Origin of the sequence: Pseudomonas sp. HN8-3 (assembly GCF_020790195.1) — a bacterium.
Classification (GTDB): Bacteria; Pseudomonadota; Gammaproteobacteria; order Pseudomonadales; family Pseudomonadaceae; genus Aquipseudomonas; species Aquipseudomonas synxantha_A.
Window position 1 is genome coordinate 3,936,808 of record NZ_CP086206.1, and the last position, 56,354, is coordinate 3,993,161.

Sequence of the window (56,354 nt, forward strand, 5' to 3'; positions counted from 1 at the left end):
CAAGACGCGAGCCAGTGAGGTTTTTGTATTCGTGCAGGTAGTCGATCATCGGCAGGTCATCAGGGATGTCCACTGGGCCGACGGATTGACCATTGAGGGTCAGTTGAAGCGGACGGTTAGGCATTGAGGGCTTCCTTGATGCGCGCAGCAGTGATTGGCAGGTCGCGAACACGTTTACCGATGGCGTGCGCCACGGCATTACCGATGGCCCCGACGATCGGGATCATCACCACTTCAGCGATACCCTTGGATGGATCGCTCGGCGACAGCGCCGGCAAAATCTCCGACGTCTGTTTCCACACGGCAACGTGACGCGCCATCGGCAGACGGTAACGGTTGAAGTTCCAGTCACCCTCCCCCGGCCCGCCTTCATACAGCGGCATTTCCTCCATCAATGCGTGGCCGATGCCCATGGCGACACCGCCCTCAAGCTGACCTTTGACTAACTCCTCAACCAACACGCGACCGCACTCGATCCACGAATGGTGATTGAGCACCTCCACCTGCGCCGAGCCCTTATTGACCTTCAGCTCGACCAATGTGGCGACCGGGCTGTAGTAAGTCACGGCAGCGTTGTTCAACTGCGTCGCGGGGTAGCTGATATTCTGGCGATCCAGCAGATGGAAGCCGGCAGTGCTCATCAGCGCCTGCTTGGCTTTTGGCGCGCCGTCGCCGTACTTCACGGCCAGGCCGTCGAGCGGCAGGCGCTCACGCACGCCGTCGATGCTGTATTCAGCCTCGGCCCAACTCCAGCGGTTGAAACCGTGCACAGTGGCCGCGGTGACCAGGCCGCGCTCGTGGGCACGCTTGGCCAATTCTTCAAAACTGAGCGGCTGCATGCCGTTGGCGGTGAGCTTGCCGTCGACCCAATGCGCATCTTCGCGGCGCACCACATACGGGTTGGCCTGACCGCCGAACGGGCCCTGACGCCAGATCTCCAGCGCCGCCGGCCACAAACCATGGTTGAACAGCACGCGCGCCGCTTCACGGGTGGCGTGGCTGAAGTAGTACGCCGAGTTGGTGGCCGAAGATGCCGAAGCGAGCTTGCCCACCCAGCGCGGGTTGCGCAGCAGGTTGTCCTGCTCGGCCTGGCTCATGATGTAAGGGTTGCCGCTGGTGATCAGCTGCATTTCCTTCCACTCTGTTTCGCCAGTCTTCACTTCGTGGGCCGGGCTGCCAAGGAAATCGGCAACGACCAGCGATTGCGAGGTAGACATACCGGTGCCGATTTCGATACCGATATGACGCAGGCTGATGCGACCGTCAGCGCTGAATTCGATACTGGCCATCGGAGCTTCGGAACCAGTGCCAAAGTCTTTCTGGCAGATAGCAAAACCCACGCCGTACCAGTTATCCGGGTCCGCGGCTTCGCGTTGTTGCTTGATCGCGTCGCGGTTTTTCCAGACCTCGTGCACAGAGGCTTTGTCGAGGATTTCGTGCAGGCGCAACGCACCGGCAGGAATGGCGCCCTGGGTGTTTTTCATGCCCGAACGCAGTGCGTTCTTGCGGCGCAACTCGATAGCATCTACACCGAGACGACCGGCGATTTCATCGACCATCATTTCAGTCGCAGCCATGCTTTGCAGGGTGCCGTACCCACGCATCGAACCGGCTTCAACGCCCCGCGAGTGATACGCGGTGACTTGCAGGTCGTTCTGCGGCATGTAGTAGATCGACTGTGCGGCCGTGGCGCCTACAGCGGCTACCGAGGGGCTGTAGTTGATCCGGCCACCGCCGTCGACGCTCATGTCGGCGAGGAAGATCTTGAAGCTGTGATCGTTCTTGTCGACAGCCAATTGGTAACGAATGTCGAACGGATGACGCTTGATGCCACTCTGGAACTGCTCGTAACGGTCATTGGCCAGACGCACCGGCACGCCGGCGCCGTACAACGCCGCGAGGGCGGCGTAGTAGACAAAGATGTTGTGGTCTTTGGAGCCGTACCCCACGGTGTAACCGGGGTGCATGTTCAGGTTGGCCAGGCCGAAGCGCGACGGCGAGATCATTTTCGCAGTCTCGGTGGCCACCTCCAACGGGCACTGGGTGGCCACCACGAAATGCAGGGTCTTGGTTGCCGGATCGTACCAACCGTTGCCGTTGTCCGGCTCCATGGCTGCCGGCTCGATTGACGGGGTCTTGTAGCGCTCGTCGAACACCAGCCAGTTGTCCGGCGGTGTGTTGATCTGACTCTTCATGCGGTCGGCGTAGAACAGCCCGCGCTCGGTCAGGTTGCCGTGCAGATTCGGTTGTGAATTCCATACCGGGCGACGGTTTTTCAGCATCGGAAACAGAATCGAATCCTTGAGGCTGGCAAATTCGTCTTCATCGGCCGAGGTGGCGCCGCCAACGCGCACATAGCGGAAGCTACCGTAAGGGTCGCCTTCGTAGTACGGCACTTTGGCGCCGTAACGAATCGCCTTGTCGTTGAATTTGAGTTTGTTCTTGGCCTGGCGGAAACGCTCGAAATCGTTCCAGATCAGGATCGCCACCGGGTGACCGATAAACATCGGCACCTTGCCTTCAGGCAGCAGCGGATCCGGAGCATGCTCCTCGGGGAAAACAATACCGTCCTTGTCCAGATCGGCAGCGGTGACGATACGATCCGGCTGCAGATCGGCGCCGAGCCACGCCAGGTCGTAGCCCGCATAAATATGGTCGGCCTTGATGGTTTTCAGCAGCATGGCGTGACCTTGCTGCACGGGCCAGCCGGGCATGTCCTTGGAGCGGATGTCGCGGGCGAAGACTTTGCTGCCGCACACTTTGGACAACGCATCGTTACGCTGACGCGCCTTGCCGTTATTGCCCAGCCATTTTTCGGACGGCACGGTAACGCTGTTTTCCATCAGGGCAGCCAGCGCCTGGGTGCTCAGCGGTGTCAGCGTGACGCTCACACCCGCCACCAGGCCGCCCTGGAGGAACGAGCGCCGGGTTATTTCACGGTTGGACATGGATCATCCTCTGAGCGGTTATAAATCCGCCCTTATGGTTAAGTACACCGAATATCGAGACTTGCAGAAGCCTTTTTACGACGAATCAAAAGGCCATGATGACAGTGCAAAGTTGACCGAAGGGTTAACTTTAAAGGTTTCTGCGCCTGCGGCAAATAACCACATTGAAATTTTTTGACACAACAACGCAAAACGGCCGACAAGATCGAGACGATCTGTCAGCCGCTTGCCTATAAATGAGGACGATGTCACAAACACCATGACGTTTTTTCAAACGCCAGACACAAAAAACCCCGGTCTTTCGACCAGGGTCTTTGCTATCGGATCAAGTCAGCCAGTGGCTTTCTTGTGCTTCAAGGCGTTCAGTGGGCCTTGATGCAGATATGGCGCAGCGGACGGGACTCGAACCCGCGACCCCCGGCGTGACAGGCCGGTATTCTAACCGACTGAACTACCGCTGCGTATCGCTTGGCTGATTGAGCGTAAACCCTCAACCACCTTTGAACATCTGATCGATCAACCTGGGTTGTTCAATCTCAAGCCCGACACATCGAACCTGTAAAATATGGCGCAGCGGACGGGACTCGAACCCGCGACCCCCGGCGTGACAGGCCGGTATTCTAACCGACTGAACTACCGCTGCGCGTCGGTGCAACCTTTAAAGTTGCGTCTTGCCACAAGTGCAAGACTCTCAAGAAGTGGTGGGTGATGACGGGATCGAACCGCCGACCCTCTGCTTGTAAGGCAGATGCTCTCCCAGCTGAGCTAATCACCCTTTGCTTCGTTGAGGCCGCGAAATTTACGCAGGTAGCGGACCTAAGTCAATAGCCTGCTTGAAGTTTTTCTGAAAAAGACAAAATCACTTCAAGACGGCTAACCGCCCTACTCGCTGTAAATCATCTTCTTGCTCATGCCACCGTCCACTACAAACTCTTGCCCGGTGACAAACCCGGCCTGACGCGACAGCAACCAGGCCACCATCGCCGCCACGTCCTCTACCGTACCGACCCTGCCCGCCGGATGCTGGGCATGATCAGCATCGGTGAGCGGCTCCGCACGGCGTGCAGCAGGATCACGCGCATCAATCCAGCCAGGGCTGACCGCATTGACCCGAACCTCTGGCCCCAGGCTCATGGCCAAGGCGTGAGTCAGGGCCAGCAAGCCACCCTTGCTCGCCGCGTAAGCTTCGGTATCCGGCTCCGATTGACGGGCCCGGGTCGAGGCCAGGTTGACGATCGCACCGCCGTGGGCGCGCAGGTACGGCGCGCAATGCTTGGCCAACAGCATCGGCCCGCCGAGGTTCACCGCCAGCACGCGATTCCAGTACGCCAGATCGAGGCTTTCCAGGGTGATATTGCGCGGGTCAGCCACGGCGGCATTGCAGACCAGCGCGTCGAGTCGCCCGAACTGCCCCAACACCTCTGCAACCCCCTGGGCCACTTGCTTCTCGTCGGCCACGTCCATGGTGATGAACCAGGCGTTATCACCCAGCACCTTGGACACCTTGGCGCCGCGCTCGCGGTCAAGGTCGGTCAACACCACCTGCCAGCCTTCGCTGATCAGCCACGCGGCAATCCCCAGACCAATGCCCCGCGCCGCGCCCGTTACCAGCGCAACGCGCCCGTTACTGGCCGCTGCGGCCTCCATGGACCACTCGATCACAAGGCCGCCAGCCCGCGGGCCAGGTCTGCCTGCAAGTCTGCTACATCTTCCAGGCCCACCGCGATGCGGATCAGGCTGTCACGGATACCGGCCGCTTCACGCTCCTGCGGCGCCAGGCGCCCATGGGAGGTGGTGCTCGGGTGGGTGATGGTGGTCTTGCTGTCACCCAGGTTGGCGGTAATGGAGATCAAGCGCGTCGCATCGATAAAGCGCCAGGCGCCGTCTTTGCCGCCCTTGACTTCGAAACTCACCACCGCACCAAAACCACGCTGCTGGCGCTGGGCCAAGGCGTGTTGCGGGTGGCTCTTGAGGCCAGCGTAGTGCACCTTCTCGATACCGTCCTGCTGCTCCAGCCACTCGGCCAGGGCCTGGGCGTTGGCGCAATGGGCTTTCATGCGCAGGCTGAGGGTTTCCAGGCCCTTGAGGAAGATCCAGGCATTGAACGGGCTCAGGGTCGGGCCGGCGGTACGCAGGAAGCCCACCACTTCCTTCATCTGCTCGCTGCGTCCAGCCACCACGCCGCCCATGCAACGACCCTGGCCGTCGATGAACTTAGTTGCCGAGTGCACCACGATGTCCGCACCCAGCTTCAGCGGTTGCTGCAAGGCCGGGGTGCAGAAGCAGTTATCCACCACCAGCATCGCACCCTTGGCGTGGGCGACTTCGGACAGCGCAGCGATGTCGACCAACTCGGCCAGCGGGTTCGACGGCGATTCGACGAACAGCAGCCTGGTATTGGCCTTGATCGCCGCATCCCAGCCGGACAAATGCGCCAGGGGCACGTAATCCACTTCGATACCGAAGCGCTTGAAGTACTTCTCGAACAGGCTGATGGTCGAGCCGAACACGCTGCGCGACACCAGCACATGGTCGCCAGCGCTGCACAGGCTCATCACCACCGCCAGGATGGCCGCCATGCCGGTCGCGGTCGCCACAGCCTGCTCAGCGCCCTCCAGGGCCGCGATACGCTCTTCGAACGCGCGCACGGTCGGGTTGGTGTAGCGCGAGTACACGTTGCCCGGCACCTCACCGGAAAAACGCGCCGCAGCGTCGGCCGCCGTGCGGAACACGTAGCTTGAGGTGAAGAACATCGGGTCACCGTGCTCCCCTTCCGGGGTGCGGTGCTGGCCGGCGCGCACAGCCAGGGTATCGAAAGCTACGCCATCGAGGTCGCTGTCCAACCGACCGGCATCCCATTCCTGACTCATGCTGCGACTCCTTACTCAATACGTTATTTAAGATACAAAACCGGCCCCTCAGGGCCGGTGTCTACTCAGTTGTTGTACAGGTCGATGATCGCGCTGACCGCCTGGGTCTTGATCTTGGACGAGTCGTTACGCGCCTGCTCGATCTTGTTCAGATAAGCCTCGTCGACATCTCCGGTCACGTACTTGCCGTCGAACACGGCGCAGTCGAACTGCTCGATCTTGATCTTGCCACCGCCGACCGCTTCGATCAGGTCTGGCAGGTCCTGGTAGATCAGCCAGTCGGCGCCGATCAGGTCGGCCACGTCCTGGGTCGAACGATTGTGTGCGATCAGCTCATGGGCGCTCGGCATGTCGATACCGTACACGTTCGGGTAACGCACCGCAGGCGCTGCAGAGCAGAAGTACACGTTCTTCGCACCGGCTTCGCGGGCCATCTGGATGATCTGCTTGCAGGTGGTGCCGCGTACGATGGAGTCGTCCACCAGCATCACGTTCTTGCCGCGGAACTCAAGCTCGATGGCGTTAAGCTTCTGACGCACCGATTTCTTGCGCGCAGCCTGGCCGGGCATGATGAAGGTACGGCCGATGTAGCGGTTCTTGACGAAGCCTTCGCGGAACTTGACGCCCAGGTGGTTGGCCAGTTCCAGCGCAGCGGTACGGCTGGTGTCCGGAATCGGGATGACCACGTCGATGTCGTGCTCAGGACGCTCGCGCAGGATCTTCTCGGCCAGCTTCTCGCCCATGCGCAGACGCGCCTTGTAGACCGACACACCGTCGATGATCGAGTCCGGACGCGCCAGGTAGACGTGTTCGAAGATGCACGGGGTCAGCTTCGGCGCAACGGCGCACTGGCGGGTGTGCAGCTTGCCGTCTTCGGTGATGTAGACAGCCTCACCCGGCGCCAGGTCGCGGATCAGGGTGAAGCCCAGTACATCCAGGGACACGCTTTCGGACGCGATCATGTACTCGACGCCTTCGTCGGTGTGACGCTGGCCGAACACGATCGGGCGGATGCCGTGGGGGTCGCGGAAACCGACGATGCCGTACCCGGTGATCATCGCCACCACGGCATAACCACCGACGCAACGGTTGTGCACGTCGATCACGGCAGCAAACACGTCTTCTTCGGTCGGCTGCAGCTTGCCGCGCTGGGCCAGTTCGTGGGCGAACACGTTGAGCAGCACTTCCGAGTCGGAACTGGTGTTGACGTGGCGCAGGTCAGATTCGTAGATCTCCTTGGCCAGCTGTTCAACGTTGGTCAGGTTACCGTTGTGCGCCAGGGTGATGCCGTAAGGCGAGTTGACGTAGAACGGTTGAGCTTCGGCCGAAGTCGAACTACCGGCAGTCGGGTAACGCACATGGCCAATGCCCATGTGCCCGACGAGGCGCTGCATGTGACGCTGATGGAACACGTCACGCACCAGGCCATTGTCCTTGCGCAGGAATAACCGGCCGTCGTGGCTGGTCACAATACCGGCAGCGTCCTGGCCGCGGTGCTGGAGGACGGTTAGCGCGTCATACAGCGCCTGATTGACGTTCGACTTACCGACGATACCGACGATGCCACACATGCGACGCAACCCCTACTTAATGAATCTTGACTGAACACAGCTTACTGAGGCGTTTGCGCCGGCAAGAGGTGTTCCTTGAACGGAAGATCAGCGGGTACGCTGATTCCGCTGGCCAGCCACTGACTGCTCCACCCCAATATGAGGTTCTTGGACCAATCTGCAACCAATAGAAATTTTGGCACGAGTACCGACTCCTGCCACCACGAATCCTGCTGTACCGGCCCCAGGCTCAACAGCCCGACCGCCACGACCACCAGCAACGCGCCACGCGCGGCACCGAAGGCCATGCCGAGAAATCGATCGGTCCCGGAGAGGCCGGTGACACGTATCAATTCGCCAATAAGATAATTGACCATTGCCCCCACCAGCAGCGTGGCGATGAACATGATGGCGCAGCCCGCGATGACGCGAGCCGAAGGTGTCTCTATGTACCCGGCCAGGTAGACCGACAGTGAACCACCGAACATCCAGGCTACGACTCCTGCGATGATCCAGGTCAGCAACGACAGTGCTTCTTTTACGAAGCCGCGGCTCAGACTGATCAAAGCGGAGATGGCGACGATTGCAACGATCGCCCAATCAACCCAGGTAAATGGCACAGTGCAGCCTACGTACGGATAAGGCGGCGCATTTTAGCAGAGCGCCGGGCTATCGGTAAGCGGTGATTGCGGCTGCTTTGCAAATCAATAGATTGGGCGGTGTGAACGCCATTTCAAGCCCACCATAAACCAATGTGGGAGGGGGCTTGCTCCCGATTGAAGTGTGTCAGTATCAGATGTACTGACTGACCCACCGCTATCGGGAGCAAGCCCCCTCCCACACTTAGATTGCGTTAATGCCTGCTTGAATCAGCCGCGCTCTGGCTGGAAGCGCACCACAAACCCATTGAGGTTCTGCTGGCGGCCCAGCAAATCGCGCAGGCGATCAGCCTCGGCGCGCTCGATCAGCGGCCCGACAAACACACGATTCTTGCCATCGGCGCTGCGGATGTAAGCGTTATAACCCTGGGCACGCAGCTTTTTCTGCAAGGCGTCGGCACTTTCGCGATTGGCCAGGCTGGCGAGCTGGATCGACCAACTGATCGGCAGGCCATTGGGATCAATGCGGCCCTGGCCCACATCCGGTTTACCCGGCGCAGCAGGCTGCGGCGCCACAGGCTTGGGCGTTGGCGCCGGTGCAGGCGGTTTGGCAGCGACAGCCGGTGCCGGCGTCGGCTTGACCACCGGCACACTTGGCTGCACCGGCATCGAAGGAGCCGGTTGCGTGGCGACCTCCTCCTCGACAGGTACAGGTTCTTCCGGCAACGCCTGAGGCTCGGGCACCACCACCGGCTCGACCTGAACCTGGGGCACCACCGGCGCCTGGGGCGCAGCGGGCGCTTCAACCACCACCTGGCGCTGCTCGTCCTGACGGGAAAACAGCATCGGCAGGAAGATGACTGCCAACGCCACCAATACCAGGGCTCCAACCATTCGCTGCTTGTATGCGCTATCCAGTAATGCCATGTGCAGCTTCCTCCGTGGAGCGCCGGGCCAGCCATTCGAGCGCCTCGGCAACACAATAAAATGATCCGAACAACAGGATTTCGTCCTCTGCCGTAGCCACCGCACACTGCGCTTCAAGGGCGGCAGTGATGCTTGCATACGACGTCACGGGCGCGCCAAGGTTCTGCAAGGCGGTCTGCAGCTCAACCGCCGGCCGGCTGCGCGGCGTATCCAGCGGCGCAACAGCCCAAGACTGAACACTGCCAAGCAACGGCGCAACCACCCCATCCAGATCCTTGTCGGCCAACAGCCCGAACACCGCCAGTCGACGGCCGGCCGGTAGCGTGCGTGCCAGGCGCTGCGCCAAATAGTGAGCCGCATGGGGGTTGTGCCCCACATCCAACAACAGGTTCAGGCGCTTGCCTTGCCAGTCGAGCACCCGACGATCCAGGCGCCCCACCACTTTCGTCGCCCGCAGGGTTGCGCCGATCTGCTCGGCATCCCACGGCAGATCCAGCAGCAAATAGGCTTGCAGCGCGAGCGCAGCGTTTTCCATCGGCAGGTTCAGCAGCGGCAAATCAAGCAGCTCGACCACCTTGCCACGGGCATCACGCCCGCGCCATTGCCAATGGGTCGCACCGATATCGAGATTGAATTCACGGCCGCGCAGGTAGAACGGGCAATCCAGCTCGCGCACCTTGTCCAGCAAAGGTTGCGGCGGATCCAGGTCGCCACACAGCGCCGGCCTGCCTGGACGGAAGATCCCGGCCTTTTCATAGGACACGGACTCGCGGGTATTGCCCAGGTAGTCGGCATGATCAACACCGATGCTGGTGACCAGCGCCAGGTCGGCATCCACCACATTGACCGTATCCAGGCGCCCGCCGAGGCCGACTTCCAGTACGACCACATCCAGTTGCGCACGCTCGAACAGCCAGAACGCCGCCAGGGTGCCCATCTCGAAATAGGTCAGGGAAATATCGCCACGCCCGGCATCCAGGGCAGCGAAGGCTGCGCACAACTGCTCGTCCGTGGCTTCGACGCCATTGAGCTGTACCCGCTCGTTGTAGCGCAGCAGGTGCGGCGAGCTGTACACGCCGACCTTCAGGCCTTGGGCCTGCAACAGCGCCGCGACAAAGGCACAGGTGGAGCCCTTGCCATTGGTGCCGGTCACCGTGATCACACGCGGTGCCGGCTGGCCCAACCCGAGGCGGGCCGCTACCTGTTGCGAGCGCTCCAGGCCCATGTCGATGGCGGACGGATGCAACTGCTCAAGGTAGGCGAGCCATTCGCCCAGGGTACGTTGGGTCATAGGTTTGCAGGCACCGGCGGCACGACGATTGGCTCGACTTTAGGCGCGACGTACACAGGCGTCGGCAGGCCCATCATTTGCGCCAGCAGGTTACCCAGGCGTGGACGCAGTTCGCCACGCGGGATGATCAGGTCGATAGCACCGTGCTCCAGCAGGAACTCGCTGCGCTGGAAGCCTTCCGGCAGCTTCTCGCGCACGGTTTGCTCGATCACACGCGGGCCGGCAAAACCGATCAGCGCCTTGGGCTCGCCGACGATCACATCGCCGAGCATCGCCAGGCTGGCGGAAACGCCGCCGTAGACCGGGTCGGTCAGTACCGAGATGAACGGAATGCCTTCTTCGCGCAGACGCGCCAGTACCGCCGAGGTCTTGGCCATTTGCATCAGGGAGATCAGCGCTTCCTGCATACGCGCACCACCGGAGGCGGCGAAGCAGATCATCGGGCAACGGTTTTCCAGGGCGTAGTTGGCCGCACGCACAAAGCGCTCACCGACGATGGCGCCCATGGAACCGCCCATGAAGGAAAACTCGAAGGCCGAGACCACCACCGGCATGCCCAGCAGCTTGCCGCTGACCGAGATCAGCGCGTCCTTCTCGCCGGTCTGCTTCTGCGCACCGACCAGACGGTCCTTGTACTTCTTGCTGTCGCGGAACTTGAGACGGTCGACCGGCTCCAGGTCAGCGCCCAGTTCGTTGCGGCCATCGGCATCCAGGAAGATGTCGATGCGCGCGCGCGCGCCGATACGCATGTGGTGATTGCACTTGGGGCAAACATCCAGGGTCTTTTCCAGCTCCGGGCGGTACAGCACCGCGTCGCAGGACGGGCACTTGTGCCACAGACCTTCAGGAACCGAGCTTTTCTTCACCTCGGAACGCATGATCGAAGGGATCAGTTTGTCTACTAACCAGTTGCTCATGCTTTCTTTCTCCAGTACCGGTGGCTTGAACACAGCCCCGCGTATGCCCTTGAGCTAAATTCATATGTGGCGATGATGCCTGCGGGACGGGGTCAGACGTTGGACCTGCCATTTCCCGCCTGCATCCTCAGCCTTCCAGACAACCTGCCAGCGCAGGGTTGCCACTTCATTTCCGGGCCACCCACAGGCGGCGCCGGGCTGTTTTACACAGTGGTAGTTATGGACGGCGGCAGACTGCCAGCCGTCACATCCCGCCACTGCTGTTGCGCACGGCCTGCATGAATGCGCGAATCCTGTTGTGATCCTTGATGCCCTTGCCCTGCTCCACCCCACCGCTGACGTCCACGGCATACGGCCGCACCTGCTCGATGGCAGCCCCGACGTTCGCAGGGTTGAGCCCACCGGCCAGGATGATCGGCTTGCTCAACCCTTCGGGAATCAGCGACCAATCGAACGCCTCACCCGTACCACCCGGTACGCCTTCGACGTAGGTGTCGAGCAGGATCCCGCGAGCGCCGATATACGCGGCACACGCCGCGGCGATATCGTCGCCCGTCTTGACCCGCAACGCCTTGATGTACGGGCGCTGATAACTTTCACACTCATCAGGCGTTTCATCGCCGTGGAACTGCAGCATGTCCAGCGGCACCGCATCCAGGGTTTCATTGAGTTCGCAGCGACTGGCGTTGACGAACAAGCCCACGGTGGTCACGAAAGGCGGCAGCGCCGCAATGATGGCCCGCGCCTGCAGCACATTCACCGCGCGCGGGCTTTTGGCATAAAACACCAGACCGATGGCATCGGCCCCTGCCTCGACTGCCGCCAGCGCGTCTTCTATGCGGGTAATCCCGCAAATCTTGCTGCGAACGGCTGACATGTCGTAGGAACCTCAGGGTTGGACCGAGAAAGTCCCGGATGTTAACAAAAGCTTTTCCGGGCGTCAGCCGCCAAGTTCACTGAAACCTGTGAGGAAGTGTGGCCCGATAAAGCGTTCCGGCAACTGGAACTCGTCGCGGTACTCCACATCCACCAAATACAGGCCAAATGGGTGCGCCGTGACGCCGCCCGTGCGACGAATGCGGCTTTCCAGCACTTCCCTGGCCCACTCAACCGGGCGCTCGCCGGTGCCGATGGTCATCAGCACGCCGGCAATGTTGCGCACCATGTGATGCAGGAACGCTCCGGCGCGAATATCCAGCACGATCATCTTGCCGTGGCGGGTGACTCGCAGGTGATGAACTTCCTTGATCGGCGACTTGGCCTGGCACTGGCCGGCGCGGAAGGCGCTGAAGTCATGCACGCCCACCAGGTGCTGCGCGGCCTCGGCCATGCGCTCGGCATCCAGTGGGCGGTGGTTCCAGGTAATTTCTTCATTGAGATGCGCGGGCCGGATCTGATCGTTGTAGATCACGTAGCGGTAACGCCGGGCGATGGCCTTGAAGCGTGCATGAAAATGCGCCGGCATGACCTTGGCCCAGCTCACACTCACGTCGTGGGGCAAATTGATATTCGCCCCCATCACCCACGCCTTCATCGACCGCTCGGCCTGGGTGTCGAAGTGCACCACCTGGCCACACGCGTGTACGCCAGCGTCGGTACGCCCGGCGCACATCAGCGACACCGGCGAGTCAGCGACTTTGGACAGGGCGTTTTCGAGGGTTTCCTGCACCGTCAGCACGCCGGAGGCCTGACGCTGCCAGCCGCGATAGCGCGAGCCTTTGTATTCCACGCCCAGGGCGATGCGGTAAAAGCCGGCGGCCGCCATTTCGGCGGCCGCGTTATCTATATTTGCCAAGAACTGAGAGCCTGATGAGTTGCGCAAAGGCGGGCATTATAAAGGCGTCGGATGCCTGACGGGCGTTTTGTTATGGATCGATGCCAAACAAATGTGGGAGGGAGCAAGTCGAATCGTCGCACCGCCCCTCCCACACTGTTATAGCGCCTGGCTTTAGATTCGGCCGAGCATTTCCTTGGCTTCGCCACGCTGGTCTTCGTTGCCTTCGACCAAGACTTCATCAAGGATGTCTTTAGCGCCATCGGCATCACCCATGTCGATGTAAGCCTGGGCCAGGTCGAGCTTGGTAGCGACTTCATCCGTGCCTGAGAGGAAATCGAAATCCGGTTCATCATCACCGCCCAGCGCGGCATCCTCGGCCGTGAAGGTCGGCTCGATCGGCGGGTGCTCCAGGCTCTGGGACAATCGGTCCAACTCGGCATTGACGTCGTCCAGTTCCGAGGCAAACGCATCGGGCTTGGCTGCCGGGGCCGTCGGCTCATCAGCCAGGGACAGGTCAAAGTCTTCCGGCAACTCGAATTCGTCCAGCGCGGCAGGTGTCAGGGTGGGCGGCTCGACAGGCGGCACGTCCTTCATCTGCTCCTCAAGTCCCGAGAGGAAGTCGTCATCGGATTTCGACGCTGGCGGATCCAGTTGCAGGTCCAGGTCAAAGTCCGAGAGATCCTGCGCATCGGCCTTTGCCTCAGTCTGTTGTTGCAGCAGTGCTTCAAAGGTTTGCTGGTCCCGGGCGATCTCGGCCGGCGAGGCAGCTTCCAGCTCATCCAGGCTAAGGTCAAAATCGTTGTCGAAGGTGTCCGCCGGCTCAGGCGCGGCCGGCTTGTCATCGAGCAAATCCTTGACGTACTGCGCATCGAGAGCCGCAGCAGCCACGGCGGCGCTGACGCCCGCTGCCAGCACGGCCATGGCCGGGAAGCGGCTCTTGAGCTGCTCGACCTGGGCGTGGTTCTCACCGTTGGCGACCAATTGCCGCTCCTGGGTGACGAAGCCGTCCTTGTCATTCTGCAGGCCGTAGACTTCCATCAGCTTCAAACGCAGGTCGCTGCGCTTGGGCTCATGCTTGATGGCTTGTTCAAGCACATCAGCCGCCTGGTTCAGGTGGCCGCGGTCGATATGGGACTGGGCCTGAGCCAATGCATCGCTGGAATTCTCCTGGGCAACAGCGACGGCCAGGGGTGCGAGCACGGAAGCGACAGTCGGCACGACAACCGGCTCAGCCACCGGGGCAGGCGCTGGCGCGGCGCCCAGCTTGACGCTCGGCGGCGGCACTTCAAGGCCTTCAAAACTGTCGGGCGGCAGGTCCTGGTCAATATTGGGCGTGAACTCAGGCTCTTCGGCCAGCGCCCGCGCCATGCGCAGATGCTTTTCCTCTTCGCGGCGGGCATTGCGATGGCGCGCCCACAGCAACAGAAGCAGCAGCACCACCAGGATGCCTGCCCCGCCAATGATGCCGAGGATAATAGGGTTGGTCAGCAAGTCATTGAACTTGCCTTCGGTGGTAGCAGGTGCCGCGACCGGCTTGGGCGGTTCAGCGGCGGGTGCAGGGGTTGCAGCGGGCGCCGCAGGCTCTGCTGCGGGCTCACCTGCCAGCTGCGCAGGGATTGCAGCCGTAGCCGGCTCACCGTTTTGCGCCTGCAAGCGAGCCAACTGGTCATTCTTCAACTGAATCAGCTTTTGCAACTTGTCCAACTGGCTTTGCAAGTCGGCGGCGCGGCTCTTCAGTTCTTCGTTATCGCGGCGGGTGGTGTCCAGCTCTTCCTGGGTCATCGCCAGCTTGTCGCTCAATGCACGGTTATCACCGGCCTTGCCCTTCGTACCTTGCTTGGCGGCTTCGGCCGAGACCAGGCTCAAGTTGTCCTTGGCCTGGGTGCTCGTCGGCGCATTGCCGGCCTGGGTACGCTTGGTCGCATCCAACTGCGCCTTGCCGGCCACTTGGCCCTTGGGGGTACGACGGCCCTGACGCCATGCGGCGTTCTGCGCGCTGACTTCGGCGATCGCTTGAGGCTGCGCCAGCGCCGTACTTTGCGTGACATCTGGCAGGCGCAGGACCTGGCCGGTTTTCAGGCGGTTGATATTGCCATCGATAAAAGCGTCAGGGTTGAGCGCCTGGATCGCCAGCATCGTCTGCTGGACCGAGGCGCCGTTACGATTCTTCGCGGCGATTTCCCACAAGGTGTCGCGGGACGTGGTGGTGTGCTGGGCGGGCGTGCCGGCGGCAGGTGCGGTACTGGCCGGCGCGCTGGCAGTCGGTGCCGGCTGGTCGAACTTGGCCGGGTCGAGCAGTACGCTGTAGTCACGCATCAAACGGCCATTGGGCCATTGCACCTGCAGCAGGAAGCGCACATAGGAATCGGGCAGCGGCTTGCTGGAGGTCACGCGCACCACGCTGCGACCTTCGGGGTTGATCACCGGGGTGAACGTCAGGTCATCGAGAAACGCCTGGCGGTCAACACCCGCATCCACGAAGGCCTGGGCAGAAGCCAGGCTCGGAGTGATCTCGGCCGCCGTGAGGCCGCCCACATCACGCAATTCGATTTCCACCGACAGCGGCTGGTTCAACTTCGACTTGAGGGTCATCTCCCCAAGTTGCAGCGCCTGCGCCATACCGGAGGACAGCGCCGAGGCGGCCGCTATTGCTAACACCAGTTTGCGAACTTGAACCATAGCCTCATCCTTTGTTTGAACGCTCCCCGCCCTGCGAGAAGGTTGGTAACCGCTGCCATAAGGCATGGCGAGCCGATAGGTCACCGACGCGCTTGTGTTTCACTTGGGACCAAGCATAGCGCCTGGCTAGAATCAATCTACAAATTGCCGCCAAGTATCTTTTACACAAGGCCTTTTATCAACAACTGCGCCAGCTCCACAGCGTTCAGGGCCGAGCCCTTGCGTACGTTATCTGACGTCAACCACAGATTTAGTTCCGCGGGGTCGTCGACACCTGCACGTACGCGTCCTACGTAAACCACATCCTGGCCGACCGCATCGCCTACAGCCGTTGGGTAATCGCCCTCCTCAACCAGCTCGATACCCGGCGCAGCATCGAGTGCACGGTTGACTGCGGCCAGATCGACCGGCGCGGCCAATTGCAACGACACTGTCAGGCTATCGCCGAAAAACACCGGGGCTTGAACGCAGGTTGCGGAAATCTTTAGCAAAGGTGTTTCCAGCACGGCACGCAGCTCGTGTACGAGGCGTTTCTCCAAGGCTGTATGACCTTGGGCGTCTGGCGTACCGACTTGAGCCAGCAGGTTGAACGCCATTTGCCGATCGAAGAACTTCGGCTCCAGTGGACGCACGTTCAATAACTCAGCGGTCTGCCGCGCCAACTCGCTGACGGCCTCCCGGCCCTGGGCAGAGACCGCCAGGTTGGCGGTGACATTCACGCGCTGGATGTCCACCAAACCCCGCAACGGCGCGAGCACTACCGCCAGGTAGGTGGCAGACGGGCTTGGGCTGCCGAGCTGGAACGGCTTTTTCAAACCGTTCAACACCTGGGCGTTGGCCTGCGGCACCACTGGCGGCGCCTGTTCGGCAGGCAATGCACCGGACAAGTCGATCACCGAACAGCCAGCGGCTGTGGCGCGCGGGGCGAAACTCAGGGTCACCGCCGGGCCTGCTGCGAAGAACGCCAACTGCGCCTTGCTGAAATCGAACTCGTCGACCTCTTTGACCCGCACGTTCTTGCCACGAAACGGCACCGAAGCCCCCGCCGAGTTGCTGCCCGCCAGCAAATACAGGGTGCCTACCGGGAAATCCAGTTCTTCGAGGATCTGCACCAGTGTTTCACCCACGGTGCCGGTGGCACCGATCACGGCGATTTCAAAGGTCTGGGTCATGGGGGCTGCCTCGGGCATTGCAGGGGGGAGCGGCACTTTACCGGGTGGCTGGGGGTGAGGCAATTAGCCTGGGCCTTGTGGTGTGGCTGATGGCGCTATCGCAAGCAAGCCCCCCCTCCCACACTTGCCCTCCATTTCAAGGTTGGAACTGGGTCGAATGTGGGAGGGGGCTTGCTCCCGATAGCGCCCGACAGAACAATAAAAAACCCCGCGCCTGTCACCAGAGCGCGGGGTTCTTCAATGCAAGAAAGCGATCAACGCTCCAGCAAAATCCGCAACATGCGACGCAGCGGTTCAGCCGCGCCCCACAGCAGCTGGTCGCCGACGGTGAACGCACCGAGGAACTGGCTACCCATGTTCAGCTTGCGCAGACGGCCCACCGGTACATTCAGGGTACCGGTGACCTTGGTCGGGCTCAGCTCCTGCATGCTGATATCGCGGTTGTTCGGCACCAGCTTGACCCAAGGGTTGTGCTGGCTGATCAAGCCTTCGATATCGGCGATCGGCACGTCTTTGTTCAGCTTGATGGTCAACGCCTGGCTGTGGCAACGCATGGCGCCAATGCGCACGCAGATGCCGTCCACCGGAATCGGGTTCTTGAAGCGACCGAGGATCTTGTTGGTCTCGGCCTGAGCCTTCCACTCCTCGCGGCTCTGACCGTTGGGCAGTTCCTTGTCGATCCACGGGATCAAGCTACCGGCCAATGGCACGCCGAAGTTCTCGGTCGGGTAGGCGTCGCTGCGCATGGCTTCGGCCACACGACGGTCGATGTCGAGAATCGCGCTGGCCGGGTCGGCCAGTTGATCGGCGACAGCGGCATGGGTCGCGCCCATCTGTTTGATCAGCTCGCGCATGTTCTGCGCACCGGCACCGGAAGCAGCCTGATAGGTCATGGCACTCATCCACTCGACCAGGCCGGCTTCGAACAGGCCACCGAGCCCCATCAGCATCAGGCTGACGGTGCAGTTGCCGCCCACGTAGTTCTTGGTGCCGGCATCCAGTTGCTGGTCGATGACCTTACGGTTGACCGGATCAAGGATGATCACCGCGTCATCCTGCATACGCAGGCTGGAAGCGGCGTCGATCCAGTAACCCTGCCAGCCGGCTTCGCGCAGCTTGGGGAAGACTTCGCTGGTGTAGTCGCCACCCTGGCACGTCAGGATCACGTCGAGGGTCTTCAACTCTTCAATGCTGTAGGCGTCCTTGAGCGGGGCAATATCCTTGCCCACGGACGGCCCTTGGCCACCTACGTTCGAAGTGGTGAAAAACACCGGCTCAATAAGATCGAAATCCTGCTCTTCCAGCATCCGCTGCATGAGCACGGAACCGACCATACCGCGCCAACCGATCAGACCTACACGTTTCATCGCAACTACACCTTGTTAAAAAGTGGGCCGCCTTGCAGCAACAACTGCAAGCGGGCCCGAGAGATTACAGATTCCGCAGCGCGGCGACTACTGCGTCGCCCATTTCTTGCGTTCCGACCCTGGTGCAGCCCTGGGACCAGATGTCCCCGGTGCGCAGGCCCTGGTCCAGTACCAGGCTGACGGCTTTCTCGATCGCGTCGGCCGCTTCACTCAGGTTGAAGGTGTAACGCAGCATCATCGACACCGACAAAATGGTCGCCAGCGGGTTGGCAATGCCCTGGCCTGCGATGTCCGGCGCCGAACCGTGACACGGCTCGTACATGCCCTTGTTGTTGGTGTCCAGGGACGCCGACGGCAACATGCCGATGGAACCTGTGAGCATGGACGCCTGGTCGGACAGGATGTCGCCGAACAGGTTGTCGGTGACGATCACGTCGAACTGCTTGGGCGCACGCACCAGTTGCATCGCGGCGTTGTCGACGTACATGTGGCTCAGTTCGACGTCCGGGTAATCCTTGGCCACTTCCTCAACGATTTCGCGCCACAGTTGGCTGGAGGCCAGCACGTTGGCTTTATCCACCGAGCACACCTTTTTGCCACGCACACGGGCCATATCGAAACCGACCCGGGCAATACGGCGGATTTCGCTCTCGCTGTACGGCAGGGTGTCGTAGGCCTGGCGCTCGCCATTTTCCAACTCGCGCACGCCCCGTGGCGAGCCGAAGTAGATACCGCCGGTCAGCTCACGCACGATCAGGATATCCAGGCCCGCCACCACTTCCGGCTTGAGGCTTGAGGCATCGGCGAGTTGCGGGTAGAGGATCGCCGGGCGCAGATTGCCGAACAGGCCCAGTTGCGCGCGGATTTTCAACAGGCCGCGCTCCGGTCGGATGTCACGCTCGATCTTGTCCCACTTCGGGCCGCCCACGGCGCCGAGCAACACGGCGTCGGCCGCACGGGCACGGTCCAGGGTTTCGTCAGCCAGGGGCACGCCGTGCTTGTCGATGGCGGCGCCGCCGATCACGTCGTGGCTCAGCTCGAAGCCCAGGCTGTACTTGGCGTTTGCAAGCTCCAGCACCTTGACCGCTTCGGCCATGATTTCCGGACCAATACCGTCGCCAGGGAGAATCAGAATCTGCTTGCTCATGGGTTCCTCATTTCATCAAGCGACCCGCCCGTGGGCAGGTCGGGAAAAATCAATCAACACTGGGCAAAGACCACCAGCACGTCGGTGCTGAAGGTGCCGTCGGCCTGAATTTCGTAATAATCGCGCACTTCCTGGCCCATCGCCCTTTGCAGCTCAAGGATTGCCGCACGCAGCACCTCTGGCGTGCGCATGCGCTCGACCCACGAGGTGTACTCCAGGCGCAGGCGCTGGCGCAGACTGTTACGCACATGCAGACCGGACTCGCTGAGTTGCTGCATCCACTCGGCGGCGGCGTAATCTCGCACGTGGCTGGTGTCGCGCAGCACTTCGACGGTTTGCAGGTAAGTGTCCAGCAATGGGCTACCCGGTGACAAGACATCCACAAACGCCGCCACCCCGCCCGGCTTGAGCACGCGGCGCACTTCCCGCAGGGCCAGGCCCAGGTCACTCCAGTGGTGGGCCGAATAACGGCTGAACACGAAGTCGAACTCGCCATCGGCGAACGGCAGACGCTCGGCGGCGCCGTGGACGGTGCGGATATTGTGCAGGCCGCGATCTTTCGCGGCGGCGGTGACCACGTCGAGCATCTGCCGGGACAGGTCATAGGCCACCACTTCTTTAACCAGAGGCGCCACCTGGAAACTCACATGACCGGCACCGCAACCCAGGTCCAGCAGCCGTGCAGCGCCCTGCCCGGCCAGCTCGGCCTGCAGCAGCGAAAACTCGGTGCCCTGGGCGTGCACGGCACTGCTCAGGTAGGCCGCAGCCTGTTCGCCGAATTGTTTTTGCACGACTTGGGTATGGGCAGTGGTGGTCATGGTGGCTTTCCTTGGGGTTTGTGGTGGTTGCACTGGCGCTATCGCAGGCAAGCCAGCTCCCACAGTTGACCGAGGTGTTCAGGCGAACATCGATCCATGTGGGAGCGGGCTTGCCCGCGATGGGGCCCGCACGGTTACCGCAAATCAGGCATCGCGAAACAACCAAGGCTGACTCGCCCGGTGCCTGGCTTCAAACGCGGCAATCGCATCGCCGTCCTGCAAGGTCAGGCCGATATCGTCCAGGCCGTTGATCAGGCAGTGCTTGCGAAACGCATCCACTTCAAAGTGATACACCTTGCCATCCGGACGGGTGACGGTCTGCGCGGCCAGGTCCACGGTCAGCTGATAACCCACATTCGCTTCCACTTGCTGGAACAGCTCATCTACTTCGGCATCGCTCAAGATGATCGGCAACAGGCCGTTCTTGAAGCTGTTGTTGAAGAAGATGTCGGCATAGCTGGGCGCGATGATGCTGCGAAAGCCGTACTCTTCCAGGGCCCACGGCGCGTGTTCACGGCTGGAGCCGCAACCGAAGTTTTCCCGGGCCAGCAACACACTGGCACCCTGATAGCGCTCGGCATTGAGCACAAAGTCTTTGTTCAGCGGGCGCTTGGAGTTGTCCTGGTAGGCGTAGCCCACATCCAGATAGCGCCACTCATCGAACAGGTTGGGGCCAAAACCGGTGCGCTTGATCGACTTCAAGAACTGCTTGGGGATGATCTGGTCAGTGTCCACGTTGGCACGGTCCAACGGCGCTACAAGACCTGTGTGCTGGGTAAAAGCTCTCATCGGGTATTCCTCAGATCAATTCGCGAACGTCGATGAAACGACCGTTGACGGCAGCGGCGGCGGCCATGGCCGGGCTGACCAGGTGGGTGCGGCCACCGGCGCCCTGACGCCCTTCAAAGTTACGGTTGGAGGTGGACGCGCAATGCTCGCCCGACTCCAAACGGTCCGGGTTCATCGCCAGGCACATCGAACAGCCTGGTTCACGCCATTCAAAACCGGCTTCGAGGAAGATCTTGTCCAGGCCTTCAGCTTCGGCTTGCGCCTTCACCAGGCCGGAACCCGGTACCACAATAGCTTGCTTGATGGTCGAGGCAACCTTGCGGCCCTTGGCGATCACCGCCGCGGCGCGCAGGTCTTCGATCCGCGAGTTGGTGCAGGAGCCAATGAACACGCGATCCAACTGGATGTCGGTGATCGCCTGGTTGGCTTTCAAGCCCATGTACTTCAAGGCACGCTCGATGGAGCCGCGCTTGACCAGGTCGGCCTCTTTGGCCGGGTCCGGTACGTTCTGGTCAACGGCCAGGACCATTTCCGGCGAAGTGCCCCAGCTGACTTGCGGCTTGATCTGCGCAGCGTCGAGTTCGACCACGGTGTCGAACACCGCATCGGCGTCGGACACCAGGTCTTTCCAGGCTTCGACGGCGGCGTCCCAATCGGCGCCTTGCGGGGCAAACGGGCGACCTTTGACGTACTCCACGGTTTTCTCATCCGCCGCCACCATGCCCACACGGGCACCGGCCTCGATGGACATGTTGCAGATGGTCATGCGCCCTTCGATGGACAAGTCGCGAATGGCGCTGCCGGCGAATTCGATGGCGTGGCCGTTACCGCCGGCGGTGCCGATCTTGCCGATCACGGCGAGCACGATGTCCTTGGCGGTCACGCCAAACGGCAATTGGCCTTCGACGCGTACCAGCATGTTCTTCATTTTCTTGGCGACCAGGCACTGGGTGGCGAACACATGTTCCACCTCGGAGGTGCCGATGCCATGGGCCAGGGCGCCGAACGCACCGTGGGTGGAGGTGTGGGAGTCGCCGCAGACCACGGTCATGCCCGGCAAGGTCGCACCCTGCTCCGGGCCGATCACATGGACGATGCCCTGGCGCACGTCATTCATCTTGAATTCGGTGATGCCGTATTCGTCGCAATAGTCGTCGAGGGTTTGCACCTGCAAACGCGAAACCTGGTCGGCAATGGCCTCGATACCGCCCTTGCGCTCAGGAGTGGTCGGCACGTTGTGGTCCGGCGTGGCGATGATGGAGTCGACGCGCCAAGGCTTGCGCCCGGCCAGTCGCAGGCCTTCGAACGCTTGGGGCGAGGTCACTTCATGGATGATGTGACGGTCGATATAGATCAGCGACGATCCATCATCGCGACGTTTCACTTCATGGGAATCCCAAAGCTTGTCGTAAAGCGTTTTGCCGGCCATCAGTCGGTCCTCATCAGCGGTGTTTCTATACGCCGGGCTTTTCAATAACCCTTTGGCTTGTGAGGCTGATGGTATGGCGCTACATTAAATAACTCAAATTCATATTTTTTATGCTTTGGATTACCAACTGGAATAGCACCATGGATCTGGCCAACCTCAATGCTTTTATCGCCATCGCCGAGACCGGCAGCTTCTCGGGGGCCGGCGAACGCCTGCACCTGACGCAGCCCGCCATCAGCAAACGCATCGCAGGCCTGGAGCAGCAATTGAAAGTGCGCTTGTTTGATCGCTTGGGCCGTGAAGTCGGCTTGACCGAAGCCGGCAGGGCCTTGCTGCCGCGCGCTTATCAAATCCTCAACGTGCTGGACGACACCCGCCGCGCCCTGACCAACCTTACAGGGGAGGTTAGCGGGCGCCTCACTCTGGCCACCAGCCACCATATAGGCCTGCACCGCCTGCCACCGATCCTGCGCACCTTCACACGGCAATACCCAAACGTGGCACTGGATATTCAGTTTTTGGATTCAGAAGTGGCCTACGAAGAAATACTCCATGGTCGCGCCGAAGTGGCGGTAATCACCCTGGCGCCCGAGCCGCACCATCTGGTGCGCGCCTCGCCGGTATGGGATGACCCGCTGGACTTTGTGGTAGCGCCGGAACACAGCCTGATCAGCAACGGCTCCATCAGCCTGGCCGATATCGCCAGGCACCCGGCGGTGTTTCCCGGCGGCAACACCTTTACGCACCATATTGTCAGCCGCCTGTTCGAAGCCCAGGGGCTTGCGCCAAATATTGCGATGAGCACCAACTACCTGGAAACCATCAAGATGATGGTGTCCATCGGCCTGGCCTGGAGCGTGTTGCCGCGCACCATGCTCGATGATCAAGTGGCAAGTATCGCTTTGCCGGGCATACAACTCAGTCGCCAGCTAGGCTATATCGTGCATACAGAAAGGACGCTATCGAACGCTGCGCGGGCTTTCATGAGCCTGCTGGATGCACAGGTCGATCTGCCAGGGTTACCGGCATGACACTGTGCGGCCTCGGGTTTCAAGGAAAACCGCGCTGTCTTCTCACCGAGCCAAGGCACATTGACAATGCGCAACCCCGGCGACCCCGTACCCCCCCTGCCCCGCATCTACGCCCTGGACCCCCAAGCGGCGGAGCAAAGCTGGGACAGTGCCCCGCAATTGCTGGCAGCCCTGAATGCCGCCCGGCTGGGCGCCTGGTGCTGGGAAATCGACACGGGAAGAATCAGTTGGTCACGGGGTACTCAAGCGTTATTCGGCTTTGACCCGCATCAACCCTTGCCCAAGGACCTCGACTACCTTGACTTGCTGGCCCCGCAAGACAGCGCACGGGTGGTGCGTGGTTTTCACGCGGTCCTGGCAGGAGAGCCGTTCGAACGGGCCATGCACCATCGCATCCAGTGGCCCGATGGCAGCCTGCACTGGCTGGAAATCAGCGGCAGCCTCGCGCCGGAAAAAGCCGGACGGCGCCGCATGATCGGAGTGATCCGCGAGATCACCCATCAGCGCGACCGCGAACACGCCCTCAGCCACTCCGAAAAGCGCTTCGCCACATTGTTCCATTTATGCCCGAACATGGTGCTACTGACCCGCCAGGCCGATGGCTTGATCAGCGAAGCCAACCAGTATTTCGAAATGCTGTTCGGCTGGCCGGTGGCAGATGCCATCGGCCGTACCACCCTGGAACTGGGCCTGTGGCGCCATCCGGAGCAGCGTGCACTGCTAGTCAAGGCCACCCAGCGCAAAGGCGAACCCATCACCATGGAGGTGCAGTTCTGCGCCAGCAACGGCCAGATCCACGACGGCACGCTCAGCGCCCAGAAGGTGGAACTGGACGGTGAGGCTTACCTGATCAGCACGTTCCTGGACACCACCGAACGCAAAAACGCAGAGCAAGCGCTCAAAGACAGCCAGGAGCGCCTCGACCTGGCCCTGGATTCCGCGCAACTGGGCACCTGGGATTGGCACATCCCCAGCGGTATGCTCTACGGCTCGGCCCGCGCCGCCCAACTGCACGGGCTCGAACCGGCGCCCTTTCATGAATCCTTCGATGCGTTTTTCGAAGGGATGTCCGACCAGGATCGCGAGGGTATGCGCAATGCCTACCGCAGCTTGCGTGAAGGCCCGGACGGCAACTACCAATTGACCTACCGCGTGCAGTTGGAGGACGGCAGCCCACGGTATCTGGAAAGCCGTGCGCGCCTGTACCGCGATGAAGCAGGCAAACCCCTGCGCATGGCGGGCACCTTGCTGGATATCACCGACCAGGTCGAACGCGAGCAACGCCTCACCGCCTCCGAGGAAAAATTTGCCAGCCTGTTCCAGGCCAGCCCCGACCCTATCTGCGTGACCTGCCTGGAAAGCGGCGCCTTTATCGAGATCAACCCGGCGTTTACCCAGACCTTCGGCTGGACAGCCGCCGAAGTACTGGACAAAAGCGCCGAACAAATCGGCCTGTGGGACGACTCCAGCAAGCGCCTGCAACGCATCGAGCGGGTGATTCGCGAACAGGCCCTGAGCAATGTGGCCATCGTGGTGCATCACAAGGACGGCCAAAGCCTGACCTGCGTCATCTCCAGCCGCTTGATCAAGGTCAGCGACCAACCCTGCATCGTCACCACCCTTCGGGATATCACCCAGCAGCAACGCTCGGAAGCTGCCCTCAAGGCCAGTGAAGAGAAGTTCGCCAAGGCGTTTCACTCCAGCCCCGACGCGATTTCAATCACCGAACGCGACACCGGCCGTTATGTGGAGGTCAATGACGGTTTTTGCCGCCTGACCGGTTACCGCACCGAAGAAGCCATCGGCCTGACCCTGTACCAGATCGGCATCTGGGCCGATGAAAACCAGCGCGCGGCATTATTGGCCGAGTTGCAGATCAAGGGCCGCATCCATCATCTGGAAATGCTCTGGCACAACAAACGAGGCGAGGTGCTGGCGGTGGAGGTCTCGGTCGAGCCGATCACCCTGAACGAAACCCCCTGCCTGCTGCTGACCGCACGAGACGTCAGCCTGCTGAAAAACGCCCAGGCGCAGATCCGCCACCTGGCCTATCACGACCCGCTCACCAACCTGCCCAATCGCGCACTGCTGATGGACCGACTGAGCCAGCAGATCGCCCTGCTCAAGCGCCACAACCTGCGCGGCGCCCTGCTGTTCCTCGACCTCGACCACTTCAAGCACATCAACGATTCCCTCGGCCACCCGGTGGGCGATACCGTGTTGAAAATCGTCACCGCACGCCTGGAAGCCAGCGTGCGCATGGAGGACACCGTGGCACGCCTGGGCGGCGATGAGTTTGTGGTGCTGCTCAGCGGTCTTGAGGGTAAGCGCCAGGAGGTCAGCGACCAGGTGAAAAGCGTGGCCGATACATTGCGTGAGTTGCTGTCGGAGCCGATGTTCCTTGACGGCCATCGTTTGCAGGTCACGCCCAGCATCGGCGTAGCGCTGATTCCCGACCACGGCACCACGCCAGCCGATTTGCTCAAGCGTGCCGACATCGCCCTGTACCGCGCCAAGGATTCAGGGCGCAATACCACACAGATGTTCCACAACAGCATGCAAAAAACCGCCAGCGAGCGCCTGCGCATGGAGACCGACCTGCGCCTGGCCCTGTCACGCGGCGAGTTCAGCGTGCATTACCAGCCCCAGGTGGATGCGCGTGGCAACCGGATTGTGGGGGCCGAGGCCCTGGTGCGCTGGCAACATCCGCAACTGGGCGCGCAGTCGCCGACGGAATTTATCAAGGTATTGGAAGACAGCGGCCTGATCCTGGAAGTCGGCACCTGGATTCTCGATGAAGCCTGCGGCGCCTTTGCCCAGTTGATTGCCGACGGTCTGGTAGACCCGCTCAATTTCAGCCTGTGCGTGAATATCAGCCCGCGGCAGTTTCGCCAGAACGACTTTGTGGAACGGGTAGAACACAGCCTCAAGCAGCATCAACTGCCCTCCAGCCTGCTGAAACTGGAGATCACCGAAGGCATCGTGATCCAGAACCTGGACGATACCGTGGCGAAGATGCGTCGCCTGAAAAAGCTCGGCGTGAGCTTCGCAATGGATGACTTCGGCACCGGCTACTCATCCCTGACCTACCTCAAGCGCCTGCCCGTGGATGCATTGAAAATCGATCAGTCATTCGTACGCGATGCCACCCACGACCCTAATGACGCCGAGATCATCCGCGCCATCGTAGCCATGGCGCGCAGCTTGAACCTGGACGTGATCGCCGAGGGCGTGGAAACCCCGGAGCAACTGGCGTTCCTGCAAAAGCTGGGCTGCCATTTATTCCAGGGTTATCTGCACAGCCGTCCGTTGCCGATAGAAGGCTTCAGGCGGTTGCTGGAACAGGGTCGAGCGGGACCGGATGCTGCATGCCCAGCAGACGGCTGACGCATTGCAGGTCGGTCTCGCGGCGCAGCGCGGTGAACAGCTCCACCGCCTGCGGGTAGTTGCGCGTCAGCATCGCCAGCCATTGCTTCAAGCGGCCGGGTGCCTGTTCTTCAGTCAGTTGCGCCACCGACTGGCGCCAGAACTCCTGAAGCATCGGCTGCATCTGCGCCCAGGTCATCTCGACCACTTCCTCACCGGCCTTGGCCGCTACAATCTGCCTTGCCAGGTCAGGACGCGCCACCAGGCCACGGCCGAGCATGATGTCTTCGGCGCCACTGATTTCACGGCAACGCTTCCAATCTTCGACGCTCCAGATATCACCATTGGCAAATACTGGCACCTTGACCACGTCCTGCACCCGCGGGATCCACTCCCAGTGGGCCGGCGGCTTGTAGCCATCGGCTTTGGTGCGCGCATGGACGACGATATGTGCAGCACCGCCCTCGGCCAACGCGGTGGCGCATACCAGCGCGCCATCCGGGCTGTCGAAGCCCAGGCGCATTTTGGCGGTTACGGGAATGTGGGCGGGCACGGCACGGCGCACGTGCTCGACGATCTGGTTGAGCAGCTCCGGTTCCTTGAGCAGCACCGCGCCACCCCGGGACTTGTTGACGGTCTTGGCCGGGCAACCAAAGTTCAGGTCAATCACCTCAGACCCCAGCTCGCAGGCCAGGGCAGCGTTTTCGGCCAGGCACACCGGGTCGGAGCCGAGCAGTTGCACACGCAGCGGCACACCCGCTGCGGTATGGGCACCGTGCAGCAGCTCCGGAGCGAGCTTGTGGAAATAGGCCGGGGTGAGCAGGCGGTCGTTGACACGGATGAACTCGGTCACACACCAATCGATACCGCCCACGTGGGTCAACACGTCCCGCAGGATGTTGTCGACCAACCCCTCCATGGGCGCCAAAGCAATTTGCATGGAAAACACTCAACAAAAATCGTGGCGCAGTTTACTGGGTTTCCGGCGAGGACCGTTAACCCCCTGTCAGGGCGGGACCGTAACCTTCAATAAACTCGGCAGGCATACGCTTGGGTTTGCCGCTGGACAACTCGATGCACACAAAGGTGGTTTGCGCGCGCAGCAGCGTCGCGCCGTCGCGGGGGCGTACCAGTTGGAAACGACGGGTCATTTTCAGGCGCTGATCCCAGTCGACGATCCAGGTGGCCAGTTGCAGCTCATCGCCTTCATAGCCTGCCGCCAGATAATCGATCTCATGGCGTACCACCGCCATGGCGCGGTCCAGGCGGCGATACTCGGTGAGGTCCAGACCCAGGCGCTGGGAGTGGCGCCAGGCGCAACGCTCAAGCCAGGACACGTACACCGCGTTGTTGGCGTGCCCGAGGCCGTCGATGTCTTCAGGCGCAACCTGCAGATCGATGATAAACGGCGTTGCCAAATCCCAGCCCATGCCTTGCTCCAGTCGATTGATGTCGGCGGGGCAGTGTATCAGGCGGTTTGCCGCTGCTGTAGACGGCGGCAGTCGAGGCGCGCCTCTTCAGCGCACCGCCGACTTGGCCGCTCGGATTACGCGGTCCGACAACTCACCCGGCCCCAGTGCGCGAGCCAATGTCAGGCCACCCACCATCAAGGCCATGTCCGCCAGCGCCTTGTCGATGTCTTCAGGGCTGTCGGCCAGCTGCGCAGTCATCAGCTCCACGTGCTCGCTCAAGACCTCGCGAAATGCGTCGGGCAAGCGACCCATCTCGCCAACTGTGGCCGGCAAGGGGCAGGCCTGGGAGGTTGAATCACGATGCTTGCGTGACAGATAGAAGGCCGCCACCAGCGCCCGACGCTCTTCGCCGGTGAGCTGCGTGTCCAGATCGTCGATAGAGGCCCGGCGCTGCGCCAGCAACTGGCTGAACGCCTCCAGCATCAACGCGTCCTTGCTTTCAAAGTGCGCGTAGAAACCACCGACGGTCAGCCCTGCCGCCCCCATGACCTCCCCCACACTCGGCTCAGCCGGGCCGCGCTGGATCAATGCCGCGCTGGCAGCCTGCAAAATACGTTCGCGGGTTTGCGCTTTTTTATCGCTCATCAAGGCCTCCGACTTTCATGGGTTGGATATTATTACCATAATAATATTGCGCAAGCGAAAGGTACGACCGCCGGTCAGAACAAAAAAATGGAATCAATCAAGAAAATGGCCGAACGCCAGACAAACAAAAGGGCCATTCAATAATTGAATGACCCTTAAAAATCCCGCAAAGCGGGTAATCGTGGCGTCCCCTAGGGGACTCGAACCCCTGTTACCGCCGTGAAAGGGCGGTGTCCTAGGCCACTAGACGAAGGGGACACAAACCTTCTATACACTGATCAGCGCTGAGAACTGATCGATTCAAGGACGGTGTGGCCGGAACCTTGAACCTGTAAAATTGGTGGAGCTAAACGGGATCGAACCGTTGACCTCTTGCATGCCATGCAAGCGCTCTCCCAGCTGAGCTATAGCCCCGGATTTTTCGTCTCGCGACGCAGCAGACCTTTCGAGCTGCTTGTTGAAACTGGCGTCCCCTAGGGGACTCGAACCCCTGTTACCGCCGTGAAAGGGCGGTGTCCTAGGCCACTAGACGAAGGGGACGAAACCTTCTGTACATCTGATCAGAGCTGAGACCTGATCAATTCAAGGACGGTGTGGCCGGAACCTTGAACCTGTAAATTGGTGGAGCTAAACGGGATCGAACCGTTGACCTCTTGCATGCCATGCAAGCGCTCTCCCAGCTGAGCTATAGCCCCTCATCGGTGAGGACGGGGCGAATCTTAATGGCGGTTTGGAAACGTGTCAAATTTATTTTCAACAATTTTCAAAATTTTTTGCCGGGATAACAATCACTTACCGACGAAACCCCGGAAAACCGGGGTTTCGTCACTGCAACGGCCTGCTTAAGCGATGGCGCCCAGCAGCTTTTCCCATTCCTTGTTTTCTTTCTTCGACACACCACCAAGCAAATCAAGGGCTTGGCGCAGGCGGAAACGGGTCAGGTCCGGGCCGAGGATTTCCATCGCATCGAGCACCGACACCGAACTCGCTTGCCCGGTGATCGCGGCAAACATCAGCGGCATGGCATCGCGCAGTTTCAGCTCAAGGGATTCCACCACCGCCTGGATCGTGGCCGTGATCGCATCTTTTTCCCACTGGCGCAGGCTTTCGAGCTTCCACAGGATCAACTGCATCAGTTGGCGAACCTGGTCGCCGGAGAGCTTTTTGGATTCAAACAGCTTGGCATCCGGGTTCACGCCGCCGGCAAAGAAGAAACTGGCCAAGGGCGCGACCTGGCTGAATGTCTCTACCCTGCCCTGCACCAACGGCGCAATCTTCATCATGTACTCGGGGTTCAACGCCCATTGCTGCACGCGGCTGGCAAACTCTTCCACGGGCAAGTCACGCAGCCACTGGCCGTTGAGCCACGACAGCTTCTCGATATCGAAGATCGGCCCGCCGAGGGAAACACGGGAGAGATCGAAGTTGTCGACCATTTCCTGCAACGAGAATTTCTCGCGCTCGTCCGGCATCGACCAGCCCATGCGGCCCAGATAGTTGAGCATCGCCTCAGGCATAAAGCCCATGCGCTCGTAGAACGTTACCGACGTTGGGTTCTTGCGCTTGGACAGCTTGCTCTTGTCCGGGTTACGCAGCAGCGGCATGTAGCACAGCTGCGGTTGCTCCCAGCCGAAGTATTCGTACAGCAGGATCAGTTTCGGCGCCGATGGCAGCCACTCTTCACCGCGCAGCACATGGGTGATGCCCATCAGATGGTCGTCGACCACGTTGGCCAGGAAGTACGTCGGCAAGCCGTCGGTCTTCATCAACACTTGCATGTCCATACGGTCCCACGGGATTTCGACGTCACCGCGCAGCATGTCCGGCACCACGCACACGCCTTCGCTCGGCACTTTCATGCGGATAACGTGGGGTTCGCCAGCCGCCAGGCGTGCGGCCACTTCCTCCTTGGACAACAACAGCGCGCGACCATCGTAGCGCGGGGTCTCGCCACGGGCCTGTTGCTCGGCGCGCATCTGGTCCAGCTCTTCGGCGGTGCAGAAGCACGGAAAGGCGTGGCCCATGTCGACCAGTTGCTGGGTGTATTGCTTGTAGATGTCGCTGCGCTCGCTCTGGCGATACGGGCCATGCGGGCCGCCGACGTCCGGACCTTCAGCCCAGGTAATGCCCAGCCAGCGCAAGGCATCGAAAATCTGCTGTTCCGACTCACGGGTGGAGCGCAGTTGATCGGTATCTTCGATCCGCAGGATGAATTCACCACCATGCTGCTTGGCAAAGCAGTAGTTGAACAAGGCGATGTAAGCAGTACCGACGTGGGGATCCCCAGTAGGCGATGGCGCAATGCGCGTGCGGACGGTGGTCATGGCAGGTCTCGAATGGGCGATAAAACTGAAAATTGAAACAAGGGGCGAATGGTAACAGCCTGGGGGATATCTGGAAAACCGAGGCGCGGCCATCGCAGGCAAGCCAGCTCCCACATTTTGACCGCGTTCACAGATCAATGTGGGAGCCGGGCTTGCCCGCGATGAGGCCAGCCCAATCAACGCAAATCAAACAGCCAACAGACGCTCGCGCAACTTGCCAATCTCATCCCGCGTCTGCGCCGCCGCCTCAAACTCCAGGTCCCGAGCCAGCTGGTACATCTTCTCTTCCAACTGCCGAATCCGCTTGGTGATCTCACTCGGCGAGCGCAGTTCGTTCTCGTACTTGGCACTTTCCTTGGCAGCCTTGGCCATGCCCTTGCGCTTCTTGCTGCGCGAGCCGGGCACGGTGGCGCCTTCCATGATGTCGGCAACGTCCTTGAACACGCCCTTGGGGGTGATGCCGTGTTCCAGGTTGAACGCGATCTGTTTGTCGCGACGACGCTGGGTCTCGCCAATCGCCCGCTCCATGGAGCCGGTGATGCGGTCCGCATACAGGATCGCCCGGCCATTGAGGTTACGCGCCGCCCGGCCGATGGTCTGGATCAACGAGCGCTCGGAGCGCAGGAAGCCCTCCTTGTCCGCATCCAGGATCGCCACCAGCGACACTTCGGGCATGTCCAGGCCCTCACGCAGCAGGTTGATCCCCACCAGCACATCGAAGGTCCCCAGGCGCAGGTCGCGGATGATCTCTACCCGCTCCACGGTGTCGATGTCCGAGTGCAAGTAACGTACACGCACGCCGTGGTCGGCCAGGTAGTCGGTCAAGTCTTCGGACATGCGCTTGGTCAATGTGGTAACCAGCACCCGCTCTTCCAGGGCCACGCGCTTGTTGATCTCCGACAGCAGATCGTCGACCTGGGTCAACGCCGGGCGGATTTCAATCTCCGGGTCCACCAGGCCAGTAGGTCGCACCAACTGCTCGATCACGCGACCAGCGTGCTCGGCTTCATAGTTGCCGGGCGTCGCCGACACGAAGATGGTCTGCGGGCTGATGGCCTCCCACTCGTCAAAGCGCATTGGCCGGTTGTCCAGCGCCGACGGCAGGCGGAAGCCGTACTCCACCAGGGTTTCCTTACGCGAGCGGTCGCCCTTATACATGGCCCCCACCTGCGGCACGCTGACGTGGGATTCGTCGATCACCAGCAAGGCGTCCGGCGGCAGGTAATCATAGAGGGTCGGCGGCGGCGCCCCGGATTCGCGACCCGACAGGTAGCGCGAGTAGTTTTCGATGCCGTTGCAGTAGCCCAGCTCCAGGATCATTTCCAGGTCAAAACGGGTGCGCTGCTCAAGGCGCTGGGCTTCCACCAGCTTGTTGTTGGAACGCAGGTATTCCAGACGCTCGGCCAACTCGACCTTGATACCCTCGATGGCGCCCATCAGGGTTTCACGCGGGGTCACGTAGTGGCTTTTCGGGTAGAAGGTGAAGCGCGGCAGCTTGCGGATCACCTCGCCGGTCAACGGGTCGAAGGCCGACAGGCTTTCGACTTCGTCATCGAACAGCTCGATGCGGATCGCTTCCAGGTCGGATTCGGCCGGGTAGATGTCGATCACATCGCCGCGCACCCGGAAGGTGGCGCGGGCGAAGTCCATGTCGTTACGGGTGTACTGCAGGCTCGCCAGGCGGCGCAGCAGTTCGCGCTGGTCGAGTTTGTCGCCACGGTCAACGTGCAGCACCATCTTCAAGTAGGTTTCGGGGCTGCCCAGACCGTAGATGCACGACACCGTGGTGACGATGATCGCGTCCTTGCGCTCCAGCAACGCCTTGGTCGCCGACAGCCGCATCTGTTCGATATGGTCGTTGATCGATGCATCCTTCTCGATAAAGGTATCGGAGGACGGCACGTAGGCTTCGGGCTGGTAGTAGTCGTAGTAGGAAACGAAGTACTCAACCGCGTTGTTGGGGAAGAACGCCTTGAACTCGCCGTAAAGCTGCGCGGCCAGGGTCTTGTTCGGCGCCAGCACCAGGGTCGGGCGGTTGGTCTGGGCGATCACGTTGGCGATGCTGAAGGTCTTGCCGGAACCGGTCACCCCAAGCAGCGTCTGGTGCGCCAGGCCGGCCTCGATGCCTTCGACCATCTGGCGAATGGCTTCCGGTTGATCGCCGGCGGGTTCAAAACGGGTAACGAGCTGGAAATCCGACATAACGTACCTCGTGAAGTCACCCCAGACTCGACACCGCCAGGGACGAAATAGCTCAGCAACCCGCGAATAATCATCGCAGGTTGCAGGAAAAAACCATGATAGCTGTAGAAGTGGTGGCGAATGTGACGGGTTTCAAGGCTGACGTCCTACATGTCCTTTCCCTTCAAGGTTGCAATAAGACTAACGGTCAGCAAATAAACCGAAAAACTTGGCCGAAAAGCCATTTCGGCTGTCGCCCTGCGCGGTGATGGCCTCTATACTAGCTCCCCGTTTGTGCACCGCTCTAGTGCATTCGGCTGGAGCGCGACACGTCCCTCCCCTCCCCCATAGAGCTGCCGCAAAAATGAGCCTGTTCTCCGCTGTCGAAATGGCACCACGCGATCCTATCCTGGGCCTCAACGAAGCATTCAACGCCGATACACGAACCACCAAGGTTAACCTTGGCGTGGGCGTTTACTGCAACGAGGAGGGGAAAATTCCACTCTTGCGTGCCGTTGCCGAAGCGGAAGCCATTCGTGTGGCGCAACACGCCGCCCGTGGCTACTTGCCGATCGACGGTATCGTGGCCTACGACCAGGCCGTGCAGAAGCTGCTGTTTGGTGCGCAGTCGCCCCTGCTGAGTGCCGGCCGTGTGATTACCGCCCAGGCCGTCGGCGGTACTGGCGCGCTGAAAATCGGCGCCGACTTCCTCAAGCAACTGCTGCCCGACGCCGTTGTTGCCATCAGCGACCCAAGCTGGGAAAACCACCAGGCGCTGTTCGAAAAAGCCGGTTTCCCGGTGCAGACCTACCGCTACTACGACGCGGCCACCCACGACGTGAACCGTGCCGGCCTGCTCGAAGACCTCAACGCCCTGCCACCACAGTCCATCGTGGTGCTGCACGCCTGCTGCCACAACCCGACTGGCGTCGACCTGAGCCCGGCCGACTGGCAAAACGTGCTGGAGGTGGTCAAGGCCAAGAACCTGGTGCCGTTCCTCGACATGGCCTACCAGGGCTTTGGCGATGGCATCGACGAAGACGCCGCCGCAGTGCGCCTGTTCGCTGAGTCGGGCCTGACCTTCTTTGTGTCCAGCTCGTTCTCCAAGTCGTTCTCGCTGTATGGCGAGCGCGTAGGCGCGCTGTCGATCGTCAGCGAGTCCAAGGAAGAAAGCGCGCGCATCCTGTCCCAGGTCAAGCGCGTGATCCGCACCAACTACTCCAACCCGCCCACCCACGGCGCAGCCATCGTTGCCGCAGTGTTGAACAACCCTGAGCTGCGCGCTCAGTGGGAAGCCGAGTTGGCCGAAATGCGCCTGCGCATCCGCGGTATGCGCGAGCAGATGGTGGCCGAGCTGGCCAAGGCTGCGCCAGGTCATGACTTCAGCTTCGTCGGTCGCCAGCGTGGGATGTTCTCCTACTCCGGCCTGACCGTTGAGCAAGTCACACGCCTGCGTACCGAGTTTGGCATCTATGCATTGGACACCGGGCGTATCTGTGTGGCGGCCCTGAACCAGTCGAACATTGGTGCGGTGACCAAGGCGATTGTCGAGGTGCTGTAAGCCGGCAAGCGTTAGACGAAGGGGGGAAGCCATTGGCTTCCCCCTTTTTATTGGCGAACACACTAGACTGAACGCCGACTGCCTCCTTGCTGCGAGAACCCTATGAGAAACGATGACCTGGACCTGCGCGCCGACCGCGACGAATTGCACGACTATGCCCCACGCGCACCGCAAGCCAAGCGGCAGAAGAGTTTGGTTCTGCAAGTGGCGTTAGGTGTATTTCTTGGAGGGTTGGCTTTATGGCTGGTGCAACTGGGTGCAACGGCGATCATGGCCAAACTGGCGATGGGCACCCTGCAATTTGGCGGCTGATGTAAGACACCTGTGGGAGCTGGCTTGCCTGCGATAGCGGCGGTTCAGTTAAAGATTCATTGACTGACACACCGCTATCGCAGTCAAGCCAGCTCCCACATTTGATCTAGGATGCTGGCAGATTGCGTTCTTCCAGCAGTTTTACGAAACTGTTCAAACTCTGCGAAACCGTGCCCCGCCGCCAGATCAGCCAGGTATTGAGCAGTCGAAAGCTGTCCGTCAACGGCCACACACTCACCGCCGCGCACCCCGGCATACTCTCCAGCATACTGCGCGGCATCAGCGCCAGCCCGGCCCCGGCGCTGACACAGGCCAACATGCCATGGTATGACTCGATCTCGAAGATCTTGCCCGGCACCGCGCCATCCTGTGAAAACCAGCGTTCAAAGTGATGCCGGTACGAGCAGTTCGAGCGAAACGTATAGATGTTCTCGCCATTCACATCCTGCCCCCGGCTGATCGGCGCGTGATGCAGCGGCGCGATCACCACCATCTCCTCCTCAAACACCGCCACACCCTCCAGCGTGGAATGCAGCACCGGCCCATCGACAAAGGCCGCCGTCAGCCGGCCCGACAGTACGCCTTCGATCATGGTGCCCGAGGGGCCCGTACTCAGGTCCAACTCCACCTTGGTGTATTGCTGGTTATACGCCGCTAGTAACGCCGGGATACGCACCGCCGCCGTGCTCTCCAGCGAGCCCAGGGCAAAGGCGCCTTGGGGCTCCTCCCCCGCCACCGTGGCGCGGGCTTCCTGCACCAGATCGAGAATGCGCCGCGTATAGCCGAGGAAATTCCACCCCGCAGGGGACAAACGCAATCGACTCTTCTCACGGATGAATAACTCCACGCCCAAATCCTGCTCCAGTTGCTTGATGCGCGTGGTGAGGTTCGACGGCACCCGATGAATCAACTGTGCGGCGGCGCTGATGCTGCCTTGTTCGGCAACCGCCTTGAAGATTTCCAGCTGCACCAGATCCAAGTCATTCTCCATTCATGAACGTATTGCTTAATATTATTCAGTTTCCAGAAAAGATACAGCCCCGTACGCTGGTCCCATTCCACTCATTCAGCCGGACGGTGCCATGAACAACGCTATTTCCCACCAGACCCACGCCTTGTCGATCAATCCCGCCAACGGTGAAACCGTTGCCAGCTACCCCTATGAAAGCGCAGCACAACTGGATGCCGCCCTCACCCGCGCGACCGATGCCTTCCGTACCTGGCGCCACACCCCGGTGAACCAGCGTGCCGACTATCTGCTGGCCCTGGCTGTCGCCCTGCGTGAGCAAGCTGAAGACATGGCGCAGATGATCACCCTGGAAATGGGCAAGCCTATCGCCCAGGCCCGCGCCGAGATTGAAAAATGCGCCCAGCTCAGCGAGTGGTACGCCGCCCACGGCCCGGCCATGCTCGCCCCGGAACCTACCTTGGTGGACAACGGCAGCGCCCGGATCGAATACCGCCCACTGGGCCCGATCCTCGCGGTGATGCCGTGGAACTTCCCGGTGTGGCAAGTGCTGCGCGGCGCCGTGCCGACCCTGCTCGCCGGCAACACCTATGTACTCAAACATGCGCCCAACGTAATGGGCAGCGCCTACCTGATCCAGCAAGCGCTGCGCAAAGCCGGTTTTGCCGAAGGCGTGTTTGAAGTGATCAACGTGACCCAGGACGGCGTGTCCACCGCCATCGCCGACCCGCGCATCGCCGCCGTGACGCTCACCGGCAGCGTTCGCGCCGGTATTGCCATCGGCTCACAGGCCGGGGCCGCGTTGAAAAAATGCGTGCTGGAACTGGGTGGCTCCGACCCGTTTATCGTGCTCAACGACGCCGACCTCGACGCCGCCGTACAAGCCGCCGTCATCGGCCGCTTCCACAACAGCGGCCAGGTCTGCGCAGCCGCCAAGCGCTTGATCATCGAAGCAGGCGTGGTTGAAGCCTTCACCGCCAAATTCCTGGAAGCCAGCCGCGCCCTGGTGATGGGCGAACCCACCTCGACCGCCACCTATATTGGCCCCATGGCGCGTTTTGATCTGCGTGACGAACTGCACGGCCAGGTCCAGGCGACCCTGGAAGAAGGCGCCAGGCTGCTGCTGGGCGGCCATAAAGTCGCGGGCGCGGGCAATTACTATGAGCCGACCGTACTGGCCGACGTCACCGACCAAATGACGTCGTTCAAACAGGAACTGTTCGGCCCCGTGGCGTCGATCATCACCGCCCGCGACGCCGACCACGCCGTGGCCCTGGCCAACGACAGCGAGTTCGGCCTGACGGCCAGCATCTTCACGGCCGACTCGGCAAAGGCGCGAGCGATTGCCGACCAGCTGGAAACCGGCGGGGTCTTCGTCAACGCGTTCAGCGTGTCGGACCCTCGGGTGGCGTTTGGCGGCGTAAAGAAAAGCGGGTTCGGCCGCGAGCTGTCGCACTTCGGTGTACGCGAGTTCTGCAATGCGCAGACGGTGTGGCTGGATCGTAAGTAGCCTGCCAGCCTTGGCGCTTCAACAATTAATATGTCGTCGCACGCACTGCACCAAACCATCCAGGGCCTGGGATTTTACCGGCGCGAGCACACAGACCGTGTGCTCGCGCGCGCCTTCCGTCACTGTCAGGGTGTAATGCACCTGGCCGGGGTTGCCTGGTTCAGGGCGAGTGCTTTGCGGCAACCGAAAGAAACCCGAGTCTTCGATCAGTTGCCGTAACTCTTGCTGGTCCTGCTCGGGCAGCGCGTCCAGTTCGACGCTGCGCGGTTTGACCAACCCTGGAAAAAACGCCGCCCCGCCGCTTTCCTTGATTGAAATTCGCATGGCTGTTCCTCGCCGCACAGGCGGCTTCGTCAAACGTTAATGCCCACCGCTTTCCAGCCTGCCTTGACCGCCTTCTGCTCATCCTTGTTTACGCCATAAAGCTGACCGGCAATATCATGGGTGATACGCGCAAAACGCAAAAAGCCGGAATTGGGCCGCAGCCGCGAATCGCGCAGTGCGTCATACCAGATCCGCCCTGCACGCTCCCAGGCGAACCCGCCAATCTTGGTCGCCACCTGATAGAACGCGTGGTTGGGAATGCCGGAATTGATATGCACGCCACCATTGTCCTCGTAGGTTTGCACAAAATCATCCATATGCCCCGGCTGCGGGTCTTTGCCCAGCAGCTTGTCATCAAAGGCGCTGCCCGGGGCTTTCATCGAACGCAGAGCGGTGCCTTTGATCTTTTTGGTAAACAGCCCCTTGCCGATCAACCAGTCGGCGTCCTCGGCCGTTTGCTTCAGCGCGTACTGCTTGATCAACGAACCGAATACATCCGACAGCGACTCGTTCAGCGCGCCGGACTGGTTGAAGTACATCAGCTTGGCCTCATCCTCGGTCACGCCATGAGCCAACTCATGGCCAATGACGTCGAGTGCCACGGTGAAGCGATTGAACAACTGCTGGTCGCCATCGCCGAACACCATCTGGGTCGAATTCCAGAACGCGTTGTTGTAGTCCTGGCCGAAGTGCACCGTGGCGTCCAGCGCCATGCCCGCATCGTCGATGGAGTTGCGGTCGAATACCTGGTCAAAAAAATCGAAGGTCGCGCCCAGGCCGTCATAGGCTTCGTCTACTGCGGCATCGCCACTGGCGGGCTGCCCTTCGCCGCGAATCAGCTTGCCGGGCAGGCTATCGGTGTTTTCGGCGCTGTAGATCGAGCGTTGCTTCTCGGCGCCCATGGCCAGTGCCATGCGGGCCGGGCCCTTGGCGGGTACCGCGACCATACGCAACGACCGGAACGTGCTGTCCTTGGCGCGCGTGCGTAATGCGACCTCCCGCTGGGCTTTATCCCCGTGGCGGGCGATCTGGTCGAGCATGTACGGCGGGATCAGGCAGAAAATCGGGTTGCGCAGTTGGCGAACACACATGAGCTGGCTCCTTTTTGGCGTGTGATGAACGTCCGGGTAACGGTTTTCAGGATAGCCCTGTGTTCGCCCCCTGGGCCAAATTGTCATGAGTTTGTGTTTCAGTGGTGTTTATCCGAGGCCCATAAGGAACATGCCCATGCCCGCCCGCACAGCCCAAATCGACCTTTCCCACCGCCCAAGGCTCGCCGACCTGCGTCCATTGGTCGCGGCCAGCCCCACCCTGCTGGAAGCCAGAGCCGCGACGCCGCGTGTCACAGCGGCCAAGGACTTCAAAAACCGCGCGGGCTATGCCGACGATTTCCTCAGCGATTTCGTGGTGCCATGGCCCACGGTTGGCGAGCCACTGGCGGGCGACGTGCAACCCAAGCGCCTGGACTACACGCATTTCTCCATCACCATGTCGCGCTCCCGACGATTGGCGCTCTACGTGGGGGTCAATATCGACGGCGCCAAGCATGTGGACATCACGCGCAGCAACGACACCTGGGCCTACGATGGCCGCTTGCCCCTGGACGCCCAAGTAGGTGAAGACCTCTATGCCGGCAATGGCCTGGACCGCGGCCACCTGGTACGGCGCCAGGACCCCAACTGGGGCGACGAGGCGAACACCGCCAACTTCGACACCTTTCACTTCACCAACTGCTCCCCTCAAATGAGCGGCTTCAACCAGAAAACCTGGCTGGAGCTCGAAGACTACATCCTCGACAACACCCAGCGCTGGAAAGCCCGGGCCACGGTGTTTACCGGGCCAGTGTTCGCCGATGACGACCGGCTTTACCGTGGCGTGAAAATCCCCAAGGCGTTCTGGAAAGTGGTGGCTTACCTCAGCGACGATGGCAAGCCCTCGGCCAGTGCCTACACGATTGACCAAAGCCGCGAACTGGGCCAACTCGACCTGGTATTCGGCCCGCTTCGAACCTACCAGCGCAGTGTGATTGCGATCGAACAACTGACCGGAATCCGCTTCGCCAACCTGGCCGACTACGACGGGTTCAGCAACGAAGAGCGCGCCACAGGCACCCGGATCGAAGCGCTGATCCGCGGGCCGCAAGATATTCGACTCTGATTCGCGCCTACAGGGTGTGATCGCTTACCATACCGCCGCCGGTTCCCGTATGGGACTAACAGGGAATTCGAAACGCCGCACGCGACGTGAACCGAAACTGCCCCCGCAACTGTAGATGCCGAGCCTGCTCCCACTGCCACTGGACCGCGTCCGGGAAGGCGGGAGCAAGGCGACGACGCATCAGTCAGGAGACCTGCCGGCCCAGCTAATTCACTAACCGGCGGGGTGTCCGGGAAGGACATCCTGGCCCTGCCCATCAGCAGCGTCCATGGGCGTATTTCCGAGCCGTACCTCCCCTGCTGCACCTACGGTTCACAAGGAGATCGCCTCATGCTGCCACGCGTTACCGCCCTGATCGCAGGCTTGGGTATGTGTGCCCTGGCGCAAGCCGCGCCCACTCAGTACCCGTTGACCGTGCAAAACTGCGGCAGCACCCTGACCTTCCAGCACGCCCCCGCCCGCAGCGTGACCATCGGCCAGGCCGCCACCGAGATGCTCTACGCCCTGGGCGTGGGCGACAAGGTGGTCGGCACTTCGCTGTGGTTCAACAACGTGGCGGCGCAGTACAAGGCCCAGGACGACCGCATCGAGCGCCTGGCCAACAACGAGCCAAGCTTCGAAGCCGTACTCGCCAAGCGCCCGCAACTGGTGGCCGCCGAGCTGGAATGGGTGGTAGGGCCCCAAGGCGTGGTCGGCACCCGTGAGCAGTTTCATGAACTGAAGATCCCCACCTACCTGTTGCCGTCCGACTGCGAAGGCAAAGACAACCTGGTGGGCGCCGATGGCACCCGGTTGGTGCCCTTTCGCATCGAGACGATCTACCAGAGCCTCCAGCAACTGGCGCAGATTTTCGACGTACAGGATCGCGGCCAACAACTGGCCGACGAACTCAAGGCGCGCCTGGCCAAATCCGTCGCTACGGCGCAGGGCAAAGGCTTGAAGCAGGCCAGCGCACTGGTGTGGTTCTCCAGCGCCGAAATGGCCAGCGACCCTTACGTAGCCGGCCATAAGGGCGTGCCGCAATTCATGCTGCAAACCCTAGGCCTGCGTAACGTCGTGCAGTCCGATGAAGAGTGGCCCGCCGTCGGCTGGGAAACCATCGCCAAGGCCAACCCCACCTTCCTGGTGATCGCACGCATGGACCGCCGCCGCTACCCGGCCGACGACCATGAAAAGAAACTCGCCTTCCTGCGCAGCGACCCCGTGACCCGCAACATGGACGCGGTGAAGAACAACCGCATCATCATCCTCGACGCCCTGGCGTTGCAGGCGAGCCTGCGCACCTTCGAAGGCCTTGAACAACTGGCCGCCGCCATCGACGGCTATAACCTGGGCCAATGATGCGCACCCTACTCGCCCTGGCGTTGCTGCTGCTCGCCCTACTCGCTGGCGTCGCCATCGGTGAAACTGCCATCGAACCGCAGGTGGTGCTGCAGGTGCTCGCCAATAAAATCTGGGGCGCAGGCTTCGTGCTGGACCCCATCGACGAAGGTGTGGTGTGGAACTATCGGCTCACCCGTGCCCTGGTGGCCGCAGCCTGCGGCGCAGGGTTGGCAACATGCGGCGTGATCCTGCAATCACTGCTGCGTAACCCGCTGGCCGATCCGTACCTGCTGGGCATCAGCGCCGGCGCGTCAACCGGCGCGGTACTCGTTGCCTTGATTGGCGTGGGCGGTGGCCTGGTGTCGTTATCGGCCGGCGCGTTTGTGGGGGCGATGGCGGCGTTTGCGCTGGTGACGCTGCTGGCGCGGGCCAGCGGATCGTCCAGCGGCACCGGGCAGATCATCCTCGCGGGCATCGCCGGCTCGCAGTTGTTCAATGCCCTGACCGCGTTCCTGATCACCAAGTCCGCCAGCTCCGAACAAGCCCGCGGCATTATGTTCTGGCTGCTGGGCAACCTCAGCGGCGTGCGCTGGCCATCGGTGTGGTTGGCGGTGCCGGTGGCGGTCGTGGGGCTCGCGGTGTGCCTGTGGCACCGTCGCGCACTGGATGCGTTTACCTTCGGCAGCGACTCGGCGGCCTCCCTCGGCATCCCGGTGCGCCGCGTGCAATTTGTGCTGGTGGCCTGCGCTGCGCTGGTGACGGCGGTGATGGTGTCCATCGTCGGCTCCATCGGGTTTGTCGGTTTGGTGATTCCCCACGCGGTGCGCCTGTTGCTTGGCACCGGGCATTCGCGCTTGTTGCCGGCCAGCGCCTTGGGTGGCGCGCTGTTTTTGATCGCAGCGGACGTGCTGTCGCGCACCTTGATCAAGGGCCAGGTGATTCCGGTGGGTGTGGTGACCGCATTGGTGGGCGCGCCGGTGTTTGCGCTGATCCTGATTGGCCGGAGGAATGCGCGATGAGCGTGCTCAGTTGCAGCGGCCTGGGCTTCAAAGTGCGTGAGGCGCAGTTGCTGCGTGACGTTGACCTGGACGTGCAGTTGGGTGAAACCCTCGGCATCGTCGGGCCCAATGGTTCAGGCAAATCCACCCTGCTCAAATTGCTGGCTGGATTACGTGTGCCGGCCAGCGGCGATGTTCGCCTGGGTGGCAAGCCGCTGGGTGAGTTGCCCCGCCGCACCATCGCGCAACAATTGGCGGTCGTGGAGCAACAGGCCGACACCGACGACGCCATTCGCGTGTTCGATGCCGTGGCCCTGGGCCGCACGCCGTGGCTGTCGGCGCTGAGTCCGTGGTCGCGCGAAGACGATGCCATCGTGCACCAGGCCCTGCACGACGTAGACGCCACCCACCTGAGCCAACGCGCCTGGCGCAGCCTCTCCGGTGGCGAGCGTCAGCGCGTACACATCGCCCGCGCCCTGGCGCAACGGCCGCAGATTTTGTTGCTGGACGAGCCGACCAATCACCTGGATATCCAGCATCAACTGGCGATCCTCAAAGGCGTGCAAGGCTTGCCGGTGACGACCTTGATTGCGCTGCATGACCTGAATCAGGCGCTGACCTGTGATCGCCTGGCCGTACTGGATCGCGGGCAACTGGTGGCGCTGGGCGCGCCGCTGCAAGTGCTGACGCCGCAGCGTTTGCAAGAGACCTTCGGGGTGCAGGGGCATTACCTGACAGACCCGTTCGACGGTGCGCAAATCCTGCGTCTGCGCTCCAACTGAACCTGTAGGTTGGAGCAGCTTGTTCTGGTGACAGCCTGACAGCCAACTGTGATCAAAATGTGGGAGGGGGCTTGCTCCCGATGTCGGTGGGTCAGTCATAGATGTGTTTGCTGACACTCCCTCATCGGGAGCAAGCCCCCTCCCACATTGGTTCTACAGAGGCAGGTGCATATGGGTTGTTTGCCAGATCGGGTCGGCCTCGACATCCACCACTTCGAACCCCTGCCGCCGCCAGAAATCAATCGCGCCGGGCAGAAACGGATGGGTGTGCAAGTACATCACCTCCACGCCATTCGCCCGCGCCAGCGCCTCCAGCGAGCGGTACAACTGGCCCGCCAGGCCCAGGCGGCGCACTGCCGGGAGCACATACAGGCGCACCACTTCCACCGTCTTGCGCCCCTGGTAGTTCAACTGTGGGAAGCGGCCGTCGTAGGGCCGATAAGCCACCGAGGCAACTATCCGGCCTTCGGCACGGGCAATCAAAAACCGCCCGCCGCCCTCAAGGTAGATGGCTTCAAACTGCGCCAGATCGTGAGGAACACCGGTGGCACTGAGCGACGGAAACAGTTCATCACGCGCCTGCAAAGCGAAGCTCAGCACCTGGGGAATGTCAGCGGCCTGCACCGCCTCGATACTAACGCTCATCGCCAAGGATCCGACCCGCTATCCACTGGCGAGCGTAAGCCAACACGCGATCGGCCATCGCCACCTGAAAATGAATAAACCCATGGGCCGCTTCCGGCAGTAGATGGGCCTCAACCGCCGCCCATCGCTCGGCGATAAGCAGGGTGTCATCCTTGAGCGGGTCCAATTCGCCCACGAACATCAGCGCTGGCGGCAGCCCCTCAAAGTCCCCATACAAAGGGGACAACGGCGGCTGCCGGCGCGTCTGGTCGCTGATCCCCGGCGTTAGAAGGCGCAGCGCCTGGACCATGCCCGGACCGTCCAGCAACAAGGTGCCCGGCCCGGCCGTGCGCACACTGGGCGTGCCGGTCAAATCGTAGACGCCGTAATACAACACCGCGCCGCTTACCCGCTGGAGTAACTCGGGCCATTGCTTGAGCGCCAACAAGGTGGCCGCCGCCAGATGCCCGCCGGCCGATTCACCGACGAAAAACACCGGCAGGCCGGCAAACTCCGGGCAATCCGCCAGGAGCCAGCGCGCAGCCGTCAGGCAGTCGTCCAGCAACCCTTCGATCGGCGTATCCACCGCCAGCCGATAATCCACCGACACCACCGCCACATCGCAAGCGTTGACCATGCCGAGGTTAAGGTCGTCATTCATTTGCGCATTGCCGATCACCCAGCCACCGCCGTGGATATCCAGCACCACGCCTTTGAGCTTGCCACTGGGGCGCAAGATGCGCACGGGCACCGTGCCCAGCCTTTTCAGCTCAACCACGGGCGCCTTCTTGAACGTCTGGCTGGCGCGTAGCAGTGCCTGGATCATGCGCGGCGTCACGCGGTTGCGGACTTTAAAACGCGGCATCCACGCCAGTTTCTGATTGAAGCGGCGCATCTGGGCCAGTTCGGGCTCGCTGGCGGGCCAATGCTGGTAAGCCATCAGCGATTATTACGCAGGATCGAGAAGTTCAACGCCGCGGCCACGCACAGCCACGCCAGATACGGGAACAGGATCAGTCCGGTAATCAAATCCAGGCGCACGGCCAGCACCACCATCGCTGCCACGGTGAGCCACAAGAGCACGATAATCACCATCCCGGCGAACAACCGATGGGCACCGAAGAACACCGGCGTCCACAGCGTGTTCAATGCAATCTGCGCCGCCCACAAGGCCAACACCATTTCGCTGCCGGGGATCAGGGTCAAGCGGTAACCGGCCCAGGCCAACAGCAGGTAGATGATCGTCCATGCCACCGGGAACAGCCAATTGGGCGGGGTAAAGCTGGGCTTGACCAGGGATTCGTACCAGGCACCGGGTTTGAAGATCACACCGGTACTGGCGGCGGCGGCGCAGGCGAGTAGGAAGATTAAAAAGGTCATGGTCGGTCCTTGAGGTCCTGTGGATGGAAAAACAATGCACTGCTTTGAGTGACTCAAGCAACCGCGGATAAATTCAATGGGAGCAGCAAAATACCCGCTCTTCTGCGCGTCATGAAAATTGGTTATGGTCGGCAACATCCAGCATCGTTGCCCGAGACGCCCCCTTGCCCCAGCTTGCCGATCACCGCAGCAGCCCCTGGTCAGTGTTCCTGATCTTCCTGCGCCTGGGCCTCACCTCCTTCGGCGGGCCGATTGCGCACCTGGGCTATTTTCGCCAAGAGTTCGTCAGCCGCCGCCGCTGGCTCAGCGAGCGCAGCTATGCCGAACTGGTCGCCCTCTGCCAATTCCTCCCCGGCCCGGCCAGCAGCCAGGTCGGTATCGCGTTGGGCCTGTCCCGCGCGGGTTACCGGGGCGCGGCGGCAGCCTGGGCCGGGTTCACCTTGCCGTCGGCCATCGCCCTGATCCTGTTTGCCCTGGGGCTGGCCCACTACGGCGGCGCCCTCCCCCATGGCGCGCTGCACGGCCTCAAGGTCGTCGCCGTAGCGGTGGTGGCCCAGGCCGTATGGGGCATGGCACGCAACCTGTGCCGAGGCGTTTTACGGGTGGCGTTGATGTTGATCGCCGCCTGCGTGGTGCTGCTGCAACCCTCCGCCTGGGCTCAAGTCGGGGTCATGGTGGTCGCAGGCGTGGCCGGCCTGTTGCTGTTCAAGCCCGAGAGCAGTGCCGAGCCCGACGCGCTGCCCATCGCCATCAGCCGCCGTGCCGGAGCCCTGTGGTTGATGCTGTTTTTGCTGCTGCTTATAGGCATGCCACTCCTCTCCGCATGGGCGCTCAACCCCACGCTGGCGCTGGTGGACGCCTTCTACCGCACCGGCGCGCTGGTATTCGGCGGCGGCCACGTAGTGTTGCCGCTACTGCAAGCCGAAGTGGTGCCCAGCCACTGGGTCAGCAACGATGTATTCCTCGCCGGTTACGGCGCCACCCAGGCTATGCCCGGCCCGCTGTTCACCTTCGCCGCCTTCCTCGGCGCCTCCATGACCCACGCCCCGAGCGGTTGGCTTGGCGGGGTGATCGCCCTGCTGGCGATCTTCGCCCCCTCGTTTCTACTGATCTTCGGCGCCTTGCCCTTCTGGGCCAACCTGCGCAAAAGCCCGCGCACCCAGGCGGCGCTGGCCGGGGTGAACGCGGCGGTGGTTGGCCTGTTGTTGGCGGCGCTGTACCAACCGGTGTGGACCAGCGCGATTTTCAACGGGTATGACGTGGCCCTGGCGTTGCTCGCACTGGTCGCGCTGATGGTGTGGAAGCTGCCGCCATGGTTGGTGGTGATAGGCTGCGGCGTACTCGGGGGGTTACTGGATTTGTGAGCGGGGGCTCAGCCCGGCTCGACAATCTTGAGCCACGGCCAACGCGCCTGATAACTCCTGGCCTTGTGCAAAAACAGCTCGGGCTCTGCGTGCAAAGGGTTGATCCGCAACACCCCCTGCTCTACATCCTCCAAGCCATAAGGCGCATACACCTCGCCGGAGGCAATCTCCAGCGCAATGCACGTGCCCGCCACCAGGTACCGATCAACGCCCTGCCTGGCCGAATGCAACTGTGGATAGGGCCGGCCAAACCGCTGCCCATACCAAAGGTGCACCCGCGCCTGATTCCTGACCTCCACATTCACCCCCAGGTCTTGGAATAGCACCTGCGCCGCACGAATTACCGCGTCTTCCGCCTCGTAGGACAGGTCCTCGTCAAAGTAAAAAACGTCATAGTCCTTCACGCCCTGAGCCGCCGGCAGATTCGCCTGATGGTTCCACACCGCCTGGAACAGGCAGCCCGCCGTGAGCATGCACTGCTGCACACCCAGATCCGGCAGGCGCGCGGTGATTTGCGCATTGATAGGGTTGGCCATGGCCAATTCGAGCAAGGTGTCGACAGTCAATGTCATGTTCAGTCCTCCATCGTCAGCGCCAACCATAACACCGGAATATGGCACTTCTGTAGGAGCGAGCTTGCTCGCGAAAAACCCAAACGATAACGTAGCGCCTGAAGGCAAAATCCGATTTCCACACCGCGCCTTGCTCCATTGCCTACGCGTGCGTCAGAATCCGCCGGCTTGTGCGCTGGGGTGGCCGTCTCTAAGGTGGCTCGGTCGCTGAATTGTTCAGTGATCGGGTTTAGTAGCCTGAAGGTTAATCCAAACAACGTGCACAAGCTTCACCGATCAGGCATTGCGTCTGTGTTTGATGGTGGCTGTGTGCAGGGCACCTTCGGGTGCGCCGGCTTCGTTTGGATTCCCCGGTCTACTAACCTGCGCACAGCCGCCACCCTTATGTTTAGTAGCTAAAGGATGATGGCCCTAAACAGGAATTCAAACATGCTCAAATCAGATTCAAGTGCCCTCTTCAACGTTGCCCCCAACGCCAGCAACGAAACCCTCATCACCAACAGCTACGAAACCTTCACCAGCGTCAGCACCCTGCTGCTCGAACTGTCCGAAGACCTCAACGGCAAACACCGCGACATCGCCCTCGCCATCCACCAACTGAGCGAACTGGGCGTACTGCTTACCGCCAGACTCCTCGACCGCGAAGTGCCGTGCCCTGGGTGATGATTAGCCCTTTAATTCAATAGCTCGATAACTCGTCGCGTCGTTGTAAGCCACGTACAACGACTCGGCGAGTTGGCGCTTGATGGCTTTGGTGGATTCAGCCTCGGCACAAAGCCCTCTGCGATGAGGAGAGCGGCGACTGCTTTCGGCCCAGAGTGTGTAAATACTTAGCAGGAACGTTCGGCACTGAGGTAAAGCTAGTCTGTAGATCTCAAACCGAAGGGATGCCCTCGAATGACGGGATCTTCTAGAACCAGTGTTCGTGCATTTTCGAAAGAAATACAGGGGTAATCGGCAGACTGGATGCTGAACCGATGACCGAGTCGATCCCGCACTTCGGACACAGAGCAGTGCTATCTAGATCAACCCACTCAGTGATTTCAGAGGGCGAAAACACACCTAAGCAGTAAAAACAGCCACAGTGATCGCTTGCCTCAATTTGAGTACGGTGATTTGTAGAAAATTGGTGCGCTGAAATCACATCCATAGGCAGATCCTTAAGCTCCAAATTTACTAGCATTACTTTCTTGCATCAGAGTACATCAAGAGTCTTCCAACGTTGCTCCGATTGCCCAAAGTGATAACGCAGGATTGCCTATGAAACGTTTCATCCAAGGTGACTATCGCGGACAAAGCACTCTGCTTCCCGAAAGCCTTGACGATTAAGTCAGTGATACCAATGCGGTCCGCGTAGTCGACGTCTCTGTCGACGAGCGGGCCGGTTAGCGACGGTCTAACTTCGACCGTCGCTATGCATGGTCAAACCTCAGTCTGTTCCGCCATCTCCAGGGCGTCATCGACCTCAATCCCCAGGTATCGAACAGTGCTCTCCAGCTTCGTATGGCCGAGCAGCAACTGAACCGCCCGCAGGTTCTTCGTCCTGCGATAGATCAGTGATGCCTTCGTACGTCTCATTGTGTGTGTGCCATACATGGCTGGATCAAGGCCCACGGCTTTCACCCAGCCTTAGACGATACGAGCGTATTGACGAGTAGATAGATGGTCTGAAGTATGCAGCCGGCTAGGAAAAAGGTAGTCCTCGCTGCGTAGCTGGGCCCGATGTATCCAGGCCCAGAGAGCAGATCGTGTTTGATCAGTGATCTCAAACTGCACAGGCCGTTGCGTCTTCTGCTGCATCACCATGGTTCGTGATGATAAGTGCTCGCCATGAGCAACGTCGCGCACGCGGAGCTTGGTTAAGTCGCAGGCTCGAAGCTTGCTGTCGATGGCCAGATCGAAGAGAGCCAGATCTCGGGTTCTTTCCGCAATTTGAAGCCTTACTCGGATGGCCCAGATATCTCTCAGTCGGAGTGGGGTTTTCTGCCCGACCAGTTTTCCTTTGTTCCGGGGCTGACGTCTGCAGGTAGCGATGATGTTCATGACAAGTCCTCCACGTGTGGAAGGACAAGGATGGCTAATCGGAGCAACGTTAGCTAACCGGCCAAAAGCGTACGCTCAAGACTTGTCAGTCTTTCGGCCAGAAGCAGATCTTTGCAAATCTCCATCTGTGGTACGAATCAGCCTCTTCGATATCTGCAGTAAGTAAGGAAGATGGCAGTGGCGCTTGGATCAGTCACTCTTGGCTCTCGGACCTGCCAAGAGTGATTACATATTCTCGCCCTGACTGTTTGAATGGTTTTTAAAGTTCCTTTACGTATCCCAGATGCAAAGCTGAAAGCTGTTTTTCATCAAAGCGGAAACTGTCGGCCTGCTGTTTAATATACTGGGCCGCGTGCTCAATGAAGCGCTGGACGCGCCGAGGCATGTCAGGCTGATGGGCATGATAAAGAAAGATCGCGTATCGCTCGCTGATGCTACTGCAGAACAGAGGAACTAGTTCACCGCTGCGCAGATAGGGAGCGGCGATGATGCCATCGATCATGCCTATCCCCATGCCTGCCAAAGCGGCTTGCAATTCGGTACCTACGTCATTGGTACAGAACGAGACATGGACAGGCTCGTACTCGGCGATGCCATCGACGTTGAATTCCCAAGGAATGACCCGACCGGTATTCGGCCTACGACTGCCAATGCACTCATGGTTGACCAGATCCATGCGCGTGGCAGGAACGCCGTGTTGATCCAGATAGTCTGGAGAGGCACAGGCGATCAGTTGGAGTCGCATCAGTTCCCTCACCACGAGCTGCCCTTCGGGGGAGAAACCTGATCTGAAGCCCACATCAATGCCGGCGCTCACGATATCTGTGTATCGATCCTCCGCCACCAGATCGAATTCAACATCTGGATGTGCCTGCTGAAAGCTCTTGATGAGTGGCAGCATGAGGTTCTTACATAAGCTCAATGGTGCTGTCAGACGAATGAGCCCCTGGTCAGACGCAGTGGCTTGTCGGGTCTGTTCCCATGCCGATGCCAGTGCCGCAACCCCGCCTCGGGTTCGTTCGAGGAAGGTGCGCCCCTCTTCGGTCAGGCTTGAGCTGCGCCGCGAACGCCGGAACAGCGGCAATCCTAACTCTGCCTCCAGCTGACGAACGGCCTTGCTGACGGCTTGAGGGGTTATACCCAGCACTGCGGCGGCTTTGTAAAAACTGCCCAGGTCGGCGGATTTGATGAAGATTTCGATAGCTCGAAGACGATCCATAGGCAACTCTTGGTTGTTTATAAATAAGCAGTTTACCCATTATTTGGTTGGTCATTGACGGGTAGGGTGTAACGCACCTTTTCCAACAACGGAGATTCTTCGTATGAGCCAATCAAATATCGCAGGCAAAGTTGTCATCATTACCGGAGCCAGCAGCGGTTTGGGCGAGGCTACAGCTCGCCTCCTGGCTCGTGCGGGTGCACAGGTTGTTCTGGGTGCTCGCCGACTGGAACGCCTTGATCAAATAGTCGCAGAGATTGCTGCTGAGGGTGGCCAAGCCATCGCGGTGCAAACGGATGTGACGCGTCGAGAGGATCTGGAAGCGTTGGCAGCCGCCGGCGTCGAGAAGTTCGGCCGAATCGATGTGCTGGTTAATAACGCCGGCACCATGCCGCTGGCGCCGATCAACAAGCTCAGGGTTGATGAATGGGATCGCATGATCGACATCAACATCAAAGGCGTGCTCTATGGTATCGCGGCCGTACTGCCACGCTTCGAGGCTCAGAACAGCGGGCATATCATCAATATTTCGTCGGTAGCCGGCATCAAGGTCTTTGCACCCATCGGCAGTGTCTACAGCGCCACCAAGTTCGCTGTGCGGGCGATCGCTGAAGGCTTGCGCAGCGAGATTGGCCATAACATCCGCTCGACAATCATCTCTCCCGGCGCGGTTGAGTCTGAGCTCAAGCACCACACCTGCGATAGCGATACTGCGGAGGTGGTGAAAGGCTTCTATCAGGCCAACCAGATTTCCTCCGATTCAGTCGCCCGCGCCATCGCCTATGCCATCGAACAACCCCAGGACGTGGACATCAACGAAATCGTGATTCGTCCAACAGTCCAAGAATTTTGATGAGGACTGAGATCATGACTGCGCAAGTAATACCTCGAGTTTTGGCAACCACTCAAATAGACGGTTTGAAGCTGAAGAACCATCTTGCTGTTGCCCCCATGACCCGCGTCACTGCCACTGAGCATGGCAAAATCACTGCGGCGATGCATGAGTACTACCTGCGCTTCGCACAGGGTGGTTTCGGTCTGATTACTACCGAAGGGCTTTATACCGACAGGAATTACTCCCAGGGATACGCATTCCAGCCTGGCTTGGCTGACGACGAACAAGCGCACGCCTGGGTGGCTACCGTGCAGGCGGTTCAGGCCAGGGGCAGCCGTTTCTTCGCTCAGATAATGCACTCGGGCGCGCTCAGCCAGAGTAATCGTTTTCGCACCGAAACCGTCGCGCCTTCGGCGATCAAGCCAAAGGGTCAGCAACTGAGTTTCTACTACGGCAAGGGCGATTACGCCGAACCGAAAGAATTGAGCGAGCAGCAAATCGCTGAAATCGTCGAGGGCTTCGTCAGCTCAGCGATTCGCGCTGTACGCATATCGGGCTTCGACGGCGTCGAGATTCACGGTGCCAACGGCTATTTGCTCGATCAGTTCCTAAGCTACGAGACCAACAAACGCACCGATCGCTGGGGTGGAAATACCCAGAGGCGGGTCTCGCTGCTGGCGGAAATCGTAGAGAAGGTCAAAAAGGAAATCGGTCAGTTAGCTCGGGTCGGCATCCGGATCTCACAAGGCAAGGTGAACGATTTCACCAGTAAGTGGCCGGGCGGCGAAGCTGACGCGCAGATCATTTTCAGTGCTCTTGCGCAAGCAGGCGCAGACTTCATCCATGTCACTGAATACGATGCTTCAAAGCCAGCCTTCCCCGAAGGCCAGGATACCCTGGTGTCGCTCGCGCACCGTTACGCCCCTGGCGTTTCGATCATTGCCAATGGCGGCCTGGAAGATCTTGAGAGTGCCGGCAAGGTGCTGGATGCAGGCGCGAGCGTTTTAGCCATTGGCAAAGCAGCCCTGGCTAACCCAGACCTGCCAAACCGATTGGAAGCTCAGCTTGAAATGCGTCCGTTCAACGGTGATGTGCTCCAGCCGATTGCCAGCGTTAAGGAAAGCGAGCTTACCATCGAGCTGGCCGGCCCACGTAAAACACTTCGCCTGAAGATTCCCCAGTGGCAAGGTGGTGACAATCCGCCAACCGGGTTCGGTGCAGAGCTACTAGCCTTCCTGGCACCGGCCAGTACCAGCCCTCTGATCGAGATTCCCGTAAAGCCCTATACCGGGCAGAAGACGGTGATTCAGGATGGCGTAGCCCATCGTGAAGCGATCATGGAGCAGCTCCAGGCAACAACTGAAGTACTTAATGAGCATCGCCCAGACCGCGTAGTGGTATTTGGAGGCGACTGCCTGGTCGACCAAGCCCCGTTCGCTTACCTCAACGAACGGTACGACGGCCAGCTCGCTATCCTCTGGATAGATGCACACCCGGATATCAAAAACCCGAAAGAGTATTGCAACGCCCACACGATGGTAATGGCCAACCTGCTCGGTGAAGGAGACGCAACGCTGGCAGCTCAAGTAAAGGTGCACATTGATCCGAAGAAGGTGATGTTTGCAGGGCTGCGGCAGGATGGTCTGACCCGCCAGGAAGCTGAATTCATCGAACGCCACAGTCTGAGTGTTGCAACACCAGAAGCGCTGATCTCGTCCAGTGAAAGCGTACTGGAGTGGATCCGTCTCAACGAAATCAAGCATCTGGCCATCCACTTTGACCTGGATGTTCTGAACCCGACTGAGTTTCGCTCGGTGTTCTTCGGTGAGCCCAACCCGGCGAGCGATCCTTATGAGGCTTTTCCAGCAGGGAAAATGAGCGCGGCCCAAGTGGTGCGATTGATCAACGATGTGTCCAGTGCGACTGATGTAGTTGGTTTAGGTATCACCGAGCATCTGCCGTGGGATGCCATCACGCTTAAGGACATGCTGGCTGACATCCCGATTCTCTCGTAAATCATTTGTCCCGTATGAGCCTACTGCACCTGCACGTGCTAATACGGGGTCGCCTCATGCCGGCCAGAGCACTTACTAGTCGGAAGGAGGCGAGACCGGGGGTAAATGGGAGGATTTATTTCTCCCTGCTTTGATGTCCGCCTTTGGCCGTTTTATGCCTCTCGCCAGGGGCAGCAATCGGCCAATAGCCGACATTCAGATCAGCCCATTGAGGAAATTACTCGGAGGTCCAAACGTTCCACCACTCGATCTCGCCGCGTCCTTAACCATCGATATCGCCGTTACGGATGGCCATCCTGATGGCTTGTGCTGTCGTTGTCACGCCCAGACGTCGGCGCGCTGAGCGCAGGTGATTTTCAACCGTACGCTCCGACAAACCGAGAGTTGCTGCAATATCCGCTTGCCGTCTTCCGGCAGCCGTCCATTCCATGACTTCGCGCTCTCGCGGGGAAAGGCTTTGTAACGCTTCGTCCAGTGGAGCCTCAAGCAACCCCCTAGCTGCGAAAAAAGCGGCCGTCGCAACCAGGCTTAGTCCCAAGCGAACCCGCGCGCTTCCATCCACCGGCTCACCCCCCAAGCTCATCGCGCCCTCAAGCCCCTGCGGGCCGAAAACTGGTACCTGCAACCCCTGAATCCCTGGATCACCTGGAGAACGAATCACCCGGTAGCGCTCTTCTCCCTTGACCTGTTCTTTCTGCCAGAAGAAGGATTGCCGAGCATTCAGAAGGTGGCGAGTCACCGGACAATGTCGAACATAAGTCTCGGCATCCACCGATCGACCGTTATCGAACCAATCGCCTTCGACCCAGTAGATATGCTCAACCACTTCTTCACTTGCCGGCGATGCAGAAAACAACACGAATCGATCATAGCCGTAGGGTGTGGCAAAACCCCTGACGGCTTTCTTGATTGATTCAAGTGTGCGCGCCGTCTCTATCTCCAGAGCAGCTCGCATCGCTGTTTCGGCCGGCCCGTCGCTCACTACGATGCGACCTCTTTCAACAATGCTTCAGCTGCCAACTTGCCCAGATTATTGCCTGCCAGTGGGCTGTCGCCGGTCAGCAACTTGCGGTCTTGGAGCGTTGCACCTGAAATATCCTGGTTGACGATCTCAACTCCCAGGGCTTTCAATTGCTCACCAAATTTCCAGGTCAAATGCCCAGGCATATAACCGATGTCGGGCGTTTTTGCGTCGAGACTGTCTGGAAATGCGCAGATCTTGTAGCCGTTGAAAATGTAGGAATCCCTCGACTCTCCAATACCCGCCGCGAGCATTGCTGCTGGGCCGTGACATAGGGAAATCACAAATTTGTCGTTGGTGATTGCCCAATGCAAAGCCGCTTTCACGTCGGCACTCTCCGGCAATCCAATCAGCGCGCCGTGTCCGCCGGGTATGAAAACCCCGATGTAATCCGAATCCTCGCCCAGTGCCTTTTCGACCACATCGGAAAGCTTCAAGGGTTTTTTGAACTGTTCGCGGTATTTGGCGTAGAAATTCTTTACCTCGGTATCTTCGGAAGGCATGGCCCAGAATTCAAACTTCACCGGATTGCCTGACAGGGTCGCAACGTCGAACGCGAAGCCGGCTTTGTCGAGGTGGTACATGGGTAGCAACGTCTCGACCGGGTGATTACCGGTGGAAAACATGGTGCCGTTGTCGGTCAGTAAATAGCGCTCGTCGGCGCCGATCAGCAATATCTTCCAGCGGCCACCTTGGTAAGGATTAGGGTAATCCGCGTCACTCAAATCAGATTTTGGCGAGGTAAATTGGCTTAGCGAGTATGGAGAGGGGAAAAAGGCATTGTCCTCTGCCTGATCCGGTGTGGGGCGCTTGTCGTCACTCTGCAAGGTAGTCATGGTTTTCTCCTACGAATGGGCCGATTGTCGAAATCAATGCTAATAGCGTGACGCAGGCCCAGCAATGAGGGTTTTCCCTCAAAGAAATTTTCCGCACCCATACAGTACGCCGATCGGCCGCTTTTGGCCGAAAGCAGGCCTCCGACCAACCTGATACCCAGAGTTAAACCACCGGTATCTGATACACAACCGACTCATATTTTTCCGACATCCGCCTCTCAATGACAACTCCCCCCAAAGTTTCGGCAATACGCCGACTCGCACGATTCTGCGTCGCAACAGGGTAGATAAAGTGCTTTGCCGCAAACCGTTTGTTAGCCCACTGAACAACCGCCTGCACCGCTTCACCACCAAACCCCTGCCCATGTTTATCTTCACGGATCCAGATACCCAACTCCGGCGTTTCACTGCCGGTATGGTGCAGCCCGACCAGGCCGGTAAAACGGGCATTCACCCGCTCTCTGATCGTAAACACAATGTCGCTGCCATCCGCTATTGCAGGCAGCCACCGTCCCCAGACTTGCGCGTACTCTTCTAGCGAGGCAGGCGGTTCCCAGGACATGTAGCGAGTCAGAGTCGGCGTGATACAAGGGAAGGACTCAACAGCGTCCTGCTCGCAGAAGGGCTCGATGCTCAGGCGTTGCGAGAGAATGCGGATTGGGTGGGTGTCCACTGGCATTGCAATTTCCTTCCTGGGGGCCGTAACTCCATTTATGCCGTGAACATACCATGCGGGTCGCTTCATCAGTATCAGGCTCTCTATACTGGGCCCCCAGGATGGTAGTTGGAGCACACAATATGCCCGTCGCACCCAATCAAAATTCCCCGATCATTTTGGCCCCAGTTCAACAAAGCGACTTGGATAATCTTGTAGCCATTCGAATTGAGGCCATGCGCGAAAGTCTGGAGCGTGTTGGGCGATTTGACCCTGTGCGTGCGCGGGAGCGGTTTCTTGGCGGCTTTGAAGCTCGCAATACACGCTATATCGAGGCAGCTGGAGAGCGGGTGGGGTTCGTAGTGGTCAAACATCACCAAAATGAACTCTTGCTCGACCACTTGTATGTAAGGCCGGGCGCGCAAGGGTCAGGGGTAGGGTCTGCTGTTCTCTCTCAGATTTTCAAAGAGGCGGATGCGGCTGCGCTTCCTATTAAGGTGGGGGCTCTCAAGGAAAGCGCTTCGAATCACTTTTATACCCGCCATGGCTTCCAGCTCATCGAAAGCAGTGAATTCGACAATTATTATGTTCGTCAGCCTATTCCGGCGATTGGCGCT

49 protein-coding genes, 7 tRNA genes, 2 pseudogenes and 1 riboswitch (2 of these 59 only partly in view) are annotated in these 56,354 nt (G+C 60.4%); of the genes and pseudogenes, 16 read left to right on the forward strand and 42 right to left on the reverse strand.

The genetic code is table 11. The annotated features are described in order from the left end of the window. Both LJX92_RS17430 and LJX92_RS17435 read right to left on the reverse strand, forming a co-directional pair. Nucleotides 1-124, reverse strand: partial view of a (2Fe-2S)-binding protein gene (locus tag LJX92_RS17430; protein WP_005789732.1) — the 5' portion only. 416 nt of this gene lie to the left of the window's left edge; only the first 124 of its 540 coding nucleotides appear in the window; it begins with the start codon at nt 122-124; its stop codon lies beyond the left edge, outside the window. Further along, entirely contained in the window at nt 117-2,948 is a 2,832-nt protein-coding gene (locus tag LJX92_RS17435; protein WP_223018996.1) for a xanthine dehydrogenase family protein molybdopterin-binding subunit, read from the reverse strand. The genes LJX92_RS17430 and LJX92_RS17435 overlap by 8 nt, the downstream gene beginning before the upstream one ends. Here LJX92_RS17435 and LJX92_RS17440 point away from each other — a divergent pair. Continuing rightward, complete coding sequence (locus LJX92_RS17440) at nt 2,947-3,126, forward strand: hypothetical protein (RefSeq protein WP_032880254.1); 180 nt, start codon at nt 2,947-2,949, stop codon at nt 3,124-3,126. The genes LJX92_RS17435 and LJX92_RS17440 overlap by 2 nt on opposite strands. A 206-nt stretch (nt 3,127-3,332) precedes the next feature. Here the strand turns inward: LJX92_RS17440 and LJX92_RS17445 are convergent. From LJX92_RS17445 to leuC, 19 genes are all read right to left on the reverse strand, one after another. Beyond that, nucleotides 3,333-3,409 (reverse strand) — tRNA-Asp (locus tag LJX92_RS17445). A 105-nt stretch (nt 3,410-3,514) separates the two neighbouring features. Further along, a tRNA-Asp gene (locus tag LJX92_RS17450) sits at nt 3,515-3,591 on the reverse strand. 56 nt (nt 3,592-3,647) lie between these two features. Then, nucleotides 3,648-3,723: transfer RNA gene (locus LJX92_RS17455), tRNA-Val, on the reverse strand. Nucleotides 3,724-3,830: 107 nt separating this feature from the next. Further along, nucleotides 3,831-4,595, reverse strand: coding sequence for an SDR family oxidoreductase (locus tag LJX92_RS17460; protein ID WP_032880253.1), 765 nt, complete (start codon nt 4,593-4,595; stop codon nt 3,831-3,833). A gap of 11 nt (nt 4,596-4,606) precedes the next feature. Then, a complete protein-coding gene (locus LJX92_RS17465) occupies nt 4,607-5,818 on the reverse strand; it encodes an O-succinylhomoserine sulfhydrylase (RefSeq protein ID WP_228308721.1) in 1,212 nt (403 codons plus the stop codon). A gap of 65 nt (nt 5,819-5,883) precedes the next feature. Further along, nucleotides 5,884-7,389, reverse strand: a complete 1,506-nt coding sequence (gene purF, locus LJX92_RS17470; RefSeq protein ID WP_003192537.1) for an amidophosphoribosyltransferase — start codon at nt 7,387-7,389, stop codon at nt 5,884-5,886. A 41-nt stretch (nt 7,390-7,430) separates the two neighbouring features. Further along, on the reverse strand, nt 7,431-7,988 hold the full coding sequence (locus LJX92_RS17475; RefSeq protein ID WP_005789751.1) for a CvpA family protein: 558 nt from the start codon (nt 7,986-7,988) through the stop codon (nt 7,431-7,433). Between the two features lie 249 nt (nt 7,989-8,237). Next, nucleotides 8,238-8,894 carry an SPOR domain-containing protein gene (locus LJX92_RS17480; RefSeq protein ID WP_223018997.1) on the reverse strand — a complete coding sequence of 219 codons (657 nt, stop codon included), beginning with the start codon at nt 8,892-8,894 and terminating at the stop codon, nt 8,238-8,240. Further along, nucleotides 8,878-10,185 (reverse strand): bifunctional tetrahydrofolate synthase/dihydrofolate synthase, encoded by a 1,308-nt coding sequence (gene folC, locus LJX92_RS17485; RefSeq protein WP_032880250.1) that lies wholly within the window; start codon nt 10,183-10,185, stop codon nt 8,878-8,880. Before folC ends, LJX92_RS17480 begins: the two co-directional genes overlap by 17 nt. Next, nucleotides 10,182-11,102 carry an acetyl-CoA carboxylase, carboxyltransferase subunit beta gene (gene accD / locus LJX92_RS17490; RefSeq protein ID WP_005789754.1) on the reverse strand — a complete coding sequence of 307 codons (921 nt, stop codon included), beginning with the start codon at nt 11,100-11,102 and terminating at the stop codon, nt 10,182-10,184. Before accD ends, folC begins: the two co-directional genes overlap by 4 nt. 244 nt (nt 11,103-11,346) lie before the next feature. Then, entirely contained in the window at nt 11,347-11,979 is a 633-nt protein-coding gene (locus LJX92_RS17495; protein ID WP_005789755.1) for a phosphoribosylanthranilate isomerase, read from the reverse strand. 63 nt (nt 11,980-12,042) lie between these two features. Then, entirely contained in the window at nt 12,043-12,867 is an 825-nt protein-coding gene (truA, locus tag LJX92_RS17500) for a tRNA pseudouridine(38-40) synthase TruA (protein WP_005789756.1), read from the reverse strand. Nucleotides 12,868-13,050: 183 nt separating this feature from the next. Next, on the reverse strand, nt 13,051-15,558 hold the full coding sequence (locus tag LJX92_RS17505) for a FimV/HubP family polar landmark protein (protein ID WP_223018998.1): 2,508 nt from the start codon (nt 15,556-15,558) through the stop codon (nt 13,051-13,053). 161 nt (nt 15,559-15,719) lie between these two features. Further along, nucleotides 15,720-16,730, reverse strand: coding sequence for an aspartate-semialdehyde dehydrogenase (locus LJX92_RS17510; protein WP_223018999.1), 1,011 nt, complete (start codon nt 16,728-16,730; stop codon nt 15,720-15,722). A gap of 254 nt (nt 16,731-16,984) precedes the next feature. Continuing rightward, the gene (gene asd, locus LJX92_RS17515) at nt 16,985-18,097 is read right to left on the reverse strand and encodes an aspartate-semialdehyde dehydrogenase (protein WP_005789767.1); all 1,113 of its coding nucleotides are present in this window, start codon (nt 18,095-18,097) and stop codon (nt 16,985-16,987) included. A gap of 64 nt (nt 18,098-18,161) precedes the next feature. Then, entirely contained in the window at nt 18,162-19,244 is a 1,083-nt protein-coding gene (leuB, locus tag LJX92_RS17520; protein ID WP_032880245.1) for a 3-isopropylmalate dehydrogenase, read from the reverse strand. Between the two features lie 53 nt (nt 19,245-19,297). Beyond that, nucleotides 19,298-20,062: a class I SAM-dependent methyltransferase gene (locus LJX92_RS17525; protein ID WP_032880244.1), complete on the reverse strand. Its 765-nt coding sequence runs from the start codon at nt 20,060-20,062 to the stop codon at nt 19,298-19,300. Nucleotides 20,063-20,206: 144 nt separating this feature from the next. Beyond that, nucleotides 20,207-20,851, reverse strand: a complete 645-nt coding sequence (leuD, locus tag LJX92_RS17530; RefSeq protein ID WP_005789771.1) for a 3-isopropylmalate dehydratase small subunit — start codon at nt 20,849-20,851, stop codon at nt 20,207-20,209. Nucleotides 20,852-20,861: 10 nt separating this feature from the next. Beyond that, nucleotides 20,862-22,280 (reverse strand): 3-isopropylmalate dehydratase large subunit, encoded by a 1,419-nt coding sequence (leuC, locus tag LJX92_RS17535; protein ID WP_005789773.1) that lies wholly within the window; start codon nt 22,278-22,280, stop codon nt 20,862-20,864. Between the two features lie 140 nt (nt 22,281-22,420). On the opposite strand from leuC, the gene LJX92_RS17540 reads away from it, so the two are divergent. Further along, nucleotides 22,421-23,311, forward strand: coding sequence for a LysR family transcriptional regulator (locus LJX92_RS17540; RefSeq protein WP_005789775.1), 891 nt, complete (start codon nt 22,421-22,423; stop codon nt 23,309-23,311). Nucleotides 23,312-23,377: 66 nt separating this feature from the next. Beyond that, nucleotides 23,378-26,698 carry an EAL domain-containing protein gene (locus tag LJX92_RS17545; RefSeq protein ID WP_228308722.1) on the forward strand — a complete coding sequence of 1,107 codons (3,321 nt, stop codon included), beginning with the start codon at nt 23,378-23,380 and terminating at the stop codon, nt 26,696-26,698. Here the strand turns inward: LJX92_RS17545 and LJX92_RS17550 are convergent. The 9 genes from LJX92_RS17550 to uvrB all read right to left on the reverse strand — a co-directional run bounded on the left by LJX92_RS17550 (nt 26,637) and on the right by uvrB (nt 33,260). Continuing rightward, a complete protein-coding gene (locus LJX92_RS17550; RefSeq protein ID WP_228308723.1) occupies nt 26,637-27,617 on the reverse strand; it encodes a tRNA dihydrouridine synthase in 981 nt (326 codons plus the stop codon). The two genes, LJX92_RS17545 and LJX92_RS17550, sit on opposite strands and share 62 nt — an antisense overlap. Nucleotides 27,618-27,672: 55 nt before the next feature. After that, a complete protein-coding gene (locus LJX92_RS17555; RefSeq protein ID WP_005789778.1) occupies nt 27,673-28,107 on the reverse strand; it encodes an acyl-CoA thioesterase in 435 nt (144 codons plus the stop codon). An 87-nt stretch (nt 28,108-28,194) separates the two neighbouring features. Then, nucleotides 28,195-28,734 carry a TetR/AcrR family transcriptional regulator gene (locus tag LJX92_RS17560; RefSeq protein ID WP_005789779.1) on the reverse strand — a complete coding sequence of 180 codons (540 nt, stop codon included), beginning with the start codon at nt 28,732-28,734 and terminating at the stop codon, nt 28,195-28,197. A gap of 182 nt (nt 28,735-28,916) precedes the next feature. Continuing rightward, nucleotides 28,917-28,992 (reverse strand) — tRNA-Glu (locus tag LJX92_RS17565). Nucleotides 28,993-29,072: 80 nt separating this feature from the next. Continuing rightward, nucleotides 29,073-29,148: transfer RNA gene (locus LJX92_RS17570), tRNA-Ala, on the reverse strand. Between the two features lie 50 nt (nt 29,149-29,198). Continuing rightward, nucleotides 29,199-29,274: transfer RNA gene (locus LJX92_RS17575), tRNA-Glu, on the reverse strand. Nucleotides 29,275-29,353: 79 nt separating this feature from the next. Beyond that, nucleotides 29,354-29,429, reverse strand: a tRNA-Ala gene (locus tag LJX92_RS17580). A gap of 147 nt (nt 29,430-29,576) precedes the next feature. Further along, nucleotides 29,577-31,058: a glutamate--tRNA ligase gene (gene gltX / locus LJX92_RS17585; protein ID WP_005789780.1), complete on the reverse strand. Its 1,482-nt coding sequence runs from the start codon at nt 31,056-31,058 to the stop codon at nt 29,577-29,579. Between the two features lie 186 nt (nt 31,059-31,244). After that, nucleotides 31,245-33,260 (reverse strand): excinuclease ABC subunit UvrB, encoded by a 2,016-nt coding sequence (gene uvrB, locus LJX92_RS17590; protein WP_228308724.1) that lies wholly within the window; start codon nt 33,258-33,260, stop codon nt 31,245-31,247. A gap of 343 nt (nt 33,261-33,603) precedes the next feature. Here uvrB and LJX92_RS17595 point away from each other — a divergent pair, with 343 nt between their 5' ends. Continuing rightward, entirely contained in the window at nt 33,604-34,800 is a 1,197-nt protein-coding gene (locus LJX92_RS17595) for an amino acid aminotransferase (RefSeq protein ID WP_228308725.1), read from the forward strand. Between the two features lie 102 nt (nt 34,801-34,902). Then, nucleotides 34,903-35,112: a hypothetical protein gene (locus tag LJX92_RS17600; protein ID WP_005789784.1), complete on the forward strand. Its 210-nt coding sequence runs from the start codon at nt 34,903-34,905 to the stop codon at nt 35,110-35,112. Between the two features lie 106 nt (nt 35,113-35,218). Here LJX92_RS17600 and ptrR read toward each other — a convergent pair whose 3' ends face one another. After that, nucleotides 35,219-36,091 carry a putrescine utilization regulator PtrR gene (ptrR, locus tag LJX92_RS17605; protein WP_223019003.1) on the reverse strand — a complete coding sequence of 291 codons (873 nt, stop codon included), beginning with the start codon at nt 36,089-36,091 and terminating at the stop codon, nt 35,219-35,221. 103 nt (nt 36,092-36,194) lie between these two features. Here ptrR and LJX92_RS17610 point away from each other — a divergent pair, with 103 nt between their 5' ends. Beyond that, nucleotides 36,195-37,589 carry an aldehyde dehydrogenase family protein gene (locus LJX92_RS17610; protein ID WP_228308726.1) on the forward strand — a complete coding sequence of 465 codons (1,395 nt, stop codon included), beginning with the start codon at nt 36,195-36,197 and terminating at the stop codon, nt 37,587-37,589. A gap of 18 nt (nt 37,590-37,607) precedes the next feature. On the opposite strand, the gene LJX92_RS17615 is transcribed toward LJX92_RS17610, so the two are convergent. After that, the gene (locus LJX92_RS17615; protein WP_228308727.1) at nt 37,608-37,913 is read right to left on the reverse strand and encodes a protealysin inhibitor emfourin; all 306 of its coding nucleotides are present in this window, start codon (nt 37,911-37,913) and stop codon (nt 37,608-37,610) included. A gap of 29 nt (nt 37,914-37,942) precedes the next feature. Then, nucleotides 37,943-39,004, reverse strand: coding sequence for a M4 family metallopeptidase (locus LJX92_RS17620; RefSeq protein WP_078821860.1), 1,062 nt, complete (start codon nt 39,002-39,004; stop codon nt 37,943-37,945). Between the two features lie 136 nt (nt 39,005-39,140). On the opposite strand from LJX92_RS17620, the gene LJX92_RS17625 reads away from it, so the two are divergent. The 4 genes from LJX92_RS17625 to LJX92_RS17640 all read left to right on the forward strand — a co-directional run bounded on the left by LJX92_RS17625 (nt 39,141) and on the right by LJX92_RS17640 (nt 43,173). After that, nucleotides 39,141-40,070, forward strand: coding sequence for a DNA/RNA non-specific endonuclease (locus LJX92_RS17625; protein ID WP_078821861.1), 930 nt, complete (start codon nt 39,141-39,143; stop codon nt 40,068-40,070). Between the two features lie 22 nt (nt 40,071-40,092). After that, nucleotides 40,093-40,286, forward strand: a riboswitch (cobalamin riboswitch). Between the two features lie 114 nt (nt 40,287-40,400). Next, entirely contained in the window at nt 40,401-41,411 is a 1,011-nt protein-coding gene (locus tag LJX92_RS17630) for an ABC transporter substrate-binding protein (protein ID WP_228308728.1), read from the forward strand. After that, nucleotides 41,408-42,412, forward strand: a complete 1,005-nt coding sequence (locus tag LJX92_RS17635) for a FecCD family ABC transporter permease (protein ID WP_228308729.1) — start codon at nt 41,408-41,410, stop codon at nt 42,410-42,412. The genes LJX92_RS17630 and LJX92_RS17635 overlap by 4 nt, the downstream gene beginning before the upstream one ends. Then, nucleotides 42,409-43,173, forward strand: coding sequence for an ABC transporter ATP-binding protein (locus LJX92_RS17640; protein WP_228308730.1), 765 nt, complete (start codon nt 42,409-42,411; stop codon nt 43,171-43,173). Before LJX92_RS17635 ends, LJX92_RS17640 begins: the two co-directional genes overlap by 4 nt. Nucleotides 43,174-43,326: 153 nt before the next feature. Here the strand turns inward: LJX92_RS17640 and LJX92_RS17645 are convergent, their stop codons facing one another. The 3 genes from LJX92_RS17645 to tspO are packed head-to-tail and all read right to left on the reverse strand — an operon-like array spanning nt 43,327 to nt 45,177. Next, on the reverse strand, nt 43,327-43,818 hold the full coding sequence (locus LJX92_RS17645) for a GNAT family N-acetyltransferase (protein WP_228308731.1): 492 nt from the start codon (nt 43,816-43,818) through the stop codon (nt 43,327-43,329). Next, nucleotides 43,808-44,737, reverse strand: coding sequence for an alpha/beta hydrolase (locus LJX92_RS17650; RefSeq protein ID WP_228308732.1), 930 nt, complete (start codon nt 44,735-44,737; stop codon nt 43,808-43,810). Before LJX92_RS17650 ends, LJX92_RS17645 begins: the two co-directional genes overlap by 11 nt. Then, entirely contained in the window at nt 44,737-45,177 is a 441-nt protein-coding gene (gene tspO, locus LJX92_RS17655) for a tryptophan-rich sensory protein TspO (RefSeq protein WP_228308733.1), read from the reverse strand. The genes LJX92_RS17650 and tspO overlap by 1 nt, the downstream gene beginning before the upstream one ends. Nucleotides 45,178-45,341: 164 nt before the next feature. On the opposite strand from tspO, the gene chrA reads away from it, so the two are divergent. Continuing rightward, nucleotides 45,342-46,541 (forward strand): chromate efflux transporter, encoded by a 1,200-nt coding sequence (gene chrA, locus LJX92_RS17660; protein WP_228308734.1) that lies wholly within the window; start codon nt 45,342-45,344, stop codon nt 46,539-46,541. 8 nt (nt 46,542-46,549) lie between these two features. On the opposite strand, the gene LJX92_RS17665 is transcribed toward chrA, so the two are convergent. Beyond that, on the reverse strand, nt 46,550-47,113 hold the full coding sequence (locus LJX92_RS17665) for a nucleotidyltransferase family protein (protein WP_216091825.1): 564 nt from the start codon (nt 47,111-47,113) through the stop codon (nt 46,550-46,552). Between the two features lie 429 nt (nt 47,114-47,542). On the opposite strand from LJX92_RS17665, the gene LJX92_RS17670 reads away from it, so the two are divergent. Next, entirely contained in the window at nt 47,543-47,776 is a 234-nt protein-coding gene (locus tag LJX92_RS17670; RefSeq protein WP_228308735.1) for a DUF6124 family protein, read from the forward strand. A 759-nt stretch (nt 47,777-48,535) separates the two neighbouring features. Here LJX92_RS17670 and LJX92_RS17680 read toward each other — a convergent pair. After that, a pseudogene (locus tag LJX92_RS17680) lies at nt 48,536-49,156 on the reverse strand (tyrosine-type recombinase/integrase). 259 nt (nt 49,157-49,415) lie between these two features. Continuing rightward, a complete protein-coding gene (locus LJX92_RS17685) occupies nt 49,416-50,375 on the reverse strand; it encodes a LysR family transcriptional regulator (protein WP_032880219.1) in 960 nt (319 codons plus the stop codon). 103 nt (nt 50,376-50,478) lie between these two features. Here LJX92_RS17685 and LJX92_RS17690 point away from each other — a divergent pair, with 103 nt between their 5' ends. The 3 genes and pseudogenes from LJX92_RS17690 to LJX92_RS17700 all read left to right on the forward strand — a co-directional run bounded on the left by LJX92_RS17690 (nt 50,479) and on the right by LJX92_RS17700 (nt 53,225). After that, a complete protein-coding gene (locus tag LJX92_RS17690; RefSeq protein WP_032880218.1) occupies nt 50,479-51,228 on the forward strand; it encodes an SDR family oxidoreductase in 750 nt (249 codons plus the stop codon). 14 nt (nt 51,229-51,242) lie between these two features. Beyond that, nucleotides 51,243-52,340, forward strand: a pseudogene (locus LJX92_RS17695) (HisA/HisF-related TIM barrel protein); the annotation flags it as partial. Between the two features lie 207 nt (nt 52,341-52,547). After that, nucleotides 52,548-53,225 (forward strand): arginase family protein, encoded by a 678-nt coding sequence (locus LJX92_RS17700; protein ID WP_416309146.1) that lies wholly within the window; start codon nt 52,548-52,550, stop codon nt 53,223-53,225. 262 nt (nt 53,226-53,487) lie between these two features. On the opposite strand, the gene LJX92_RS17705 is transcribed toward LJX92_RS17700, so the two are convergent. The 3 genes from LJX92_RS17705 to LJX92_RS17715 form a co-directional block, all read right to left on the reverse strand. Next, nucleotides 53,488-54,207: a PA1136 family autoinducer-binding transcriptional regulator gene (locus tag LJX92_RS17705; RefSeq protein WP_032880216.1), complete on the reverse strand. Its 720-nt coding sequence runs from the start codon at nt 54,205-54,207 to the stop codon at nt 53,488-53,490. Further along, the gene (hchA, locus tag LJX92_RS17710; protein ID WP_032880215.1) at nt 54,207-55,082 is read right to left on the reverse strand and encodes a glyoxalase III HchA; all 876 of its coding nucleotides are present in this window, start codon (nt 55,080-55,082) and stop codon (nt 54,207-54,209) included. Before hchA ends, LJX92_RS17705 begins: the two co-directional genes overlap by 1 nt. Before the next feature lie 163 nt (nt 55,083-55,245). Beyond that, complete coding sequence (locus LJX92_RS17715; protein WP_228308736.1) at nt 55,246-55,761, reverse strand: GNAT family N-acetyltransferase; 516 nt, start codon at nt 55,759-55,761, stop codon at nt 55,246-55,248. A gap of 119 nt (nt 55,762-55,880) precedes the next feature. Between LJX92_RS17715 and LJX92_RS17720 the strand changes: the two genes are divergently transcribed. Beyond that, nucleotides 55,881-56,354: the 5' portion of a GNAT family N-acetyltransferase gene (locus LJX92_RS17720; RefSeq protein ID WP_228308737.1), read on the forward strand. Its footprint extends 21 nt past the window's final position; only the first 474 of its 495 coding nucleotides appear in the window; the start codon lies at nt 55,881-55,883; the stop codon falls past the right edge of the window.

What these genes read in the sequence shown, in the direction of transcription:
- LJX92_RS17495 (WP_005789755.1), bottom strand. Translation starts at nt 11,979, where the DNA reads ATGTCAGCCGTTCGCAGCAAGATTTGCGGGATTACCCGCATAGAAGAC.
- LJX92_RS17480 (WP_223018997.1), bottom strand. Translation starts at nt 8,894, where the DNA reads ATGGCATTACTGGATAGCGCATACAAGCAGCGAATGGTTGGAGCCCTG.
- folC (WP_032880250.1), bottom strand. Translation starts at nt 10,185, where the DNA reads ATGACCCAACGTACCCTGGGCGAATGGCTCGCCTACCTTGAGCAGTTG.
- LJX92_RS17615 (WP_228308727.1), bottom strand. Translation starts at nt 37,913, where the DNA reads ATGCGAATTTCAATCAAGGAAAGCGGCGGGGCGGCGTTTTTTCCAGGG.
- LJX92_RS17625 (WP_078821861.1), top strand. Translation starts at nt 39,141, where the DNA reads ATGCCCGCCCGCACAGCCCAAATCGACCTTTCCCACCGCCCAAGGCTC.
- LJX92_RS17465 (WP_228308721.1), bottom strand. Translation starts at nt 5,818, where the DNA reads ATGAGTCAGGAATGGGATGCCGGTCGGTTGGACAGCGACCTCGATGGC.
- LJX92_RS17700 (WP_416309146.1), top strand. Translation starts at nt 52,548, where the DNA reads ATGGAGCAGCTCCAGGCAACAACTGAAGTACTTAATGAGCATCGCCCA.
- uvrB (WP_228308724.1), bottom strand. Translation starts at nt 33,260, where the DNA reads ATGTCGGATTTCCAGCTCGTTACCCGTTTTGAACCCGCCGGCGATCAA.
- leuB (WP_032880245.1), bottom strand. Translation starts at nt 19,244, where the DNA reads ATGAGCAAGCAGATTCTGATTCTCCCTGGCGACGGTATTGGTCCGGAA.
- LJX92_RS17555 (WP_005789778.1), bottom strand. Translation starts at nt 28,107, where the DNA reads ATGGGCTGGGATTTGGCAACGCCGTTTATCATCGATCTGCAGGTTGCG.
- LJX92_RS17550 (WP_228308723.1), bottom strand. Translation starts at nt 27,617, where the DNA reads ATGCAAATTGCTTTGGCGCCCATGGAGGGGTTGGTCGACAACATCCTG.
- LJX92_RS17600 (WP_005789784.1), top strand. Translation starts at nt 34,903, where the DNA reads ATGAGAAACGATGACCTGGACCTGCGCGCCGACCGCGACGAATTGCAC.
- LJX92_RS17540 (WP_005789775.1), top strand. Translation starts at nt 22,421, where the DNA reads ATGGATCTGGCCAACCTCAATGCTTTTATCGCCATCGCCGAGACCGGC.
- accD (WP_005789754.1), bottom strand. Translation starts at nt 11,102, where the DNA reads ATGAGCAACTGGTTAGTAGACAAACTGATCCCTTCGATCATGCGTTCC.
- truA (WP_005789756.1), bottom strand. Translation starts at nt 12,867, where the DNA reads ATGGCGGCCGCCGGCTTTTACCGCATCGCCCTGGGCGTGGAATACAAA.
- LJX92_RS17685 (WP_032880219.1), bottom strand. Translation starts at nt 50,375, where the DNA reads ATGGATCGTCTTCGAGCTATCGAAATCTTCATCAAATCCGCCGACCTG.
- LJX92_RS17525 (WP_032880244.1), bottom strand. Translation starts at nt 20,062, where the DNA reads ATGACCACCACTGCCCATACCCAAGTCGTGCAAAAACAATTCGGCGAA.
- asd (WP_005789767.1), bottom strand. Translation starts at nt 18,097, where the DNA reads ATGAAACGTGTAGGTCTGATCGGTTGGCGCGGTATGGTCGGTTCCGTG.
- leuD (WP_005789771.1), bottom strand. Translation starts at nt 20,851, where the DNA reads ATGAGAGCTTTTACCCAGCACACAGGTCTTGTAGCGCCGTTGGACCGT.
- purF (WP_003192537.1), bottom strand. Translation starts at nt 7,389, where the DNA reads ATGTGTGGCATCGTCGGTATCGTCGGTAAGTCGAACGTCAATCAGGCG.
- LJX92_RS17670 (WP_228308735.1), top strand. Translation starts at nt 47,543, where the DNA reads ATGCTCAAATCAGATTCAAGTGCCCTCTTCAACGTTGCCCCCAACGCC.
- LJX92_RS17630 (WP_228308728.1), top strand. Translation starts at nt 40,401, where the DNA reads ATGCTGCCACGCGTTACCGCCCTGATCGCAGGCTTGGGTATGTGTGCC.
- LJX92_RS17545 (WP_228308722.1), top strand. Translation starts at nt 23,378, where the DNA reads ATGCGCAACCCCGGCGACCCCGTACCCCCCCTGCCCCGCATCTACGCC.
- hchA (WP_032880215.1), bottom strand. Translation starts at nt 55,082, where the DNA reads ATGACTACCTTGCAGAGTGACGACAAGCGCCCCACACCGGATCAGGCA.
- LJX92_RS17715 (WP_228308736.1), bottom strand. Translation starts at nt 55,761, where the DNA reads ATGCCAGTGGACACCCACCCAATCCGCATTCTCTCGCAACGCCTGAGC.
- LJX92_RS17690 (WP_032880218.1), top strand. Translation starts at nt 50,479, where the DNA reads ATGAGCCAATCAAATATCGCAGGCAAAGTTGTCATCATTACCGGAGCC.
- LJX92_RS17650 (WP_228308732.1), bottom strand. Translation starts at nt 44,737, where the DNA reads ATGGCTTACCAGCATTGGCCCGCCAGCGAGCCCGAACTGGCCCAGATG.
- LJX92_RS17620 (WP_078821860.1), bottom strand. Translation starts at nt 39,004, where the DNA reads ATGTGTGTTCGCCAACTGCGCAACCCGATTTTCTGCCTGATCCCGCCG.
- LJX92_RS17665 (WP_216091825.1), bottom strand. Translation starts at nt 47,113, where the DNA reads ATGACATTGACTGTCGACACCTTGCTCGAATTGGCCATGGCCAACCCT.
- LJX92_RS17440 (WP_032880254.1), top strand. Translation starts at nt 2,947, where the DNA reads ATGGATCATCCTCTGAGCGGTTATAAATCCGCCCTTATGGTTAAGTAC.
- gltX (WP_005789780.1), bottom strand. Translation starts at nt 31,058, where the DNA reads ATGACCACCGTCCGCACGCGCATTGCGCCATCGCCTACTGGGGATCCC.
- LJX92_RS17645 (WP_228308731.1), bottom strand. Translation starts at nt 43,818, where the DNA reads ATGAGCGTTAGTATCGAGGCGGTGCAGGCCGCTGACATTCCCCAGGTG.
- LJX92_RS17640 (WP_228308730.1), top strand. Translation starts at nt 42,409, where the DNA reads ATGAGCGTGCTCAGTTGCAGCGGCCTGGGCTTCAAAGTGCGTGAGGCG.
- leuC (WP_005789773.1), bottom strand. Translation starts at nt 22,280, where the DNA reads ATGGCCGGCAAAACGCTTTACGACAAGCTTTGGGATTCCCATGAAGTG.
- LJX92_RS17635 (WP_228308729.1), top strand. Translation starts at nt 41,408, where the DNA reads ATGATGCGCACCCTACTCGCCCTGGCGTTGCTGCTGCTCGCCCTACTC.
- LJX92_RS17610 (WP_228308726.1), top strand. Translation starts at nt 36,195, where the DNA reads ATGAACAACGCTATTTCCCACCAGACCCACGCCTTGTCGATCAATCCC.
- LJX92_RS17460 (WP_032880253.1), bottom strand. Translation starts at nt 4,595, where the DNA reads ATGGAGGCCGCAGCGGCCAGTAACGGGCGCGTTGCGCTGGTAACGGGC.
- LJX92_RS17595 (WP_228308725.1), top strand. Translation starts at nt 33,604, where the DNA reads ATGAGCCTGTTCTCCGCTGTCGAAATGGCACCACGCGATCCTATCCTG.
- tspO (WP_228308733.1), bottom strand. Translation starts at nt 45,177, where the DNA reads ATGACCTTTTTAATCTTCCTACTCGCCTGCGCCGCCGCCGCCAGTACC.
- LJX92_RS17435 (WP_223018996.1), bottom strand. Translation starts at nt 2,948, where the DNA reads ATGTCCAACCGTGAAATAACCCGGCGCTCGTTCCTCCAGGGCGGCCTG.
- LJX92_RS17510 (WP_223018999.1), bottom strand. Translation starts at nt 16,730, where the DNA reads ATGACCCAGACCTTTGAAATCGCCGTGATCGGTGCCACCGGCACCGTG.
- LJX92_RS17560 (WP_005789779.1), bottom strand. Translation starts at nt 28,734, where the DNA reads ATGAGCGATAAAAAAGCGCAAACCCGCGAACGTATTTTGCAGGCTGCC.
- LJX92_RS17505 (WP_223018998.1), bottom strand. Translation starts at nt 15,558, where the DNA reads ATGGTTCAAGTTCGCAAACTGGTGTTAGCAATAGCGGCCGCCTCGGCG.